This window comes from Streptomyces argenteolus, from assembly GCF_042902585.1.
GTDB classification, from domain to species: domain Bacteria; phylum Actinomycetota; class Actinomycetes; order Streptomycetales; family Streptomycetaceae; genus Streptomyces; species Streptomyces argenteolus.
The window spans coordinates 1-57,671 of record NZ_JBIBEG010000007.1; the positions used below are offsets into that span (position 1 = coordinate 1).

46 protein-coding genes and 1 pseudogene (1 of these 47 running past the window's edge) are annotated in these 57,671 nt (G+C 71.9%); 24 read left to right on the plus strand and 23 right to left on the minus strand.

The genetic code is table 11. The features are described from left to right. Positions 1–326: 326 nt before the first annotated feature. The 8 genes from xylB to ACFY8O_RS23650 all read left to right on the plus strand — a co-directional run bounded on the left by xylB (position 327) and on the right by ACFY8O_RS23650 (position 10,712). A complete protein-coding gene (gene xylB, locus ACFY8O_RS23615) occupies positions 327–1,820 on the plus strand; it encodes a xylulokinase (RefSeq protein WP_387905402.1) in 1,494 nt (497 codons plus the stop codon). A gap of 70 nt (positions 1,821–1,890) precedes the next feature. Next, on the plus strand, positions 1,891–3,177 hold the full coding sequence (locus ACFY8O_RS23620) for a VWA domain-containing protein (protein WP_387905404.1): 1,287 nt from the start codon (positions 1,891–1,893) through the stop codon (positions 3,175–3,177). Next, positions 3,177–4,019: a hypothetical protein gene (locus ACFY8O_RS23625; RefSeq protein ID WP_387905407.1), complete on the plus strand. Its 843-nt coding sequence runs from the start codon at positions 3,177–3,179 to the stop codon at positions 4,017–4,019. Before ACFY8O_RS23620 ends, ACFY8O_RS23625 begins: the two co-directional genes overlap by 1 nt. A gap of 159 nt (positions 4,020–4,178) precedes the next feature. Further along, positions 4,179–5,546: a cytochrome P450 gene (locus tag ACFY8O_RS23630; RefSeq protein ID WP_387905409.1), complete on the plus strand. Its 1,368-nt coding sequence runs from the start codon at positions 4,179–4,181 to the stop codon at positions 5,544–5,546. 96 nt (positions 5,547–5,642) lie between these two features. Continuing rightward, positions 5,643–7,556, plus strand: a complete 1,914-nt coding sequence (locus ACFY8O_RS23635) for an ABC transporter ATP-binding protein (RefSeq protein WP_387905412.1) — start codon at positions 5,643–5,645, stop codon at positions 7,554–7,556. Positions 7,557–7,715: 159 nt separating this feature from the next. Beyond that, positions 7,716–8,183, plus strand: coding sequence for a DUF4334 domain-containing protein (locus ACFY8O_RS23640; protein ID WP_387905416.1), 468 nt, complete (start codon positions 7,716–7,718; stop codon positions 8,181–8,183). Positions 8,184–8,220: 37 nt separating this feature from the next. Then, positions 8,221–9,315 (plus strand): zinc-binding dehydrogenase, encoded by a 1,095-nt coding sequence (locus tag ACFY8O_RS23645; RefSeq protein WP_387905418.1) that lies wholly within the window; start codon positions 8,221–8,223, stop codon positions 9,313–9,315. 206 nt (positions 9,316–9,521) lie between these two features. Next, on the plus strand, positions 9,522–10,712 hold the full coding sequence (locus ACFY8O_RS23650) for a low temperature requirement protein A (RefSeq protein ID WP_387905421.1): 1,191 nt from the start codon (positions 9,522–9,524) through the stop codon (positions 10,710–10,712). Positions 10,713–10,733: 21 nt separating this feature from the next. Here ACFY8O_RS23650 and ACFY8O_RS23655 read toward each other — a convergent pair whose 3' ends face one another. From ACFY8O_RS23655 to ACFY8O_RS23690, 8 genes are all read right to left on the minus strand, one after another. Continuing rightward, a complete protein-coding gene (locus tag ACFY8O_RS23655; RefSeq protein ID WP_387905424.1) occupies positions 10,734–11,357 on the minus strand; it encodes a maleylpyruvate isomerase family mycothiol-dependent enzyme in 624 nt (207 codons plus the stop codon). 240 nt (positions 11,358–11,597) lie between these two features. Further along, on the minus strand, positions 11,598–12,587 hold the full coding sequence (locus tag ACFY8O_RS23660; RefSeq protein ID WP_387905427.1) for an ABC transporter substrate-binding protein: 990 nt from the start codon (positions 12,585–12,587) through the stop codon (positions 11,598–11,600). Position 12,588: 1 nt separating this feature from the next. After that, positions 12,589–14,571: an ABC transporter permease gene (locus tag ACFY8O_RS23665; protein WP_387905430.1), complete on the minus strand. Its 1,983-nt coding sequence runs from the start codon at positions 14,569–14,571 to the stop codon at positions 12,589–12,591. Then, a complete protein-coding gene (locus ACFY8O_RS23670) occupies positions 14,571–15,623 on the minus strand; it encodes a quaternary amine ABC transporter ATP-binding protein (protein ID WP_145811882.1) in 1,053 nt (350 codons plus the stop codon). The genes ACFY8O_RS23665 and ACFY8O_RS23670 overlap by 1 nt, the downstream gene beginning before the upstream one ends. Beyond that, a complete protein-coding gene (locus ACFY8O_RS23675; protein ID WP_387905433.1) occupies positions 15,620–17,215 on the minus strand; it encodes a GMC family oxidoreductase in 1,596 nt (531 codons plus the stop codon). The genes ACFY8O_RS23670 and ACFY8O_RS23675 overlap by 4 nt, the downstream gene beginning before the upstream one ends. 75 nt (positions 17,216–17,290) lie before the next feature. Next, entirely contained in the window at positions 17,291–18,835 is a 1,545-nt protein-coding gene (locus ACFY8O_RS23680; protein WP_387905435.1) for an aldehyde dehydrogenase family protein, read from the minus strand. Positions 18,836–19,248: 413 nt separating this feature from the next. Further along, entirely contained in the window at positions 19,249–21,516 is a 2,268-nt protein-coding gene (yicI, locus tag ACFY8O_RS23685; protein WP_387905439.1) for an alpha-xylosidase, read from the minus strand. Further along, entirely contained in the window at positions 21,513–24,440 is a 2,928-nt protein-coding gene (locus tag ACFY8O_RS23690; RefSeq protein WP_387905442.1) for a glycoside hydrolase family 3 protein, read from the minus strand. The genes yicI and ACFY8O_RS23690 overlap by 4 nt, the downstream gene beginning before the upstream one ends. Before the next feature lie 411 nt (positions 24,441–24,851). Between ACFY8O_RS23690 and ACFY8O_RS23695 the strand changes: the two genes are divergently transcribed. Genes ACFY8O_RS23695 through ACFY8O_RS23725 form a run of 7 tightly spaced genes read left to right on the plus strand, consistent with a single transcriptional unit; the run spans position 24,852 to position 35,727 of the window. After that, complete coding sequence (locus tag ACFY8O_RS23695; protein WP_387905444.1) at positions 24,852–26,522, plus strand: extracellular solute-binding protein; 1,671 nt, start codon at positions 24,852–24,854, stop codon at positions 26,520–26,522. A 1-nt stretch (position 26,523) separates the two neighbouring features. Next, positions 26,524–27,543 carry an ABC transporter permease gene (locus tag ACFY8O_RS23700; protein WP_387905445.1) on the plus strand — a complete coding sequence of 340 codons (1,020 nt, stop codon included), beginning with the start codon at positions 26,524–26,526 and terminating at the stop codon, positions 27,541–27,543. A gap of 26 nt (positions 27,544–27,569) precedes the next feature. Next, positions 27,570–28,484, plus strand: coding sequence for a carbohydrate ABC transporter permease (locus ACFY8O_RS23705; protein WP_145811917.1), 915 nt, complete (start codon positions 27,570–27,572; stop codon positions 28,482–28,484). A gap of 55 nt (positions 28,485–28,539) precedes the next feature. Then, the gene (locus ACFY8O_RS23710) at positions 28,540–30,777 is read left to right on the plus strand and encodes a 1,4-beta-glucanase (RefSeq protein WP_387905447.1); all 2,238 of its coding nucleotides are present in this window, start codon (positions 28,540–28,542) and stop codon (positions 30,775–30,777) included. A 15-nt stretch (positions 30,778–30,792) separates the two neighbouring features. Further along, positions 30,793–32,769, plus strand: coding sequence for a beta-galactosidase (locus ACFY8O_RS23715; RefSeq protein WP_387905449.1), 1,977 nt, complete (start codon positions 30,793–30,795; stop codon positions 32,767–32,769). After that, positions 32,766–34,985 carry a glycosyl hydrolase family 95 catalytic domain-containing protein gene (locus tag ACFY8O_RS23720; RefSeq protein WP_387905452.1) on the plus strand — a complete coding sequence of 740 codons (2,220 nt, stop codon included), beginning with the start codon at positions 32,766–32,768 and terminating at the stop codon, positions 34,983–34,985. The genes ACFY8O_RS23715 and ACFY8O_RS23720 overlap by 4 nt, the downstream gene beginning before the upstream one ends. 34 nt (positions 34,986–35,019) lie before the next feature. After that, positions 35,020–35,727, plus strand: coding sequence for a glycoside hydrolase family 12 protein (locus ACFY8O_RS23725; RefSeq protein ID WP_387905455.1), 708 nt, complete (start codon positions 35,020–35,022; stop codon positions 35,725–35,727). Positions 35,728–35,769: 42 nt separating this feature from the next. Here the strand turns inward: ACFY8O_RS23725 and ACFY8O_RS23730 are convergent, their stop codons facing one another. The 9 genes and pseudogenes from ACFY8O_RS23730 to ACFY8O_RS23770 all read right to left on the minus strand — a co-directional run bounded on the left by ACFY8O_RS23730 (position 35,770) and on the right by ACFY8O_RS23770 (position 45,850). Beyond that, positions 35,770–36,777, minus strand: a complete 1,008-nt coding sequence (locus ACFY8O_RS23730; protein WP_145811870.1) for a LacI family DNA-binding transcriptional regulator — start codon at positions 36,775–36,777, stop codon at positions 35,770–35,772. Between the two features lie 187 nt (positions 36,778–36,964). Continuing rightward, positions 36,965–37,939 (minus strand): annotated as a pseudogene (locus tag ACFY8O_RS23735) (pectinesterase family protein); the annotation flags it as partial. Positions 37,940–38,200: 261 nt separating this feature from the next. After that, complete coding sequence (locus tag ACFY8O_RS23740; protein ID WP_387905458.1) at positions 38,201–38,995, minus strand: ATP-grasp domain-containing protein; 795 nt, start codon at positions 38,993–38,995, stop codon at positions 38,201–38,203. Between the two features lie 100 nt (positions 38,996–39,095). Next, the gene (locus ACFY8O_RS23745) at positions 39,096–40,550 is read right to left on the minus strand and encodes a family 43 glycosylhydrolase (RefSeq protein WP_387905460.1); all 1,455 of its coding nucleotides are present in this window, start codon (positions 40,548–40,550) and stop codon (positions 39,096–39,098) included. After that, on the minus strand, positions 40,532–41,503 hold the full coding sequence (locus tag ACFY8O_RS23750) for an arabinan endo-1,5-alpha-L-arabinosidase (RefSeq protein WP_145811867.1): 972 nt from the start codon (positions 41,501–41,503) through the stop codon (positions 40,532–40,534). The genes ACFY8O_RS23745 and ACFY8O_RS23750 overlap by 19 nt, the downstream gene beginning before the upstream one ends. 176 nt (positions 41,504–41,679) lie before the next feature. Next, complete coding sequence (locus ACFY8O_RS23755) at positions 41,680–42,867, minus strand: cytochrome P450 family protein (protein WP_387906083.1); 1,188 nt, start codon at positions 42,865–42,867, stop codon at positions 41,680–41,682. Positions 42,868–42,899: 32 nt separating this feature from the next. Beyond that, entirely contained in the window at positions 42,900–44,189 is a 1,290-nt protein-coding gene (locus ACFY8O_RS23760; RefSeq protein ID WP_387905462.1) for a cytochrome P450, read from the minus strand. 244 nt (positions 44,190–44,433) lie between these two features. Next, positions 44,434–45,126 carry a hypothetical protein gene (locus ACFY8O_RS23765; protein ID WP_387905465.1) on the minus strand — a complete coding sequence of 231 codons (693 nt, stop codon included), beginning with the start codon at positions 45,124–45,126 and terminating at the stop codon, positions 44,434–44,436. Between the two features lie 97 nt (positions 45,127–45,223). Beyond that, the gene (locus ACFY8O_RS23770) at positions 45,224–45,850 is read right to left on the minus strand and encodes a proteophosphoglycan 5 (RefSeq protein ID WP_387905467.1); all 627 of its coding nucleotides are present in this window, start codon (positions 45,848–45,850) and stop codon (positions 45,224–45,226) included. A gap of 103 nt (positions 45,851–45,953) precedes the next feature. Between ACFY8O_RS23770 and ACFY8O_RS23775 the strand changes: the two genes are divergently transcribed. Both ACFY8O_RS23775 and ACFY8O_RS23780 read left to right on the plus strand, forming a co-directional pair. Then, positions 45,954–46,220 carry a hypothetical protein gene (locus tag ACFY8O_RS23775; protein WP_145811861.1) on the plus strand — a complete coding sequence of 89 codons (267 nt, stop codon included), beginning with the start codon at positions 45,954–45,956 and terminating at the stop codon, positions 46,218–46,220. A 55-nt stretch (positions 46,221–46,275) separates the two neighbouring features. Beyond that, positions 46,276–47,181: a hypothetical protein gene (locus tag ACFY8O_RS23780; RefSeq protein WP_387905470.1), complete on the plus strand. Its 906-nt coding sequence runs from the start codon at positions 46,276–46,278 to the stop codon at positions 47,179–47,181. 120 nt (positions 47,182–47,301) lie between these two features. Here the strand turns inward: ACFY8O_RS23780 and ACFY8O_RS23785 are convergent, their stop codons facing one another. Then, complete coding sequence (locus tag ACFY8O_RS23785; RefSeq protein WP_387905472.1) at positions 47,302–47,754, minus strand: hypothetical protein; 453 nt, start codon at positions 47,752–47,754, stop codon at positions 47,302–47,304. Positions 47,755–47,786: 32 nt separating this feature from the next. Next, complete coding sequence (locus tag ACFY8O_RS23790) at positions 47,787–48,167, minus strand: hypothetical protein (RefSeq protein ID WP_145811858.1); 381 nt, start codon at positions 48,165–48,167, stop codon at positions 47,787–47,789. A 197-nt stretch (positions 48,168–48,364) separates the two neighbouring features. Between ACFY8O_RS23790 and ACFY8O_RS23795 the strand changes: the two genes are divergently transcribed. Both ACFY8O_RS23795 and ACFY8O_RS23800 read left to right on the plus strand, forming a co-directional pair. After that, positions 48,365–49,021 (plus strand): YceI family protein, encoded by a 657-nt coding sequence (locus tag ACFY8O_RS23795; RefSeq protein WP_145811857.1) that lies wholly within the window; start codon positions 48,365–48,367, stop codon positions 49,019–49,021. Positions 49,022–49,188: 167 nt separating this feature from the next. Next, positions 49,189–49,695 carry a DinB family protein gene (locus ACFY8O_RS23800; RefSeq protein WP_387905476.1) on the plus strand — a complete coding sequence of 169 codons (507 nt, stop codon included), beginning with the start codon at positions 49,189–49,191 and terminating at the stop codon, positions 49,693–49,695. A 16-nt stretch (positions 49,696–49,711) separates the two neighbouring features. Here the strand turns inward: ACFY8O_RS23800 and ACFY8O_RS23805 are convergent, their stop codons facing one another. Continuing rightward, positions 49,712–51,031 (minus strand): aminotransferase class I/II-fold pyridoxal phosphate-dependent enzyme, encoded by a 1,320-nt coding sequence (locus ACFY8O_RS23805; RefSeq protein ID WP_387905478.1) that lies wholly within the window; start codon positions 51,029–51,031, stop codon positions 49,712–49,714. A 46-nt stretch (positions 51,032–51,077) separates the two neighbouring features. On the opposite strand from ACFY8O_RS23805, the gene ACFY8O_RS23810 reads away from it, so the two are divergent. The 3 genes from ACFY8O_RS23810 (at position 51,078) to ACFY8O_RS23820 (ending at position 53,348) form a co-directional block, all read left to right on the plus strand. Next, positions 51,078–52,412 (plus strand): MFS transporter, encoded by a 1,335-nt coding sequence (locus ACFY8O_RS23810; protein ID WP_387905481.1) that lies wholly within the window; start codon positions 51,078–51,080, stop codon positions 52,410–52,412. Between the two features lie 49 nt (positions 52,413–52,461). After that, the gene (locus ACFY8O_RS23815; RefSeq protein WP_387905483.1) at positions 52,462–52,854 is read left to right on the plus strand and encodes a helix-turn-helix domain-containing protein; all 393 of its coding nucleotides are present in this window, start codon (positions 52,462–52,464) and stop codon (positions 52,852–52,854) included. A gap of 83 nt (positions 52,855–52,937) precedes the next feature. Further along, positions 52,938–53,348: a VOC family protein gene (locus ACFY8O_RS23820; protein ID WP_387905486.1), complete on the plus strand. Its 411-nt coding sequence runs from the start codon at positions 52,938–52,940 to the stop codon at positions 53,346–53,348. 57 nt (positions 53,349–53,405) lie between these two features. Here the strand turns inward: ACFY8O_RS23820 and ACFY8O_RS23825 are convergent, their stop codons facing one another. Next, complete coding sequence (locus ACFY8O_RS23825; RefSeq protein ID WP_387905489.1) at positions 53,406–53,768, minus strand: hypothetical protein; 363 nt, start codon at positions 53,766–53,768, stop codon at positions 53,406–53,408. 211 nt (positions 53,769–53,979) lie between these two features. On the opposite strand from ACFY8O_RS23825, the gene ACFY8O_RS23830 reads away from it, so the two are divergent. Then, complete coding sequence (locus ACFY8O_RS23830; RefSeq protein WP_145811847.1) at positions 53,980–54,780, plus strand: SAM-dependent methyltransferase; 801 nt, start codon at positions 53,980–53,982, stop codon at positions 54,778–54,780. A 31-nt stretch (positions 54,781–54,811) separates the two neighbouring features. On the opposite strand, the gene ACFY8O_RS23835 is transcribed toward ACFY8O_RS23830, so the two are convergent. Further along, entirely contained in the window at positions 54,812–55,831 is a 1,020-nt protein-coding gene (locus ACFY8O_RS23835; RefSeq protein WP_145811846.1) for an alpha/beta fold hydrolase, read from the minus strand. A gap of 349 nt (positions 55,832–56,180) precedes the next feature. Next, positions 56,181–57,008, minus strand: coding sequence for an SAM-dependent methyltransferase (locus ACFY8O_RS23840; RefSeq protein ID WP_387906085.1), 828 nt, complete (start codon positions 57,006–57,008; stop codon positions 56,181–56,183). 208 nt (positions 57,009–57,216) lie between these two features. Here ACFY8O_RS23840 and ACFY8O_RS23845 point away from each other — a divergent pair, with 208 nt between their 5' ends. Continuing rightward, positions 57,217–57,671, plus strand: partial view of a YbaK/EbsC family protein gene (locus ACFY8O_RS23845; protein ID WP_387905494.1) — the 5' portion only. 115 nt of this gene lie beyond the right edge of the window; only the first 455 of its 570 coding nucleotides appear in the window; the start codon lies at positions 57,217–57,219; its stop codon lies beyond the right edge, outside the window.

Below are 57,671 nucleotides of genomic sequence, written 5' to 3' on the forward strand. Positions count from 1 at the left end.
GCGGGACGCGTCGCGTCACCGAACGGGTCGTTGCCACGCCAGCCCACGGTCCACAGACCGAAGGTGAACCTGTCCGCGGGAGTGGGGGTGAAGCGTTCGGTCATGGTGTCTCCGCCTTCGCCTGCCTGGGGTCCGGAGCCGTCGTCAGTACCCCGGGCCTATTTGTTCACTGACATGATTAATTATGCACACGGCAGCGCGGTGACGTAACCCCCCGGGGGCACGAAACGGGGGCCGCCTCTGTTCGGAGCGCCATCGATCACGTAATTTGTTTGTCGCACTCCCAAAACCAGCACCACCGGAAACCGCACGAGAAGAGGTAGCCCATGCCGCCGCGTACCGTCGTCATCGGCGTGGACAGCTCCACCCAGTCCACCAAGGCTGCAGTCACCGACGCCGAGACGGGCGAGCTCCTCGCCGTCGGCCGCGCCCCGCACGTCGTCACGGGCGAGGGCGGGGCCCGCGAGACCGACCCCGAGATCTGGTGGCGGGCGCTCTGCGACGCCGTCGCGGCCGGCCTCAAGGAGTCCGGGCTCTCCGGGTCCTCCGTCACGGGCATCGCCGTCGCCGGGCAGCAGCACGGCCTCGTGGTCCTCGACGGGTCCGGCCGGCCGCTGCGCCCCGCGCTCCTGTGGAACGACACGCGCTCCGCGCCGCAGGCCTCCGCACTCGTCGCGGAGCTGGGCGGCCCCGAGGCATGGACCGCGCGCACCGGCACGGTGCCCGTCGCGTCCATGACGGCGACGAAGTGGCGGTGGCTGCGCGAGAACGACCCGGCGAACGCCGAGGCGACGGCCGCCGTGCGCCTCCCCCACGACTTCCTCACCGAGCGGCTCGCGGGCGTGGCCGCGACCGACCCGGGCGACGCGTCGGGGACCTGCTGGTACTCGACGGAGACGGGCGCCTACGACCCCGACCTCCTGGACCGCCTCGGCCTGGACGCGTCGATGCTGCCCGAGGTCGCCGCCACCGGCGGCACCCGCATCGGCTCCCTGACCGAGTCCGCCGCCGAGGCGCTCGGCCTGCCGGCCGGGATCGCCGTCGCGGCCGGCACCGGGGACAACATGAGCGCCGCGGTGGGCCTCGGACTGGGCGGAGCGGGGCTGCTCGACCACCCCGTCCTGAGCCTGGGCACCTCGGGCACGGTCTTCGCCGCCTCCCGGACGAGGCCCGCCTCCACGGCGCTCTCGGGGTTCGCGGCGGCCGACGGGACGTACCTCCCGCTGGCCTGCACCCTCAACTGCACCCTGGCCGTCGACAAGGTCGCCTCGCTGCTCGGCCTCCACCGTGACGACGCGACGCCCGGCGGCGAGGCCGTCCTCCTGCCGTATCTGGACGGCGAGCGCACCCCGGACCTGCCCACGTCGGCGGGGCTCCTCACCGGCCTGCGGCACGACACGACTCCGCAGCAGCTACTGGGCGCGGCGTACGAGGGCGCGGCCTTCACCGTGCTGCGCGCGCTCGACGAACTCCTGCGGGCGTGCGGCCTCGACCCGGCCGACCCGGAGGTCGCCTCCCGGCCCCTGCGGCTGATCGGCGGCGGTGCCCAGGGCCGTACCTGGGTCGAGACCGTCCGCCGCCTCTCCGGACGACCCCTGATCGTGCCCGGCAGCGGCGAACTGGTCGCGCTCGGCGCCGCGGCACTGGCGGCGTCGGCCGCAGGCGGCGGCGACCCGGTCGCCATCGCGACCCGCTGGAACGCGCGGTCCGACAACGCTGACGCCGACGCCGGGCTCCCGCCGCTGGAGCGGGACACCGAGACGTGGGAGCGCGTGGGTTCGGTGCTGGACAGGGCGGCACAGCCGCTGCTCGGCGGATGATCCGAGGCCCGAAATCGCGTCCCGCGGAGCGGTTTTGGGGGTGATCGCGGATCTTCAATAGGATCCGGCGATGATCACAAGAAAACGGCTGACGGCCGGGGTGTGCGTTCTGCTCGCCACCCTGGCCGCCGGACTCGGCACCGCTGTTCCCGCCGCGGCCGACGAACCCTCCGCCGCCCCGTCCCCCAAGGTCGAACTGGTCCTCGACGTCAGCGGTTCCATGCGGGCCCGCGACATCGACGGCCAGTCCCGGATATCCGCCGCCAAGCAGGCGTTCAACGACGTCCTCGACGCGGTGCCCGAGGAGGTCGAACTCGGCATCCGTACGCTCGGGGCGGACTACCCCGGCGACGACCGCAAGGTCGGCTGCAAGGACACCAAGCTGCTCTACCCGGTCGGCCCGCTCGACCGCACCGAGGCCAAGACCGCCGTCGCCACGCTGACGCCGACCGGCTGGACCCCCATCGGGCCCGCCCTGCTCGGCGCCGCCGACGACCTCCAGGGCGGGGACGCCACCCGGCGCATCGTCCTGATCACCGACGGCGAGGACACCTGCGGGCCGCTCGACCCCTGCGAGGTCGCGCGCGACATCGCCGCCCGGGGCATCCACCTCGTCATCGACACCCTGGGGCTGGTCCCGAACGCCAAGATCCGGCAGCAGCTGACGTGCATCGCCGAGGCCACCGGCGGGACCTACACGGCCGTCCAGCACACCGATGAACTCTCGGGCCGGGTCAAGCAGTTGGTGGACCGGGCCGCCGAGCCCGTCGTCACCCCGGTGGCGACCGAGGGCGCGGGCAGCTGCTCCGCGGCACCGCAGCTGAAGGCCGGGCTCTACACCGACCGCCAGGAGATCGGGAAGCACCGCTGGTACCGGGTGGACGTCCTGCCCGGCCAGGAACTGCGCGCCTCGGTGAGCGTGGCGGCGGACCGGGCCGTCAACGACGACTACGGGGTCCTCCTGCGGGCCGTGACCACGCACGGCCGGGAGATCGTCCGGGGCGCGGAGTCCGGCACGGGCCGTACGGACGCCGTCTCCACCGGGCTGCGCTACCCGAAGCCCGAGCAGGAGGACGACGACGTCTCCGGCGACGATCTGAAGCCCGCCGCCGAGGCCGTCTGTCTCCAGCTGAGCAACTCCTTCTCGGCGCCGCCGTCCGTGAAGACCACTCCGGGCATGCCCGTCGAGCTCACCATCGATCTGGTCGAGGGCCCCGACGACGCGTCCGACGTCGCCGCGTTCGGTCTGGGCCGCGGCTGGTGGCTGCTGGGCGTCATGGTGCTCACCGGTCTGCTCGCCGGCCTGCTGTTCGGCTGGATCTCGCGCTGGCGCGTTGCGGTCTGGAGGACCAACTGATGCGTACCCCCCGTAGAAACCGCCTGGGCCGTGCCTGTGCGGGCGTGCTGCTCGCCGGTGCCACCCTGTTCACCTCGGCGGGCGCGGCCGTCGCCGACGACCCGTCCGCGAGCGCGAGCCCCGAGGACGGGGAGGCCGCAGGGCCCACGGAGGCCGGCACGACCTTCCGCACCGCCACGGCGATCCAGCAGGAGGTGACGGCCACCGCCGACGCGTCCACGGGTGACTACCTGTACTGGGTCTTCCCCGCCGACGCGGGACAGCGGCCCACCGTACGCGCGAAGGTGAGCCTGCCCGAGAGCGCCACCCGGCACGGCGCCGCCACCTGGCAGGTCGACGTGTACGACGGGCTGCGCCGGAGGCAGGCCTGCGTGTACGGCCACCAGACCAGGAAGGCGGCACCGGACGCCGGCACCGTCGAGCTCTCCTGCGTGCTGCGGACGGTGCGGGCCTGGTCCGAGCCGTGGGCCTCGGATCCGCTGCCGGGCAGTTACTACGTCCGCCTGACGGTGGTCGGCCTGGCCGAGGAGGACCTGGGGCTCCCGGTCCACGTCGAGACCGGGGTCACCTCCGTGGCCCAGGGCGGCGCGCACGACGTCGGCGGCGCCCTCGCCGAACCCCTGGTGCCCGGCGTCTCCCTGACCTCGGCGCGGCAGGACGGCGACTCCACGCAGGCCGCCCCGCTCGGCAGCGAGCCCGAGGACGGCTGGTCCTCCGGCTGGTGGACGGACCGCTGGCTGTGGACCGTGGGCGGTGGGGTCCTCGCCGCGCTGGCCGCGGTGTTCGGATACGGCCTCACCCGCGGCGCCGGCCGTCCCTCCCGGGTCCCGCCGGGGGTCTGACCGCTCCGCCGTCCCCCCGTCCCGAGGGCCGCCGTCATCCACCGGCGGCCCTCGGGCATGCCCGGCGCGGCCCGGCCCTCTCGCCCGTCGAACCCACGGCCGATTGGCACTAGGCTGGCCAACTCACGTACCGCGTACGGCAGATGACGGGAGTTCCCCATGTCCACGGAAACCGGTGCGGCCCTCGGGACCGAGCCACGCCGTCACCGGGTCGTCCAGGGGCCGAGGGGGCTCCCCCTCCTGGGGAGCCTGCCGCAGTTCGGCAAGAACCCCCTGGCCTTCTTCGAGCGCCTGCGCGGATACGGCGACATGGTGAGCTGGCGCTTCGGACGCAACCACTGCGTCTTCGTCGCCGACCCGGAGTGCATCGGCGATCTGCTCACCGAGACGGAACGCACCTTCGACCAGCCGCTGCTGGGCATCGCCTTCCGCACGGTCATGGGCAACGGCGTCGTCGTCGCGCGCGGGCCCGACTGGCGGCGCAAGCGCTCACTGGTGCAGCCATCGGTGCGTCCCAAGCAGGTGACGTCGTACGCCTCCACGATGACCGCGTGCACGGTGGAGCTGGCGGACACCTGGTCGGACGGTGAACGGGTCGACGTCAAGCGCGTGATGGCGGCCCTGACCCAGAAGATCGCCGTCCGCACCATCTTCGGAGTGGACACCCCGGCCGACGCCGAGTCGATGGGCCGGGCCATGGACATCGCGCAGCAGGAGATCGGCAAGGAGTTCAGCGGCCTCGGCGCCGTCCTGCCCGACTGGGTGCCGACCCCCGGGCGGGCGAGGATCAAGAAGGCCGCCCGGGTGATCGACGCCGAGGTGGGGCGTGTGGTGGCCCGCCATCGCGACGGGGACGGGGAGCGCCCCGACCTGCTGAGCCGGCTGCTCACCGCGGTGGACGAGACCGGGGCGCACCTCTCCGACAAGGAGATCCGCGACGAGACGGTCACGCTGTACATCGGTGGCCACGAGACGACCAGTTCGACGCTGGTGTGGGCCTGGTACCTGCTGTCGCGCAACCCGCACGCACGGGAGGCGCTCGCCCAGGAGCTGGACCGGGTGCTCGGCGACCGTGAGCCGGGGATCGAGGACTACGCCCGGCTGACGTACGCCCAGGCGGTGGTGAAGGAGACCCTGCGGCTGTATCCGACGATCTGGCTGGTCACCGGGATCGCCAAGGAGGGGGCCCGGATCGGCGGCGTACCGATGCCGGTGGGGACGCGGGTGTGGAGCAGCCAGTGGGCCACGCACCGGGACGAGCGGTGGTTCCCCGAGCCCGAGGCGTTCCGCCCGGAGCGCTGGGACGCGCAGGAGGGGGACGAGATCCCGGAGTACGCCTGGTTCCCCTTCGGCGGCGGGCCCCGGGTCTGCCTGGGTACGCGTTTCGCGATGGTGGAGGCGGTCCTGGTCCTCGCCGTCCTGGCCCGGCGCTTCGAGCTGGAGGTGGACCCCGGCCCCGTGAACCCCGTCCCGACGCTCACCCTTCAGCCGGACCGTGAGGTCATGGCGACCGTACGGGCGCGCTGAGCGCACCGTCGGGTGAAGCCGACGGGGAACCCTTGACCTCATGTTTGCTTGAGGTCTTAGCGTTCCGTGCGTACCCACCGCTCATGGAGGCACCGCATGGACATGGAAGTCACCGCGTGGCATTCGCTGCACAGCACGATGAACGCGCAGCAGGACCGCAGACCCTTCTCCCGGGCCACACTGCGCCGCATCGCGGTGTTCGCCCGGCCGCACCGGGGCAGGATCGTCCGCTTCCTGCTGCTGAGCGTGGTCACCGCCCTGCTGGCCGTGGCGACCCCGGTGCTGGCCGGCGGGGTCGTCGACGCGATCGTGCGGGGCGAGGAACCCTCCACCGTCATCCGGCTCGCCGCGCTCATCGCGGTGATCGCCGTGGCCGAGGCGGGGCTCGGGCTCCTCGTCCGGTGGCTGTCGGCCACCCTCGGTGAGGGGCTGATCCTGGACCTGCGGACCGCGGTGTTCGACCACGTCCAGCGGATGCCGGTGGCGTTCTTCACCCGGACCCGGACCGGCGCGCTGGTCAGCCGGCTCAACAACGACGTGATCGGGGCGCAGCGGGCGTTCAGCAACACGCTGTCGGGGGTCGTCTCCAACCTCGTCACCCTGCTGCTGACCCTGGGCGTGATGCTCACCATCTCCTGGCAGATCACGCTGCTCGCACTGGTCCTGCTGCCGGTGTTCGTCGTCCCCGCCCGCCGGATGGGCACCCGGATGGCGGCACTCCAGCGGGAGGCCGCCGGCCACAACGCCACCATGGGCACCCAGATGACCGAGCGCTTCTCGGCACCGGGCGCCACGCTCGTCAAGCTCTTCGGGCGCCCGGCCGACGAGTCCGCCGAATTCGCCGCCCGGGCGGGCCGGGTGCGTGACATCGGCATCCGTACGGCGATGCTCCAGTCCACCTTCATCACCGCCCTGACCCTGGTGTCGGCGCTCGCCCTCGCCCTGGTCTACGGACTGGGCGGCTTCTACGCGCTGCGCGGCAGCCTGGAGCCCGGGGCCGTCGTCGCCCTGGCCCTCCTCCTCACCCGGCTCTACGCCCCGCTGACGGCACTGGCCGGTGCCCGCGTCGAGGTGATGAGCGCCCTGGTCAGCTTCGAGCGGGTCTTCGAGATCCTGGACCTGGAACCGCTGATCAGCGAGAAGCCGGACGCGCGTGACGTGCCGGAAGGGCCGGTGTCCGTGGAGTTCGACGACGTCTCCTTCGGCTACCCCTCCGCCGACAAGGTCTCCCTCGCCTCACTGGAGGAGGTCGCCGCACTCGACACGGGTGGCGGCACCCAGGTGCTGCACGGCATCTCGTTCACCGCGGAGCCGGGCCGGATGGTCGCGCTCGTGGGTTCGTCCGGAGCGGGAAAGTCGACGATCGCCCAGCTGCTCCCCCGGCTGTACGACGCCGACGCCGGTGCGGTGCGGCTGAACGGCGTCGACGTACGCGATCTGACGGCGGACTCGATCAGGAGGACGCTGGGCATGGTGACCCAGGACGGGCACCTCTTCCACGAGTCGGTGCGCGCCAATCTGCTGCTCGCCCGGCCGGAGGCCACCGAGGAGGAGATCTGGGACGCCCTGCGCCGCTCACGCCTGGACGGGCTGGTGGCCTCCCTGCCCGAGGGCCTGGACACGGTGGTCGGCGAGCGGGGATACCGGCTCTCCGGGGGCGAGCGCCAACGGCTCACCATCGCGCGGCTGCTGCTGGCACGTCAGCGGGTGGTGATCCTGGACGAGGCGACCGCGCACCTGGACTCCACCTCCGAGGCCGCCGTGCAGGAGGCCCTGGCCGAGGCACTGGAAGGCCGCACGGCCGTGGTCATCGCCCACCGGCTCTCGACGGTGCGGGCCGCCGACCTGATCCTGGTCGTCGAGGACGGCCGGGTCGTCGAGCGCGGCACGCACGACGAGCTGCTGGCCGCGGGCGGACGCTACGAGGAGCTGCACCGCACCCAGTTCGAGCGTCCGGACGCGGTGGCCGCGAAGCGCGCGGAGTCCACCGGGGACCACGCGGTGCGCTGAGCGCGCCCGCCGTCGCACCCGCCGCCCGTTCACGGCCCCGTGCCGGGCGCCTCCGGCCACCCGCCCTCCCCGGACGCCGAGCCGCCCGCCCCCTGGCCCTGCGCGACACAGTGATACATACTGCGGATGTTTGTTTCACATCGCTGAGGAGGGAAGCCGATGGACATCGACGAGGCGCGGACCCGGTTCGCGGTCCTGCGGACCAAGGACTCCACCGTCCCCACCGAGGAACTCGACGCCATCTGGGCCGCGTTGCCGACCGTGCGCGTCGAGGAGATCCTCGGTGAGTGGCGGGGCGGCGAGTTCGACACCGGGCACCCGCTCAACGGCTTCCTGCAGAAGGCCGGTTGGTACGGCAAGACGTTCGTCTCCGCCGCCGACGCCAAGCCGCTGATCGTGCGCGGCGAGGACGGCACGCTGTACAGCGACACCGAACTGGGCAAGGGCGAGGCCAGCCTGTGGATGATCGTGTTCCGGGGTGAGTCGACGGCCACCATGGTCTACGACGGCCAGCCGGTCTTCGACCACTTCAAGGCGGTCGACGAGCGCACCCTCATGGGAATCATGAACCGCAAGGGCACGGGCGCGGACGGCCCCTTCTACTACTTCCACCTCGACCGGGTCTGAGCCGGACAGGGCGGGGGGCGGCAGGGAAGGAGTCAGGGTGAGAGCCGCGGTGGTGGACGCGCTGGGCAGCGGATTCGTCGTGCGGGACGTCGACATCGACGGGCCGCAGGGCCGCGAGGTGCTGGTGGAGGTGAGGGCGTCAGGCCTCTGCCACACCGATCTCACCTTCGCCACCCACGCGTTCGCGGGCTGTCCCCCGCCGGTGGTCCTGGGACACGAGCTCGCGGGCGTCGTCACGGCCGTCGGCCCGCACGCCGCTTCCTTCTCCGCCGGGGACCATGTCGTGGGCTGCCTCGTCCAGTGGTGCGGCACCTGCCCGGCATGCCTCGACGGCAGGGCCTACCAGTGCGCGAACCCGGGGGCCACGCTGCGCGATCCCGCGAAGGACGGCCCCCGGCTCAGCCGTGCGGGCCTGCCCGTCACCCAGGGGATGGGGCTGGGTGCCTTCGCCCAGCAGGCCCTCGTCCACGAGAACCAGCTGACCGCTGTCCCACGCCGGCTGCCGTTCGCGCCGGCCGCCCTCCTGGGGTGCGGGGTGCTGACCGGTGCGGGATCCGTCCTCAACGGCGCGCGTGTCCGGGCAGGTGAGACCGTGGCGGTGATCGGCGCCGGGGGCGTCGGGCTCAACGCGGTCGCCGCGGCGAGGCTCGCGGGCGCTTCCCGCGTCGTCGCGGTCGACGTGCAGGACGGCACCCTGCGGCGTGCGCGCCAGTTCGGCGCGACGGACGTGGTCAACTCCGCCGCCGTGGACGCCGTCGCGGCCGTCCGCGAGCTGACCGGGGGCGGGGTGCGCCACGCCTTCGACGTCGTCGGTGTGGCGGCGACGACGGAACAGGCGCTGCGCATGACGGCCCGCGGGGGCGGTGTGTACATCGTCGGCCTGGCGGGCAGCGGAGGAGAGCTGAAGCTCTCGCTGCCCCGGCTGCTGCTGGAGCAGAAGAGCATCCAGGGCCTGATCATGGGATCGGGGAACCCCCGGCGGGACATCCCCCGTTACGCGGACCTGTACCTCCAGGGGCGACTGGACCTCGACGGCCTCGTCTCCCGGCGGATCTCCCTGGACACGATCGACGCCGGTTACGCGGCGGCACGCGACCCCGAAGTGGCCCGGGTCGTCATCACGTCCTTCTGAACCCGCGCCGCCGTCCTCGTCCGGTGCCGGTACGGCCGTGAGCAGCGGGAACGGGCCTGTCGGCGTTGCGCGCACTCGGGGCCCGCTCGTAACGTGACGGTGTCCGCCGAGCCGGCCCGCCTCCGGGACCGGCCGGGGCGGGCCCCCGCCGTCCTCGGGACCGGCGGGGGCCGCACTGCCCCTCCCACCGCTGAAACCGGGTACGCATGAGTCAGTCACACTCCGCCGTCGGCGCATGGCACCGGCCGATGGTCGCCCGCCTCGCCGGCGAGGAACACCGCACGGCGACGGCGCTGGAGCTGTTCTTCGACCTGTGCTTCGTCACCGCCGTCGCCCAGGCCTCCGCCGCCTTCGAGCACGAGCTCGCCGAGGGGCACATCGGCGACGGGGTCCTCGGCTACGCGATGGTGTTCTTCGCGATCTGGTGGGCCTGGATGAACTTCACCTGGTTCGCCTCCGCCTACGACACGGACGACGTCCCGTACCGGCTCCTCACGCTGGTCCAGATCACCGGTGCGCTGATCGTGGCCGCCGGAGCGGCCGACGCCCTCCAGCACGAGGACTTCACTGTCATCACGTGGGGTTACGTCGTCATGCGGCTCGCCATGGTGACGCAGTGGCTGCGCGCCGCCCGCTCGGACCCCCAACGGCGGCGCTCCTGTGTACGGTACGCCGTCGGCATCCTGATCGTGCAGGTCGGCTGGGTGGCCCGGCTCGCGCTGCCCGAGGACTGGGGCCTGCCGCTGTTCGCGGTCCTGGTCGTGGCCGAACTCGCCGTACCCGTCTGGGCCGAGAGCGCCGCCATGACCACCTGGCACCCCCACCACATCGCCGAGCGGTACGGCCTGTTCACCCTCATCGTCCTCGGCGAGACCATGACCGCGGCGACCGCGGCCGTCCGTACGGCCCTCGACGACGAGACGGCGCTCGGCGACATCGCGACCCTGGTCGTCGGTGGAGTGCTCACCGTCTTCGCCCTGTGGTGGCTCTACTTCGCGCAGAACGCCCCGCAGCGGCTCGACAGCCTCAGGTCGGCGATCCTCTGGGGCTACGGCCACTACGCCGTCTTCGCCTCGGCCGCCGCGGTCGGCGCCGGGCTGGCGGTCAACGTCGCCCACACCACCGGTCACGGCCACCTCTCCGACGGGGCGGCGGCAGCGGTGTTCACCGTTCCGGTGGCCGTGTTCATCACCCTGGTGTGGCTGCTCCACCACCGTGGCGCCGAGATCCGCAGCCGGAACGACCTCATCCACCCGGTGGTGGTCCTCGGAGTACTGGCGATGACGTTCACCCCGGTCCCGGTCCTGGCCACCGGCATCCTCGCCGCACTGCTCGTCGCGGCGACACTGGTGGTGGCATCGCGGGCGCGTGGACGGGCGGCTCTGCCGACGGCCTGAGCGGGTCCGCCGGTGGTGGGGTCAGACGGCCGCGGCCAGCACGGTGACGCCCTCCCCCTCCAGATCGTCCAGCGCCACCCGCCGACGGGAGACGGCCAGGAGCAGCGAGAGCGCCGGGCCTCGCACCTCCGGGCCCTCACCGACCGACACGTCCGCGTCCGAAGCCGTCAGACGGGCGCGTGCCACGATCTCCTTGGCACCGCCGAAGGAGGCCGGCGTCCGGGCCTGCAGACGCAGCGACCGGGCGATGGCCTCCTTCGGGTAGGAGCGGACGAGCCCCAGCGGCCGGCGGATGTCCTCACCGTGCACGATCTCCTCCACGAGCCTGCTGTCGAGGGGCGCCGGCGGGGTCGAGGTGCGCGAAGCCACGCACCGCAGCCGCTGCAGCGTCTCCGCCGGCGAGGAGCCGCGTTCGCGCTCGACACCGCGGGCGTTCTGACGGTCGAAGTCGAACCGCGCCCGGGCGAGGCCGATCAGGAAACCCGGGCGGGTCGTCCGGGCCGTGTCGACCAGGTGGGCGACGACGTCGTGCACGGTCCAGCCCGCGCAGAGCGAGGGCTCGTCCCACTGCTCGTCGTCGAGACGTTCGAGATCACCGATGAGCGCCGCACGCTCCGCGTGGACCATCGGCCAGACATCCTTCATGGTTTCCTCCCTCGGCGGACCGCGGCATCTGCCGGGGCAGACTCGCCGCGCTCCGGAAACTCGTCGGCCCCGTCCGCCGCCGCGACGCTCGCGGTGCCGGCACGAGCATCATGGCGGAGCGGGTGCCCCCGGAGGCGGCGCAACGGCGAGGCGCGGCCACGCACGGCCCGGGACGGCCCCGGCCGCCGCGGCTGGTGCCGCGGCGGCCGACGGTGGGACGGGGCCTGGCCCCGGATCAGGTCACCGGTCCAGCCACTTCTTCCAGGTGCCGGGGTGCTTCTCGATCCAGCGTCCCGCCGCCTCGTCGGGCGTCAGCCGCTCGGAGGCGATCAGCTCGGAGACCTCGTTCTGGTCCTTCTCCGACCAGTGGAACTTCTTCAGGAACGAGGCCGCGTCCCCGCCGCGCTTCGCGAAGCCCGCGTTGAGGTACTTCTGGAGCGGGGTCGTCGGGTAGGCGCAGTCGATGTCCTCCGGGGCTTTGGCGGCGCAGGCCTCGGAGTACTCGGGCAGCTTCACCTCGACCATCGGGACCTCGTTGAACAGCCACTGCGGCTGGTACCAGTAGCTGAGGAAGGGCTTCTTCTCCTTCGCGAACTGCTGCATCTGGGTGATCTGCGCGGCCTCGGAGCCGGCGAACACGACCTTGTAGTCCAGGCCGAGATTCTTGACCAGCGCCTTGTCGTTGGTGACGTAGGACGGCGAACCGTCCATCAGCTGGCCCTTGTCGCCGCTCTCCGGGGTGCGCAGCTCGTCGGCGTACTCGTCGAGGTTCTTCCAGTCCGTGACGTCCGGGTGCGCGTCCGCCCAGTACTTGGGGACGTACCAGCCGATGTGGCCCGTGACGCCGAGGTCGCCCCCGGAGACGATGGTCTTCTTGTCCTCGACGTACAGCTTCTCCTGGTCGGGGTGGCCCCAGTCCTCCAGGATGGCGTCCACCCTGCCCTGGCTGAGGGCGTCCCAGGCGGGTACCTCGTCCGTCTGGACCAGGTCGACGCGGTAGCCGAGTTCGTCCTCGAGGATCTTCTGGGCGACGGCCACGTTCGCCTGCGCGCCGACCCAGGACTGCACGGAGAGCGTGACGGTCCTGATGTCCGCGGGGGCGGCGAACGGGGAGGCCTGCTTCGTCATGTCCGCCGCGCCGCAGCCGGTGACGGCGAGCATGGCGCCGGCCGAGACGACGATCGCGGAGGTCCGCAGACGGGCTCGGGCGCGGATCCGGGTGCGAGCCATGTCAGCTCTCCTTCCGCTGGAGGCGGGTGGTGGGCTGGGTGACACGGTCCAGCATCAGCCCCAGGCAGACGATGGCGGCGCCCGCGACGAGCCCGGTGGCCAGGTCGCCCTGGGCCAGGCCGAACACGACGTCGTAGCCGAGCGCCCCGGAGCCGACGAGGCCGCCGATGATGACGACCGCGAGGACCAGCACGACGCCCTGGTTGACGGCGAGCAGCAGGGCGGGCCTGGCCAGCGGGAGCTGGACCTGGCGCAGTTGCTGGCCGCTGGTGGCGCCGAGCGAGCGGGCGCACTCCAACGCGGCGGGGTCCACGCCCCGCAGGCCCTGGGTCGTGATGCGGACGACGGCGGGCAGCGCGTAGACGACGGCCGCGGCGGCGGCGGGGGCGCGGCCGACACCGAAGAGGGCGACGACGGGGATGAGGTAGACGAACTGCGGCATCGTCTGGAAGACGTCCAGGACGGGCCGCAGCAGCCGTTCCAGGCGGCGGCTGCGCGCGGCGCCGATGGCGACGGCGAAGCCCAGGACGAGCGTGACGGCGACGGCGGCGAGGACCTGGCCGAGGGTGTCCATCGACACGTCCCAGACACCGAGGACCCCGATGGCCGCCATGGCGAGCACGGCGGTGAGCGCGGTGCGCCACGTGCCGATCGTCCAGGCGAGCGCGGCGACGATCAGCAGCACGGACCACCAGGGCAGCGCCTGCAGCCCGTCGCGCAGCGGGTTGAGGATCCAGTTGGTGAAGTGGGCCGCCCAGTCGGCGGTTCCGCCGATGACGGGGATGCCGGTGTAGAGGTGGTCGACCATCCAGTCCTTGGCGGTGTTGACCGGGCCCGCGATGGCGAGGACACCGCCGTCGGGCCAGACGCGGCCGCCGGTGAAGCGGCCCACGACGGCGACGGCCGCGGCGGTCAGGGCGGCGAGGGCCCAGCCGCGTGCCCCGCGCAGGGCGGCGGGGCCGGTGGGGTCCGTACCGATCTTCCGGCCGGCCGCCTCGGTCGTACGGTCCAGGACGACGGCGAGCAGCACGATGGGGATGCCCGCGGCGAGCGCGGCTCCGACGTCGACGGAGGACAGCGCCTGGTACACGCGGTCACCGAGGCCGCCGGCGCCGATGACGGAGGCGATGACGGCCATGGACAGCGCCATCATGATGGTCTGGTTGAGGCCGAGGAGGAGTTCCTTGCGGGCCAGCGGCAGTCGGGCGCTCAGGAGGCGCTGCCGGCCGGTCGCGCCGAGCGAGGTGACGGCCTCCATGACGCCGGCGTCGGCGCCGCGCAGTCCGAGTACGGCGAGCCGGGCCATCGGCGGCGCCGCGTAGACGACGGTCGCGAGGACCGCGCCGGGCACGCCGATGCCGAAGACCAGCACGACGGGCAGCAGATAGGCGAAGGCGGGCAGCACCTGCATGGTGTCAAGGACGGGGCGCAGGACGCGGAACGTACGGTCCGAGAGGCCCGCGGCGAGCCCGAGGAGCAGGCCCAGCACCACGGAGGCGAGGACCGCGACGACCATCAGGGCGAGCGTCTGCATCGTCGGCACCCACATGCCGAGCAGTCCGCAGGCCAGGAAGGACAGTCCCGCGGTCAGCGCAAGGCGCCATCCGGCCGTGCGCCAGGCGACGAGCGCGGCGAGGGCGGTGACTCCGGCCCAGCCGAGGGCGAGGAGCGCCAGGTAGACGCCGCGCACGGACAGGACGACGGCGTTGCTGATGTGGCCGAAGAAGTAGAGGAAGAGCGGGTGACTGTCGCGGTTGCCGATGATCCAGTCGTTGACCTCGCCGAGGGGTCCGCCGAGGTCGACCGTCAGGGCCGCCGGCCAGGCCCCGCCGCCCCAGCGGGCGTGCGCGAGGGGTACCGCGACGGCGGCGATCACCAGCAGCACCAGGATCTTGCCGAGGGCGGGACGGCCGCGCAGAGCCGCGGAAAGGGCGTTCCCCGGGGGTCCGGACACGGTACCGGTGGTGGCTTGGGCGGTGGCCATCAGACGGTCACCTCACGGACTCCCGTGCCCGCCACCACGTCCAGCAGGCAGGCGTGGTCGACGACGCCGAGCAGCCTGCCGCCCTCCATGACGCGGGCGACCGGCTCGCCGGAGCGGGAGACGGCCTCGATGGCCTCGGAGACGGTGGCACCGGGCCGGAGGGCGGGGCCGCCGCCGGCCTCCCCCGCGGTCGGCGGACGCATGGCGGTCGCCACGGTGAGGACCTGCTCGCGGGGCACGTCCCTGACGAACTCGCGTACGTAGTCGTCGGCGGGCGAGCCCACGATCTCCTCGGGGGTGCCGAGCTGGACGATCCCGCCGTCACGCATCAGCGCGATGCGGGTGCCCAGGCGGAGCGCCTCGCTGAGGTCGTGGGTGATGAAGACCATGGTGCGGCCCTCCTCGCGGTGCAGCCGTACGACTTCGTCCTGCATCTCCCGCCGGATCAGCGGGTCGAGTGCGCTGAACGGTTCGTCGAAGAGGAGGACGGAGGGGTCCACCGCGAGGGCGCGGGCCAGACCGACGCGCTGCTGCTGTCCGCCGGAGAGCTGGGCGGGGCGGCGGCCTTCGAGGCCGGCGAGGCCTACCTTCTCCACGAGTCCGGCGGCCCTGGCGCGCCGTTCGGCCCTGCCGAGGCCCTGGATCTCCAGGCCGTAGGCGACGTTGTCGAGCACCGTGCGGTGCGGCAGCAGCCCGAAGTGCTGGAAGACCATGGCGGCGCGGTGGCGGCGCAGTTCGCGCAGCCGGGTGGTGTCCATGCCCAGGACGTCCTCGCCGTCGATGGCGAGGGTGCCGCTGGTGGGTTCGATGAGCCGGGTCAGACAGCGTACGAGGGTGGACTTGCCGGAGCCGGAGAGGCCCATGACGACGAAGACCTCGCCCTTGTGCACGTCGAAGGAGACGTCGCGCACCGCCGCGGTGCAGCCGGTGCGCTCGCGCAGTTCGGCGGGCGGCAGTTCGGCGTGCTCGCTGCCGGGGATGCGGTCGGCCTTGGGCCCGAAGACCTTCCAGAGGTTCCGGACGCTGAACACGGGGGTGCCGGCTTCGCTCATCGGACATCGCCTCCGGTGGTCGGGGTGGTTCGGAGCAGTTCGGCGCACTTCTCGCCCACCATCAGGACACCGATCATGGGGTTCACGGCGGGCATGGACGGGAAGACGGACGCGTCGGCGATGCGGATGCCCTCCAGGCCCTGGATCCGCAGCTGGGGGTCGACGACGGCCTCCGGGTCGCCCACGGCCCCGATGCGGCAGGTTCCCGCGGGGTGGTAGACGGTGTGCGCGACCTTGCGGGCGTACTCGCTGATGTCCTCGTCGGAGGTGACCTCGAGCCCGGGGCACACCTCGCGCTTGAGCCAGTGGGCCAGCGGTTCGGTCTTCGCTATCTCGCGGGCGAGCTTGATGCCGTCGACGAGGGTGCGGCCGTCGTAGTCGTCCTCGTCGGTGAAGTAGCGGAAGTCCAGGGCCGGTTTGGCCTCGGGGTCGGCGCTCGTGAGGTAGAGACGGCCGCGGCTGCGCGGCTTGGGGATGTTCGGGGTCATCGACACGCCGTGCTCGGGCTTCTCGTAGCCGAGGCGCTCCGGGTTGTCGGTGAAGGGGATCTGGTAGAAGTGGAACATCAGGTCGGGGCCCCGGGATCCGGGGTCCCTGCGCACGAAGAGGCCCGCGTCGGAGTCCATCGCGGAGTTCTCGGGGATGGGTCCGTCGGTCTCCCAGACGATGACCGACTCGGGGTGGTCGAGCAGGTTCTCGCCGACGCCCGGGAGGTCGTGCACGACGGGGATGCCGAGCTCGGTCAGGTCCTTCGCCGGTCCGACGCCGGAGTGCATCAGCAGCCGGGGGGTGTCCACCGCGCCCGCGCAGACGATCACTTCGCGCCCGGCGCGCAGGAAGGTCTCCTCCCCGTTCTTGTCCCGTACGTGCACCCCGGTGGCCCGGTGGCCGTCGAACTCCAGGCGGTACGCCCACGTCTCCAGCAGGATCGTGAGATTGGGGCGGTCGCCGGCCTCGATGTGGGGGTGGAGATAGGCGACGGAGGCGGAGGAACGCTTGTTGTTCTCCGGGTGGTAGGCCAGGTCGAAGAAGCCCGCGCCCTCGTGGAACGGCTTCTTGTTGAAGCCGTCCACGCGCGGGACCCCGGCCGCCGCCTGGGCGGCGTCGACGAAGTCGCGGGCGATGGCGTTCCGGTCCTTCTCGTCGACGGGCACGATGTTGTTGCGCAGCCGGGCGAAGTAGGGATCCATGGCGGCGGCGTCCCAGCCGCCGGCCCCGGCCTCGGCCCACTCGTCCCAGTCGCCGGGCAGCGGCTTGAAGCTGATCAGGGTGTTGTGCGAGGAGCAGCCGCCGAGGACCCGGGCGCGGCTGTGCCGGATGTGGGAGTTGCCGCGCGGCTGTTCGGTGGTGGGGTAGTCGTAGTCGAGGTCGCCGCCGAGGAGGCCGAGCCAGCGGCGGAGCGTGAGGACGTCCTCGCGGTCGATGTCGGTCGGTCCGCCCTCGATGACGGTGACCGTGACATCGGGGTCCTCGGTGAGCCGCGAGGCGATGACGGATCCGGCCGTGCCTCCTCCGACGATCACGTAGTCGGCGGGCTCCGGACGGGCGCCGCCGGAGGGGCCGGGGCGTGCGGTGCTGGGGGACGGGGGCATCGGTCACTGCTCCTTCTGCAAGGTTCGTGCGTGTGCGTGGTGCCGCGAACAGCTGGGGGGAAGGGCCGTTTCCGGTCAGCCCGCGAACCAGCGCTGGGGGCGCGGGTTCAGGTTCTGGTAGATGTGCTTGGACTCCCGGTACTCGGCCAGTCCGGTGGGGCCGAGCTCACGGCCGGTCCCGGACCTGCCGAAACCGCCCCACTCCGCCTGCGGGAGGTAGGGGTGGTAGTCGTTGATCCAGACGGTGCCGTGCCGCAGCCGGGCGGCGACGCGGCGGGCGCGTCCCGCGTCGGTGGTCCAGACGGCGCCCGCGAGGCCGTAGTCGGTGTCGTTGGCCAGGGTGACGGCCTCCTCCTCCGTCCGGAAGGTCTCCACGGTGAGGATCGGGCCGAAGGTCTCCTCGCGGACCACCCTCATCGCACGGTGGCAGCCGTCCAGCACGGTCGGCCGGTAGAAGTAGCCGCTCGCGGGACGGACGTCCGAGGGCTCGGGGCGGGCGCCTCCGGAGCGGACGACCGCACCCTCCTCCCGGGCGGACGCCACGTACGCCTCGACCTTGGCGAGCTGCTGCGCGGAGACGAGAGGGCCGCACTCGACTCCGTCGACGGTGCCGCGGCCGAGCCGGATCGCGTCGGCGCGGCGGGCGAGTTCGGTGACGAAGCGGTCGCGGACGGACTCCTCGACGATGAGCCGGGCCCCGGCGGAGCAGACCTGGCCGCTGTGGAAGAACGCGGCGTTCAGCGCCTGGTCGACGGCCGTGTCGAAGCCCTCCTCGGTGGCGCAGGCGTCGGCGAACACCACGTTGGGGTTCTTGCCGCCGAGCTCCAGGGCGACCTTCTTGACGGTGGGGGCCGCGGCCTGGGCGACCTTCGTCCCGCTGGCCAGGCCGCCGGTGAAGGAGACGAGGTCGACGTCGGGGTGCTCGGAGAGCCGCGCGCCGACGGGCGCGCCCGCGCCCGTCACGAGGTTGGCGACGCCGTCGGGCAGCCCGGCCTCGGCGAGCAGCCGCACCAGGTGGACGGTGGAGAGCGGGGTGACCTCGCTGGGCTTGAGCACGAAGGTGTTGCCCGCCGCGAGGGTCGGGGCGATCTTCCAGCTGGCCTGGAGCAGCGGGTAGTTCCAGGGGGTGATCAGGGCACAGACGCCGACGGGCTCGTGCACGACGACGCTGTGCACGTCGGGGTCCCCGGCGTCGACGACCCGGCCGCCGCTCTCGTTCATGACGAGGTCGGCGAAGTAGCGGAAGGCGTTCGTGACGTCGTCGACGTCGACGCGCCCTTCCTCCAAGGTCTTGCCGGTGTCACGGCTCTCCGTGATCGCGATCTCCTCGCGGTCCCGCTGGAGGAGGACGGCAACCCTGCGGAGCAGCCCGGCGCGCTCGGCGACCGGCCGGTGCGGCCACGGGCCGTCGTCGAAGGCACGGCGAGCGGCGGCCACGGCCGTGTCGGTGTCCTCCACACCGGCCTCGGCGACGACGGCCAGGACCGTGGCGTCCGCGGGGTCGAGGATCTCCCGCGTGGCTCCGGAGACGGCGGGGAGCCAGCTCCCGTCGATGTGTACGGTCGCGAGCGCCGCAACTGAGGTCTCGGCGTGGGGAGCCGACGTAGGGGTAGCCGACATGTGAGGGGTCTGCCTTCCGTGCCTGGGCTGCTCCGCACGGTCGGGGCGCGGAGCACTGGTCCGTGCCGGCGGGCCACGGGTTCGGCACGCACCGGCAGCCTGGACACCTCTCCGGCGCCGCCGGATGTATGCCGAGAACTTCACCGTCAGTGACATGTCTCACTGGCGGTGTCTCACTGGTGGTGAGAACGGACGGCAGGACCGGAGCGAGGCCCGCCGGAAGGACGGCAGGGCATCGGGTGAGCGCAGGACGGCACGAGGGATCCCGGGCCACCGGGACCCTGCGGCGTGACGGCACGGAGCACCTCGGGAGCCCGCGTACCCGAGGCCCGGGGCGCCGTTGCCCGGCGGACAGCAGGCCGCCGTCCGCCCCGGGCGGGGCGGACGGCGGGCTGTCCGTGCGGCGCGGGGACTCAGGCGACGGTGACCGTTCCGGTCCCCTCCCCCGCCGCGCCGGTCTCCTCGACACTCACCCGGAACGGCCGGCCGGTGCCCTCGGCCGTGACCCGCACGCCGGAGCCCTCCCGGGCGACGCGGAAGCCGGCCGCGACCGCGCCGGTCAGGTCCGGCACGGTGACGAGCCTCTCCTCCTCGGGGGCACCGAAGACACGCAGCGTGAGGCCCTCCAGCCAGTCCCCGTCCGGGCGCTGGTCGTCGGCGCCCCAGGGCAGGACGGCTCCGTCCCTGACCAGCAGGGGCAGGCTGTCGAAGCCGTGCGTCTCGTGCCGCCACACGGGGCCGGTGACGCGCTCGCCGCTGAGCAGCGAGGTCCACGTGCCCTCGGGGACGTAGTACTCGACCTCCCCGTCCTCCGTGAAGACCGGCGCGACCAGCAGGTCCGGGCCGAGCATGTACTGCCGGTCCAGGGTGCGGGTGGCGGGGTCGCCGGGGAACTCCGCCAGCATCGGCCGCATCATCGGCACGCCCGTGCGGTGTGCCTCGGCGGCCACCCCGTAGAGGTAGGGCATGAGCCGGTGCTTGAGCAGGGTGAACTGCCGGGCCACGTCGACGGCCTCGTCGCCGAACTCCCACGGGACCCGGTAGGAGACGTTGCCGTGCAGCCGGCTGTGCGAGGAGAGCAGGCCGAAGGCGAGCCAGCGCTTGAAGACCGCCGGGTCGGGGGTCCCCTCGAAGCCGCCGATGTCATGGCTCCAGAAGCCGAAGCCCGACAGGCTCAGCGACAGCCCGCCCCGCAGGGACTCCGCCATCGCGGTGAACGAGGCGAAGCAGTCGCCGCCCCAGTGCACCGGGTACTGCTGGCCCCCGGCGGTGGCCGACCGGGCGAAGAGGACGGCCTCGCCCGCGCCGCGCTCCTTCTCCAGCAGCTCGAAGACGGTGCGGTTGTAGATCTGCGCGTAGTAGTTGTGCATCCGCTCGGGGTCGGAGCCGTCGTGCCAGACCACGTCCGTGGGGATGCGCTCACCGAAGTCCGTCTTGAAGCAGTCGACCCCCTGGTCCAGCAGGGCCCGCAGCTTGCCGTCGTACCAGGCGCGCGCCGCGGGGTTGGTGAAGTCGACCAGCGCCATGCCCGGCTGCCACAGGTCCCACTGCCAGATGTCACCGTTGGGCCGCCGCACCAGGTAGCCCTGTTCGGCACCCTCCGCGAACAGGGCCGACTTCTGGGCGATGTACGGGTTGATCCACATGCTGATGCGCAGCCCGCGTGCCTTCAGGCGCGCCAGCATGCCCTCCGGATCGGGGAAGACGTCCGGGTCCCAGAGGAAGTCCGACCACTGGTACTCGCGCATCCAGAAGCAGTCGAAGTGGAAGACGCTGAGCGGGATGCCCCGCTCGGCCATGCCGTCGACGAAGGAGGTGACCGTCTCCTCGTCGTACGACGTGCAGAAGGAGGTGGTCAGCCAGAGTCCGAACGACCAGGCGGGCGGCAGCGCGGGGCGGCCGGTGAGGGCCGTGTAGCGGGCCAGCACGTCCTTCGGCGTCGGGCCGGCCACGACGTAGTACTCCAGCGACTGGTCCTCGACGCTGAACTGCACCTGGCCGACGGACTCCGAGCCCACCTCGAAGGAGACCCTGCCCGGGTGGTTGACGAAGACTCCGTAACCGCGCGAGGACAGGTAGAACGGGATGTTCTTGTAGGCCAGTTCGCTGCTGGTGCCGCCGTCCGCCTGCCAGATGTCCACCGTCTGGCCGTTCTTGACGAACGGGGTGAAGCGCTCGCCGAGGCCGTAGACGTTCTCCCCCACGTCCAGGGCGAGTTGGGCGATCATGTGGTGGGTCCCGTCGGGCGCGGTCGCGAAGGCCGTCCCCTTGGGGTCCACCCCGGTCAGACGCCGCCCGGAGGCGTCGCTGAAGGTGATGCCCCACGGCCCGTCCCCGTCCATGCGCAGGGTCAGCGGGCCGCTGGAGAGCTCCGTGACGGCACCCTCCCTGCGGGTGCGGGCCGCGGGCGCGGACGCGTCGCCCGGCAGGAGCGTGAAGTCCGGTCCGCGCCGGGCCTTCCCCGCGTGGTGCGTGGTCCGCACGCCGATGACGCCCTCGGCGGGCGAGAAGCACTCGACCGTGATGAGCGGGGTGTTCAGCGTGTCTCCGCGTGCGGCGACCCGCTTGACCGCCGCGTACGCGGTGAAGCGGTCGGGCTCGACGCGCACGTCCCGGATCTCGGTCGCGTAGGAGGCGCGCACGCCCTCACGCATGAGCCAGAAGCCGTCGGTGAACTTCATGCGGTCTCCTTCGCGGGGACGACGTCGATGCGGGCGAGGCGCACGGTTCCTTCCATGCGGACCCTCAGCTCCCGCACACCCTGGAGCGTGAGAGGAGTGGTGAGCGTGCGGTAGGCGTACGGTCCGCCCTCGCCCTCGGCCTGGAGCTGAACGCTCTGCCCGTCCGCCGTGACGGAGAGGGAACCCGCGCCCGCGAGGGTGAAGGCCAGGCCGGCCACGCCCGCACCGAAGTCGCATGCCCCGAAGCCGACTTCACCGGGCCGGTCCGCGGAGGCGGGGGTGACGGAGTCCCCCTCGGTCTTCGCGCGGTCCACGATCTCGGTGTCCCGCTGCCAGTCGTAGTCGGCGGCCTCCAGCCCTCGCGTGAGCACCGGGCGCGGGCCGGAGGCCTCGCCGTCGACGGTCACCGTGGCGGTGAGCCTGATGTCCTCGCTGGAGGCTCCCGCGAGGATCTCGTACGCACCCGGCTCGACGGTCCAGCGGCCGTGCGCCACGCTCCAGTGCCCCAGCTCCGCCACCGGAACGGCGAATTCGACGCGCTCGGCCGCACCGGGAGCCAGGTGCAGGCGGCGGTGGCCGACCAGCTTGCGCCGCGGCAGGTCCACGGCGCCGCCCGGTCCCTCCGTCCGGCCCGCGCCGGCGGGCGCGGCCTGCGAGGGGGCCGCCCCACGGACGTAGAGCTGGGCCACCTCGTCCGCCGCGATCGTCCCGTCGTTGGTGACGGTCAGTGCCACCCGCAGCAGCTCGCCCTCGACCTCGGCCTCCGGTGCGGAGTAGGAGAAACCGGCGTATCCCAGTCCGTGCCCGAACGGGAAGAGCGGGGTGCCCTCGAAGTAGAGGTACGTCTGCCGCGAGCCGATGATGTCGTAGTCGAGCAGGCCCGGCAGATCGTCGTCACCCGCGTACCAGGTCTGCGGGAGCCTTCCCCCGGGGGAGACGTCGCCCGCGAGCACCCGCGCGAGCGCGGTGCCCGCCGCCTGGCCGCCGTGCGCGGTCCAGAGCAGGGCGGGGAGTGCCTGGGCCGCGTCGGTGACCGCGTACGGGTAGGCGGAGGTCAGCACGAGGACCGTACGCGAGTTGGCGGCCCGGGCGGCGCGCCACAGCCGGTCCTGCTGGGCGGGGAGTGCGAGGGTCGTGCGGTCCTCGGTCTCGCGGCCGTTGATGTGGGGGTCGTTGCCGGCGACGACGATCACGGTGTCGGCCGCCGCGGCGACCCGTGCCACGGCGTCCGCGCCGTGCTCGACCGTCTCGCTCACGAAGACGGTGGCGCCCTCCCGCCCGATCTTCTCGCCGGAGACGGCAACCTTCGCGCCGTCGGCGGCGACAGACACGTATCCACCGGTCCCGATGTGCAGAAGGCGGTGTCCGCCGTCGTGTCCCTCCACCGCCTCCAGGCGGAACGTCTCCTGGACGACCCAGCCGCCCGGCTCGTCCGCGGACGCCCTGACGAATCCGTCGTCTGCGACCGAGAGGTACAGCCCCTCGTCGGTGCGCAGGGTCAGGACGCCGTCCCCCCAGTCGACGAGGGCCAGTTCGGCCGGCTCGTCGCCGCAGGTCAGCGGGGGCAGGTCGGTGCGCCCCGCGAGGAGTGCCGGGTCGAGGGCACCTTCCGCGCCCCGGGCCTCCCCGTTCGGCGCGCCCTCCGCGCGGGGCACGGTCAGCCAGCCGCCGGAGCACCTCAGCCTGATCCGGTCCACTCCTTCGGTGAACAGGACGTTCTCGGCGCCGTAACGCTCGCGGATGCCGTCGAGCGGCGTCGAGCGGTGCATGAGGGTGCCGCTGTACCAGTCGAGCTTGCAGGCGTCCGCGAGAAGCCCGACGACCGCCACCGTGCGGCCCTCCTCCGGCGCGAGGGGCAGCAGACCCTCGTTCTTGAGCAGGACGACGGCCTGCTCGGCGGCCTCCAGGGCCAGCGCGCGGTGCTCCTCGGTGTCCAGGCCGCCGGTCCGGGCGTACGGGTCGAGCTCCGGATCGAACTCGCCCAGCGCGAAGCGCATCGCGAGCAGCCGGCGGACCGCCGTGTCGATGTCCTTCTCGTCGAGGAGCCCCTCGGCGAGCGCGTCGCGGATGCGGCCGGTCATGACCGAGGAGTCCGTGCCGTGGTCGGTGAAGCTGTCCACGCCGGCCTTGAGGGCCGCGGCGGTGGCCTCGGCGTGCGTGTCGAAGTAGTGCTCGGAGTCGACCAGGTTGGACGGCGCGCCCGCGTCCGAGCAGACGACGAGCGGCTGGTCGGTCCAGCTCCGCAGGTGCTGCTCCAGGAGCGGGGACACGTGGTTGGGACGGCCGTTGACCAGGTTGTACGCCGGCATGACGCCGGCCACGGCCCCGGCCTCGACGGCTCCGCGGAAGGCCCGCAGGTCGTACTCGTGCAGGACCCGCGGGCGCACCGAGGAGGACGCGGTGTCGCGGTCGGTCTCGTTGTTGTGGGCCAGCCAGTGCTTGAGCACGGGGGCGGTGCGCCAGTAGCGGGGGTCGTCACCGCGCAGTCCACGGGTGTAGGCCACGGCGATCGCGGAGGTCAGGGCGGGGTCCTCGGAGTACCCCTCCTCGCCCCGGCCCCACAGGGGGTGACGCAGCAGGTTCACCGTCGGCGCCCAGACGTTGAGCCCGACGCGGTCGTCCTGGGCGCGCTTGGCCCGCACCTCGTCGCCGACGGCCTCGCCGATCCGGCGGACCAGGTCGTCGTTCCAGGTGGCGCCGAGACCGACGGCCTGCGGGAAGACGGTGGCGGGCCCCATCCAGGCGACGCCGTGGAGGGCCTCCTGTCCGGTGCGGAACGGGCCGAGCCCCAGCCGCTCCACCGCCGGGGCGAACTGATGCAGCATCACGATCCGCTCGTCGAGCGTGAGCCGTCCGAGCAGATCGTCGGTGCGCCGGGCGAAGGACAGCTGCGGGTCGCGGAAGGGAAGCGGATGGTCCGTCACGTGCGGGTCCCCTTGGAGAGGTGGGAGGTTTTCAGGGCGTCGGACGACGAAAGTTCTGTCGACGCGAGGAGAAGATCTTTCGAAGCGCTTCGATGCTCTGCGGCCAACCCCGCAGGTGTCAAGGGTGCTACTGCCTCAAAGAGGCACTTCCGGGTACATCGGCGCCACATCACGCCGGGAAACGGTTCGGAAACAGGTCGGAGGAATATCGAAACGAACTCTTGTGTGGCCGAGACCCTTCACTTAACCTCGCTGCAACATCGAAGCGCTTCGACGAGGCAGCCCGTTGACCGCTTCAGCTCAGCCGGTGAAGTGCCGCCGGCTCGGCCGGTAACGCCCCCTACCTCAGACACAGGGACGAACGGCAGTCGCCGCCGCGGACGTCCTGTTGCACCACGAAGGGTTGACGCAATGACGCCGAACTCCCCCTCCGCTCCCAGCCGGAGGAGATTCCTCGCCTCCACCGCGGTCGCCGCCGCGGCCGTGGGCGGCGGGATGCCGCTCCTCGCCGCGTGCGGCGGTTCGGGTGGCTCGAAGAACGAGGGCACGACCACGGGCAAGAAGCTGAAGGACATCCTTCCGACCTACGTGCCCTCCAAGGCGGTCACCCCGGACATCCCGAGCAAGAACGGCTCGGCGGTCGGCTTCACGACCGCGCTCCCGGCCGACCAGCTCGCGGTCTCGGTGCCGAAGAAGCTGGGCAAGGGCAGCGAGCTGACGATCATGGCGCCGCTGTGGGGCACCTCGCCGGGCGAGGGCAACCCGTACTGGAAGGCCATGGACGAAGCGGCCGGCGTCAAGGTCAAGTGGCAGAACCAGGACGGCAACGTCTACGGCCAGAAGCTGGGCGCGGTGCTCGCCTCCAGCCAGATCCCCGACGCGGTCGTCGTCCCGGGCTGGGAGCTGGGCGGCAAGATACCGAGCGCCATCGCCAACAAGTTCGCCGACCTCGGTCCCTACCTCTCGGGCGACAAGGTCAAGGCCTACCCGAACCTCGCGGCCATTCCCACCGGCGCCTGGCAGCGCGCGATCTTCGCCGACAAGCTGCGCGGCCTGCCGATGCCCGCGGAGTCCACGCCGAACATCACGCCCTTCTACCGCGCGGACATCTTCGAGGAGAAGGGGTACGAGGTCCCGACCACCACGCAGGAGTTCTACGACCTCTGCAAGGAGATCAACGCCCCCAAGAGCAAGGTGTGGGCGTGCAGCGACATGACGTGGTCGGCGTACGTCTTCTTCGGGGTGCTCCCGGAAAAGCCGTACTACTGGAAGCTCGTCGACGGCAAGCTGGTCAACCGCTACGAGACCCCCGAATACCTCGAGGCCCTGGAGTGGTCGCGGTCGCTGTACTCGGCCGGCTTCGTGCACCCGGACGCCAAGGCCGAGACCGGTGACATGCGCACCACCTTCTCGTCCGGCAACGTGCTCATGTACAACGCGGACATCTCGGACTGGTACGCGGCGACCGCGGTCCAGCGGCTGGACAAGCCGGAGTTCCGGATGGACGCGATGGACTTCTTCGCCGCCGACGGTGGCGCCCCGGTCATCTACGAGGCCTCCCCCTCCAACATCTGGTGCTTCGTCAGCAAGGACGCGGACAAGAAGACGATCGAGGACGTCCTCGCCCTCGCCAACTTCACCGCCGCGCCCTACGGCACCAAGGAGCAGCGCCTGAAGGCCTACGGCCTGGAGGGCACGCACCACACCCTCAAGGACGGCGTCCTCGTCAAGACGGAGCTGGGCAACAACCAGGTCTTCGCCACCTACGAGTACGTGGCCTCCTCCTCCCCCTTCCGCGCCTACCCCGACTTCCCGGACGTCGCCAAGGGCGTCGTCGAGTGGCAGCAGCGGCAGGGCGCGCACCTCAAGAAGCCGCTCTTCCACGGCATGCAGATCCAGGAGCCCACGCGCTACACCGAGCTGAACGCCCAGTTCGAGGACCTGGAGAAGGACATCGTCCGCGGCCGCAAGAAGGTCAGCGACATGCAGCAGCAGGTCTCGGACTGGAAGAGCAAGGGCGGCGACAAGCTTCGCGACTGGTACAAGAAGCTGCTCGACGAGACCGGTGAGTCGGCCTCCTGACATGTCACTCAGCACAGAGGACCGGCGCGCGCAGGATCCAGGGACGCCGCCGGTCCAGAACGGCAAGACCACGCGACGCGGCCAGGCGACCGGGGCCATGCCCCTGCGTCACCGGCTGCGCCGGGACCGCACCCTGCTCCTGATGACCGTGCCGGCGATGCTGTTGCTGCTGGTCTTCGCGTACATCCCCCTGGCCGGCAACATCGTCGCCTTCCAGGACTACGACCCGTACATCGCGGACAACGCTTTCCAGGCGATCGCGCAGAGCCCGTGGGTCGGCTTCGAGTGGTTCCAGCAGATGGTGAACGACCGGCTGTTCTGGTCGGCCCTGCGGAACACGCTGACGATCTTCCTGTTGCAGCTGACGCTGTTTTTCCCGGTGCCGATCCTGCTCGCGCTGTTCATCAACAGCTTCGTGCGGCCCCGGGTCCGGGCGGTGGCGCAGGCGATCCTCTACCTGCCGCACTTCTTCTCCTGGGTCCTGGTCGTCACGGTGTTCCAGCAGATGTTCGGCGGCGCCGGGCTCATCGCCCAGACGCTGCGGGAGCACGGTCACGAGGGCTTCGACCTGATGACCGATCCGGGCCTGTTCAAGTTCCTGATCACCTTCGAGATGATCTGGAAGGACGCCGGCTGGGGTGTCATCGTCTTCCTGGCGGCGCTGGCGTCGGTCAGCCCGGACCTCTACGAGGCGAGCGCCATGGACGGCGCGAACCGCTGGCGCCGGATGTGGCACATCACGCTGCCCGCCCTGCGGCCCGTGGTGGCCCTGCTGCTGGTGCTCCAGGTGGGCAACGCGCTGACCGTCGGCTTCGAGCAGATCCTGCTCCAGCGCACCGCGGTCGGTCCGGGCGCCTCCGAGGTGCTCGACACCTACGTCTGGAACGTCGGCATCACCAACGGCGGGTTCAGCTACGCGGCGGCCGTCGGAATCGTCAAGGGAATCTTCGGTCTGCTGCTGGTCCTCGGGGCCAACAAGGTCGCTCATCTCATGGGTGAGCAGGGGGTGTACAAGAAGTGAGCAGCCTGCTCTCCGGTCTCACCGGAATGGCCGGGGTCAAGCCCGGCACCCGCGGCCGACTGCGACCCGCATGGGAGGAGGAACCGTCGAAGGCGGGGCTCGCCTCCAAGGGCGTGGTCCTGGTCCTGGTCTGCCTCGGCGTCCTCCTCCCCCTCTGGGTGGTGATCGTCACCAGCCTGTCCTCGGTGAAGACCATCACCGAGGCGGGCGGACTGGTGGTGATCCCGCGCGGGATCACCTTCATCGCCTACCAGGAGCTGCTGGGCGGCGGCCAGGTCACCCGGGCCGCGCTGGTCAGCGTCTGTGTGACCGTCGTGGGCACGGCCTTCAGCATGACCGTGTCGATCATGTGCGCCTACGGTCTCTCCCGCACCGGGACCGTGCTGCACCGGCCGCTGCTGATGTTCATGCTGGCCACGATGTTCTTCGGCGCGGGGCTCATCCCCACCTACCTGGTGGTGCAGGGTCTCGGGCTCACCGACACCTACCTGGCCCTGATCCTGCCGAGCGCCCTCAACGTGTTCAACATCCTGGTCCTGCGCGCGTTCTTCATGAGCACCGCGCAGGAGCTCATCGAGAGCGCACGCATCGACGGGGCCGGCGACTTCCGCATCCTGTGGCAGATCGTCATGCCCCTCTCGCGCGCGGTCATCGCGGTGATCACGCTCTTCTACGCGGTCGGTTACTGGAGCGCCTGGTTCAACGCCTCCATCTACCTGACCGATCCGGACATGCTGCCGCTGCAGAACGTGATGAACCAGCTCATCCTCAAGCAGGAGCGTCCCACCGGCCTGACCCAGGTCATCAACACCGGTCACCTGTCGCTGCTGGCCGTCCAGATGGCCGTCATGGTCCTGGCGCTGCTGCCCGTGGCGATCCTGTCTCCCTTCGTGCAGAAGCACTTCAAGGAAGGCATGCTCACCGGCGCCGTCAAGGGCTGATCCACCTCGCACGTGCCCCGTAGTCACCGTCCACTCCCTCCGGAGGGTCCTCGTCATGCGCGCTACGTCCGTCCCGCAGCCCGAATCCGGCCCGCATCCCCGGCGCCGTACCGTCCTGGCCGGTGCGGCGGTGGTCGCGGCCTCGGCCACGGTGCTGCCCGCGGCGGGAGGGGCCTCGGCCACTCCGAAGAACCGCACGACGCAGCCGCACCGCTGGCGCACCGCGGCGATCGGCGGGACGGGCTTCGTGACGGGCCTGATGTTCCACCCCGCGGTCGAGGGCCTGGCCTACGCCAGGACGGACATCGGCGGGGCCTACCGCTGGGACGGCCGGAGCTCCCTCTGGACGGCTCTCACCGACCACATCGGCTGGGACGACTGGAACCTGCTGGGCGTCGAGGCGATGGCCGTCGACCCGGCGCACCCGGACCGGCTGTACCTGGCGCTCGGGACGTACGCGCAGGCGTGGGCGTCGCCGGGCGCGGTCCTCAGGTCCGACGACCGGGGCGCGAGCTGGAAGCGTACGGATCTCACCGTGCGCCTCGGGGCCAACGAGGACGGCCGGGGCTGCGGCGAGCGGCTCCTGGTCGACCCCCGTGACAGCGAGACGCTCTGGCTCGGCACCCGTCACGACGGACTGCTGCGCTCCACGGACCGGGGCGCCACCTGGGCCCAGGACACCTCCTTCCCGGCGACCGCGTCGGCGAGCGGCCAGGGGGTCACCCTGCTGGTGGCCGCGGGCCGTACGGTGTACGCGGGCTGGGGCGACGGCGGCGCGAACCTCTACCGCCGCGACGCCTCGGGCGGCTGGGAGGAGGTTCCCGGACGGCCCGCCTCCGGCGCATCGACGAAGGTGCCGGTCCGCGCGGCGTACGACGCGGGGGGACGTGCCCTGTACGTGAGTTACGCGGACGGGCCGGGACCGAACAACCAGTCCGACGGCTCGGTCCACCGTCTCGACACCGTGACGGGTCTCTGGACCGACGTGACCCCGGCGGCCCCGGGCCCCGGCGACGCGTTCGGCTACGGCGGAGTGGCCGTGGACGTCTCACGCCCCGGCACGGTCGTGGTCTCGACGAACAACCGCTGGGGGCCGGTGGACACCCTGTTCCGTTCGACGGACGGCGGGGAGAGCTGGACCTCGCTCAAGGACACGGCGGTCCTGGACGTCTCGGAGACCCCATACCTGAAGTGGGGCGGTGAGCCCAAGTTCGGCTGGTGGATCCAGGCCCTGGCCGTGGACCCGCACGACGCGCGGCACATCGTGTACGGCACCGGCGCCACCGTCTTCGGCACGCGTGACCTGGTGCACTGGGCGCCGGAGATCCGGGGTCTGGAGGAGTCGTCCGTACGCCAGCTGATCGCACCACCGTCCGGGGCGCGGCTGCTCAGCGGTCTGGGGGACATCGGGGTCATGTACCACGACTCGCTGACCGCCTCCCCCTCGCGGGGGATGGCGTCGAACCCGGTGTTCGGCACGGCGACCGGACTCGCCCTGGCCACGCGTGAGCCGTCGTACGTCGTGCGTACCGGCTGGCCCTCGGGCTCGGACTCCGCGGGCGCCTACTCGCGCGACGGCGGGGCGAGCTGGCAGCCGTTCGCCTCGCAGCCGGCGATGGCGTCCTCGGCCCCCGGGCCGGTCGCGGTCTCGGCCGACGGGGCGACGCTCCTGTGGTCCTTCATCCACTGGGACGGGACCAAGTACCCCGCGCACCGGTCCACGGACGGCGGCGCGACCTGGGCCGAGGTGGCCACCTTCCCCAAGGGCGGGACGCCGGTCGCCGACCCCCTCGATCCCACCCGCTTCTACGTGTACGACACGGACACCGGGACGGTCTTCCGCTCCACCGACAAGGGCGCGACCTTCGTCGAGGGAGCGGCCGGGCTGCCCTCCGGGGACGCGCAGTTCCGCATCGCGGCGGCGCCCGGACGCACCGGGGACCTGTGGCTGTCCGCCAAGGACAACGGCCTGCTGCGCTCCGTGGACGGCGGTCGCACGTTCGCACCGGTGCCCGGCTGCCAGGCCTCGCACGCCCTGGGCTTCGGGAAGGCGGCTCCGGGGAAGGGCCGGGCGGGCTATCCGGCCGTCTTCCAGACCGGGCGTGTCTCCGCGACGTACGACGGGGTGGCCGTGCTGCGCTCCGACGACGCGGGCGCCACCTGGGTCCGCATCAACGACGACTCCCACCAGTGGGGGTGGACCGGTGAGGTCATCACCGGTGACCCCCGCGTCCACGGCCGTGTCTATCTGGGCACGAACGGCCGTGGCATCCAGTACGCAGACCCGAAGTAGAGGAACGAGACGTCCATGCCGTCCCTGCACGACGCCACCCGTGGCCGCGTCCTCTTCGGAGGCGACTACAACCCCGAGCAGTGGCCCGAGGAGGTGTGGGCCGACGACGTACGCCTGATGAAGGAGGCCGGCGTCACCTCCGTCACCCTCGGGGTCTTCTCCTGGGCGATGATCGAACCACGCCCGGGAGCAAGGGAGTTCGGCTGGCTGGACCGGCTCATGGACCTGATGCACGCGGGCGGCATCGGGGTCGTGCTGGCGACCCCGACCTCCTCCCCGCCGCCGTGGATGGGAGCCCTGCACCCGGAGACGCTGCCGCGTACGGAGGAGGGCACGGTCGTCACCTACGGTTCGCGGCAGCACTTCTGCCCGAGCTCTCCGGTCTACCGCCGCTACGCCGCCGCTCTCACCGAGGATCTCGCGGCGCGGTACGCGGACCACCCGGCCCTGACCATGTGGCACATCAACAACGAGTACTGCACGCACTGCTGGTGCGACGGGACGGCGGACCACTTCCGCCGCTGGCTGGCCGCCCGCCACCGCACGGTGGCGGCGCTCAACGAGGCCTGGGGCACGGCCTTCTGGAGTCAGCGCTACGACACGTGGTCGGAGATCCTGCCGCCGCGCCGCGTCCAGTACCTGCGCAACCCCGCGCACGAGCTGGACTTCAAGCGGTTCACCTCGGACGCGCTGCTGGAGTGCTACACCGCCGAGCGGGACATCGTCGCCCGGCACACCCCGCACATCCCGGTCACGACCAACTTCATGCCGCTGTGGGAGGGTCAGGACGCCTGGGCCTGGGCGGAGCACGAGGACGTCGTCTCCGTCGACGTCTACCCGGACCCGAAGGACCCGCGGGGCGGGCAGTACAACGCGATGCTCGCCGACATGACCCGCTCGCAGGCGTGCGGGCCGTGGATGGTGATGGAGCAGGCAGCCGGCTCGGTCAACTGGCGCGAGGTCAACCACCCCAAGCCCGCCGGGCTCAACCGGCTCTGGTCGCTCCAGGCGGTGGCCAGGGGCGCGGACGCCGTCTGCTACTTCCAGTGGCGTCAGTCCCGGCAGGGGTCCGAGAAGTTCCACTCCGCCATGCTGAGCCACGCCGGCGAACACGGCCGTACGTTCGCCGAGGTCAAGCGCATCGGCGCCGAACTGGCCCTGATCGGCGCCGAGGTGAGCGGCAAGGAGGTGACCGCCGAGGTCGCCGTGCTCCACGACTGGGACGCCTGGTGGGGCGCCGCACAACAGGACCGCCCGTCCTCGCTCGTCGCGTACACGGAGCTGGTGCAGGCCTGGCACGCAGCGCTGTGGGAGGGAGGGATCGCCACCGGATTCGCCCGGCCCGAGGCGGATCTGAGCGGCTACCGCATGGTTCTCGTGCCGCAGCTCTACCTCCTGAGCGACGCGGCGATCGACAATCTGGTCGCCTACGCGCGGGGCGGCGGGACCCTCGTGTGCGGGTTCTTCACCGGCGTCGCGGACCCGGACGGCCGGGTCAGGCCGGGGGGCATGGACAGCCGGCTGCGTGCGCTCTTCGGCATCCGTACGGTGCACGAGTGGTGGCCCCTGGAGGCGGGCGCCACGGTGGAGTGCGACGGGCTGCGCGGCACCCTGTGGTCGGAGGAGCTGGAGCCCGACGGCTCGGCGGAGACGGTGAGCGCCTACCGGGGCGGCGAGCTGGACGGGCTCCCCGCGGTGCTCCGCAAGGGCACCGCGACGTATCTCTCCACCCTCCCCGAGCCCGGTGCCCTGCGCGATCTGCTCGGCCGCAGGGCCGCCGAGGCCGGCGTGCGCCCCGTGGTGGAGGGCCTGCCCACCGGGGTGGAGGCCGTACGGCGCGGTGAGCTGCTCTTCCTGCTGAACCACGGCCGCTCCCCCGCCGGGGTGAAACTGCCCGGGCGCAGGCTCGACCTGCTCACGGGCACCGAGACGGACGGCGGCGTGGAGCTGGGCCGCTTCGGCGTGGCGGTCCTCAGAGACGTGCCGGCATGATCGACGGAACCTGGGAGCCCTGCCCCGCCACCCGCTGGGAGGACGCCTTCCTCAGCGGCAACGGCCGTCACGGGGCCATGGTGCACGGAGATCCCGGGGACGACCGGGTGATCGTGAACCACCACAGCCTCGTGCGGCCCAACGGCAGCGAGGCCCTCGCGCCACCCGAGCTCGCCGACGGACTCGGCCCCCTCCAGGACGCGCTCCTGTCCGGGGACACCACGGCGGCCGAGAGCTTCGGAGGAGGCCGCCCGCTGGTGTGGGTACAGCCCTTCCACCCGGCGTTCCTCACCCGGGTCCGCCGTGGCCGTGGGCTGCACGAGGCGGTCGCCGGATACCGGCGCGAGGTCGACTTCACCACGGGCGAGGTGACGGCCTCCTACGAGGCGTGGCGCAGCGGCGTGTTCGTGTCGCGGGCGGACGACGTGGTCGTGCAGCACGTCACCGACCCCGGACTGACCGCCGACGTCACCCTGGACCACACGCTGCCCGGCGCTCCGGCGCAGCTGGCCGTCGGCCGCTCCACGGTCCTGACCCCGGACGGGGCGCGCCTGGCCCTGCGGGTGGGGTACCCCGGGAGCCGGCTCGGCTACACGGGCGTCACCCTGGCCCGGGTCGACGGCGGCCGGGTCACCGTGTCGGGGGAGGGCATCCGGATCGAAGGGGCGCGCAGCCTCACGCTGACGACCCGGGTCGTCAGGGGGGCGGACCGCCCCGACCCCGGGGAGCTGTGGGCCGCCCTGCCGGGTGAGGACTACGCCACCCTGCTGGACCGGCATCGCCCACTGCACCGGGCGGCCTACGGGCGTGCCTCCCTCACGCTGCGGGACGCCGCGCCGGAGCGTGAGCTCTGCGGCAGTGAGCTGCTGCGCACCCCGCGGAGCCCCGCCCTGCTGGAACGGCTCTTCGCGGCGGGCCGCTACCACCTGCTGTCCTCGTCGGGGATGCTTCCGCCCAGGCTGACGGGTCTGTGGACCGGCGACTGGGACACCGCCTGGTCCGGGGCGTTCACCACCAACGCCAATCTCAACCTCCAGATCGCCTCGGCCGCGCCGGCGGCGCTCCCGGAGGTGACCGACGCCCACGCCGCTCTGGTGCGGAAGCAGTGGGCGGACTGGCGGGACAACGCCCGGGCGCTCTTCGGGGCCCGCGGTGTCGTCGCCCCGTCCCACACGGACGGGGAGTCGGGTCACACCCGGCACTTCCAGCGCGCCTATCCGCTGCATCTGTGGACGGCGGGGGCGGACTGGCTGCTGCACCCCCTCCTGGAGCAGGCCGAGGTGACGACGGGCGCCCCTGACGCGGCGCTGACCGGCGCGCTCGTCGACGTGGCCCTGTTCTACGAGGACTTCCTCAGCCGGGAGGATCCGGACGGGCGGGTGGCGGTCGTCCCCTCGTACTCCCCCGAGAACCGGCCCGCCAACGCGAGCTGGGTGACGGTGAACGCCACGATGGACATCGCCGCGGCCCGTCACGCCCTGACGACGGCGGCCGAGCACGCTCCCGGCCACCCGTCCGCGGATCACTGGAGGGCGCTGGCCGCGCGGCTTCCGGACTACCTGGTGAACGAGGACGGGGCGCTCGCCGAGTGGGCCTGGCCGGGCCTGCGCGAGACCTACGACCACCGCCACCTCAGCCATCTGTACCCGGTCTGGCCGCTGGACTCGATCAATCCGTACGACACCCCGGAGCTGTCCGCCGCCGCGCACCGCGCACTGGAACTGCGCGGCTCCGAGAACGACTCGGCCCACGGTCATCTGCACCACGCGCTGATCGCGGCCCGGCTGCGGGACCCGTCCCGGGTGTCGGCGGCGCTGGACGCGGTGCTGGGCGGTGACTTCTTCCACGACTCCCTGATGAGCGCGCACTACCCCTCGCGCGACGTCTACAACGCGGACGCGGCCCACACCCTGCCCGCCGCCGTCATCGAGTCGCTCGTCCAGTCGGCACCGGGCCGCCTGGTGCTGCTGCCCGCGGTCCCCGCCGCGTACCCGGCCGGTGAACTGCGGGGCATACGCACGCGGTTCGGCGCGCACCTGGACCTCAGCTGGTCCGAGGACGGCGCGACCGCCGTGCTGCGCCCCACCCGCGACGCACGCGTCGATCTGCGTACGGGCGACGGCTTCGCCCTCACCGAGACCCTCGCCGGACACCTCCCGGCTCCGCTGGAGCTGACGGCCGGCGTGGACCGCGTCCTCACCCTGGGGGCGCGGTAGCACTCCTCCATCCCCACATGGAAGGAACCACCTCATGGCACGAACCACCCTGACCAGGCTGCTCCTGGCGCCGACGGCGGCCGTGGCCGCCCTCATCGGCTTCGCGGCGGCACCGGCCCACGCCGCGATCTGGACCTCGTCCGAACAGTGGGGCAACTACACCACGTCCGACGGCTACATCCTCTACAACAACATCTGGGGCTCGGGGGCGGGCACCCAGTCCATCTGGGCCAACTCGTCCAGCAACTGGGGTGTGACGGCGAACCACCCGAACACCGGGGGCATCAAGTCGTACCCCAACGCCAAGAAGATCGTCAACAAGCCGATCACCTCGCTCTCGTCGCTGACCAGCACCTACAACGTGAGCGTCCCGTCGTCCGGCGCGTACAACACGTCGTACGACATCTGGGACACGGACTACGACTACGAGGTGATGCTCTGGGTCAACTACAACGGAGCCGTGGGCCCCCTGGGCACCTCGCAGGGGAACGTCACGCTCGGCGGGCACACCTGGGCCGTCTACAAGGGCAGCAACGGCGCCAACGAGGTCTTCTCGTTCCTGCGGACCTCGGACTCGTCCTCCGGCACCGTGAACATCCTGCCGATCCTGAAGTGGATCAAGGACACCAAGGGCTGGTGGGGCGACGAGACCATCGGTGACGTCCAGTTCGGCTACGAGATCACCTCGTCCTCCGGCGGCCTGAACTTCACGACCAACACGTTCAAGGTCTCCTCCAGCTGATCCGCGCGGGCCGGGGGGACACCCCCGGCCCGTTCCGGCCCCTCAGGCGGGGGCGGGACCGGTGCTCGCACGCACCGTGAGGACCGGCTCCAGCAGGTCCACCTCGTCCGTGCCCCGGCCGGCGAGCTTCGCGACGACCTGTTCCACCGCGCGGCGGCCCATCTCCTGTGCCGGGATGGCGACGGACGTGAGCCGCACCGACGCCTGGGTGGCCACCTGGTCGGGGCAGATGGCGACGACGGACACGTCCTCCGGTACGGCGCGCCCCTGCTGCTGGAGGAGGTTGAGCAGCGGCTCCACGGCGGCCTCGTTCTGGACGATGAACCCGGTCGTGCCCGGCCGCTCGTCGAAGATCCGGGCCAGGGTGCCGGCCATGGCCGCGTACCCTCCCTCGCACGGCCGGTGCAGGATCCGCGTCCCGGTGTCCTGGGCCTTGGCGCGTATGCCGTCCACCGTCCGCTCGGCGAAGCCGGTGTGGCGCTCGTAGACGGCGGCGGCCTCCCCGATGACGGCGACCTCCCGGTGTCCGAGGCCGGAGAGGTGGTCCACGCACAGCGCGCCGGTGGCCTCGAAGTCGAGGTCCACACAGGTCAGCCCCGAGGTGTCGGCGGGGAGCCCGATGAGGGCCGCGGTCCGCCCCGAGTCGCGGAGCAACGGGAGCCGCTCGTCATGCAGTTCGACGTCCATCAGGATGATCGCGTCGGCCAGCGAGCTCCCCGCGATCCGCCGAACGGCCGCCGGGCCCTCCTCGCCGGTGAGCAGGAGGACGTCGTAGCCGTGGGTGCGGGCGCTCGTGGCGACGGCGATGGCGATCTCCATCATCACGGGCACGTACATGTCGGTGCGCAGCGGCACCATCAGGGCGATGATGTTGGTCCTGCTGCTGGCGAGGGCGCGCGCTCCCGCGTTGGGGTGGTAGCCGAGCTGCTGGATACTGTTCTCCACCCGCTCCCGGGTGGAGGCGGAGATCGACCGCTTCCCGCTGAGGACATAGCTCACCGTGCTTGCCGAGACTCCGGCATGCTGGGCGACCTCGGCAAGCGTGACCATGGTGCTTCTCCCCTACAGATGATGACCGCAAGGGAGAACGGGTGAAGCGCTTCGACAGCGCCTTGCGCTGCTCCCTTTCGCACTCTGACATGCACAGACACCGTGGAGCCTAGACTCGCTCACAGGGACTGTCCAGAGTGGGAGTCGAAGCGCTTCGACCACGCCTTCTGCCTCTGCACACGGTGACTCAGGTCGCCGAGGGTGTCCAGCCCGCCAGCCAGTCGGCGATCTCCTGCTGCGCGGCCTGGGAGTCGGAGAGCTGCGGCCGGTCGCTGCTCGCCGCACCGGCCCCCGGCCCGGTGTTCCTGTACTCGGCGAAGCGGTCGTCCTTCCAGGAGAAGCCGCTCATGTCCGTCCAGGGGGCGGGCCTGACCGCCGCGCCGAGTGTGGTGTTACGGAAGGTGGCCATCGGGTCGAGCGTGGCGTCCCCTCCCGCGTGCCACGGGCGGCCGAGGTGGAAGGACGAGGCCGAGACGTCGCCGTTCACGGTGGAGTTGATGACGAGGAAGCCCTTGCGGTCGGCTGCCGTGCTGGGGGCCGTGATGTAACCGGCGGAGCTGCCGTCCCACCGCTTCTTCAGTGTGATGACCGACTTGTCGATCACGGCGGTGGCGCGTCCGAAGATGAAGTCGACGTTGCCGACGACGTAGGAGTTGGTCATGTGGACGCGGCCGAGGGTCGTCTTGGACGCGGTGTCGAGCAGCAGGGTGTCCTGGTCGCCGCTGACGATCACGGAGTCGAGGAAGACCTTGTCCGCCGCCGTCCGCAGGGCCACGGCCTGGTGGCCGCTCAGGCTCTGGTTGGCGCCCTCGTCGAAGTCGTTGGAGATCGTGAGGTTACGGGCCTGGAATCCGTCGGCCTCGGCCGCGACCGTCGCACTGCCGCTGGTCCCGTACGTGCCCGAGCCGTCGGGCTTGCGGGTGCCGGCGGCATTGCCGTACACGATGACGGTGTCCTTGCGGCTGGACCCGCTGCCCTGGAGCGTGACGTTCTGCTTGGTGGAGGGGATCTTCACCAGCTCGCGGTAGGTCCCCGGCTTGATGGAAACGACGGTCCGCGTGGTGTTGCCCGCGGGGATCGCGTTCACCGCGGCCTGCACCGAGGTGTACTGCCCGCTGCCGTCCTTGGCGACGGTGAGCGTGGTGGCCGCCGCCGCTCCGGAGGCCGCCCCGAACGCCTGGAGGGTGGCGACCGCCACGACCGCCGCGGCCCCCGCCGTCAGCGCTCTGCGCGGTCCGGTGCGGGGCTCCGTGCGTCGTCGATTCGCTGCCATGGCCTTGTCCGTTCGGTCGGGAGGGGAAGAGGTGGGGGTTCCTGCCCGTAGTCGCCGCCGCTGCCCGAAAGGTTGCCGGTCCCGTGCTCCGAAGCCGTGCCCGGTACCGCGGTCACCGGGCACGGCCGCCACGGGCGCCCGGGCACCGTCTCACCGCCGCCGGAAACCCGCGTCCCGTTCCCCGACCAGGGCCCGGGGGCCCGCCGCGCGGAGCACCACGTCCAGGGCGCGTGCGGGGTCGCCGGCGTAGAGGTTGCTGAACCAGGCCATGTTGGCCTCGACCACCGCCCACCGCGCGTCCCCCGGGCCGTCGCCCCCGCGCATCAGGCCGACGTCGAGCACCACCCCGCTCGGCAGGGAGTCCGCGCAGGCCTCGGTGAGACCGGCGGCGAACGCGCGCACGGCGGTCTCGTCCGGATGGCCAGGAAACGGCGCCACGTCCAGCCGGCCGAATGCGGCGTACTGCGAGCCGGTGCGTATCTCCCCGTCCAGCAGGTGGAGCCGGAACTCCCTGACCCAGGTGACCACTTCGCTGATCTGGACGAGCGGGTCGTCCTGCGACCCGGCGGGGAGCCCCGGGCGCTCGCCGTCCGCGTACACGGCGGCCGGGAAGCTCTTGTCGGTGGGCGGCTTCACGAAGAGCGGGCCCGGTACCCGCCGGACCTCACTGAGCGGTACGCACCGGACACGGCGGCCCGTGAAGGCGTACGGCAGACCGTCGAGCCAGCGGCCGGCCGGCTCCAGGAGGGCGATCCCGAGGCCGCCGAGAGCCGAGTCGGCGAAGAGCGGGCCGCCGTAGTAGTGCGCCCGGGTGCCCGGCGGCGGACCGGCGCGGTGCCCGTCGCGCGGCAGGACGGTGACGTCCATGCCGCGCGCACGCGCCGCCCCCGCGAGCAGGGTGGTCGTGGTGGAGCGGTGCGGGGCGAGGGCGAGGAGGTCTGCCATGCCGCCGCAGCTTACGGGCGCGGACCCGTGAGCTGCGGCGGACCGGGCAGGCCGTGCGGCCTGCCGAGGCCGGCCGGAGCCCCGGCAGGCCGGGGCGTCCTCAGCTGACCGGTGTCAGCTTCCACTGCTGGCAGGTGTTGTTCAGCCAGGTCCACTGCCGTACGTCCGCGCCGTCGGCCGCCGAGCAGTTCGCCACGTCGGCGACCTTTCCGGTGGCCTGGTTGACGATGCGCACCCAGCCGCCCGCCTCGGTCGTCACGAAGCGGAAGCGCTGGCAGGTGTTGTCGAGCCACGACCACTGCCGCAGGTCGGCGCCGTCGGCCGCGGAACAGTCCGCCGTGTCGAGCACCTTGCCCGTCGCGGCGTTCACCAGACGGCTCGTGTCGTCCCCCCTGTCCTCGACGCGCCACCGTTGCCGCGTCGAGCCGTCGCACGTCCACTGCTGCACGTTCGCCCCGTCGGCGGTCGAGGCACCACTCACGTCCAGGCACTTCCCGGTGGCCCGGCTGACCAGGGTGTAGGCGGTCGGGGTGGCCGCCGTCTCGCCGGAGGGCCCCGCCCTCGTCGAACCGAGCGCGACGGGTGTGCCGAGGTTCGGGGTGCCGTCCGAGTTCCAGCCGAACTTCTGCGCCCGCGCCGTGCGCCCGTTGTCACAGCCGTCGGAGGCGGAGTCGTTGGCGTGGTAGACGATCCAGCTCTCGGTGCCGTCGGGCGAGTTGAAGAATCCGTTGTGACCGGGCCCGTAGACCCCGGCGCCGTCGTTCCGCTGGAAGACCGGGGTCGGCTTCTTCGTCCAGGAGGAGGCGGAGAGCGGGTTGGAGCCGGTCAGGGTGAGCTGGCCGAGTGTGTAGTCGGGTGTCCAGCAGCCGCTCGCGGAGTAGATGATGAACGTCTTCCCGCCCCGCTGGAGCGCTTCGGCGCCCTCGTTGACCGTGCCGCCCGACTTCTCCCAGTCGTAGGTGGGGGACGAGATGGTCGAGAAGGACCCGCTGAGCGTGTACGGGTTCGACATCGGCGCGATCACGAGATTCTGCGTCCCACCGCCGCTCGCGCTCCCCAGCAGGTACAGCGAGCCGTTGAGCGTGAGGACGCTGGGGTCGAGCATCCAGGTGCCGCCGAGCTGGTTCCTGTACGTGTAGGGCCCCATCGGGTCGGACCCGGCGCTCTGCAGCACGTGCACACGTTGGGTGGGGTTGTAGTCGGTGATGTTCTGCCCGGCCACGTAGTACAGGTACCAGCGACCACCCGAGTAGTGCAGTTCTGGCGCCCAGATGTTGCAGCAGCGCGAGGCGGCGTCGCCCTGCCACACCTGCACGCTCGGCGCGGTGGCGAGCCCCGCCAGCGTGGGCGACTTCCGCATGGTGATGACGTCGGTCCAACTCGTCGACACCAGGTAGTAGTTGCCGTCGTGGTACGAGATCCAGGGGTCGGCGCCCTTCTGCGCCTTGACCGGGTTGGTGTACGGACGTCCCTCGGCGGCCGACGCCGAGGTCGGCTGCCCCAGGGCGAACGCCAGCAGCAGGGCGCTCAGCAGGGTCAGTAGGCGACGGGCCATCCGCTGCTCCAGTTCAGAAGGTTGACGCCGAGCTTCGGGGTGCCGTTGTCCTGGCCGTCGTAGTAGTGGTAGACGAGCAGGTCGCCGTCGGAGTCCGCCAGGATCGACTGTCCGCCGGGGCCGATGTAGCGTCCGTGCGACTCCATGACGGGCGTACCGCCGTTGCTGAGCATGCTGACGCCGTTCTTGTCCTTGTAGGGACCGGTGACGGCGGTCGCCCTGCCCACCTTGATCTTGTACGTCGAGCTGGTGCCCGCGCAGCAGGTGTCGTACGAGGCGAACAGGTAGTAGTAGCCGTTGCGCTTGACGATGGAGGGCGCCTCGACCGCCTTGGTGCCGGTGGGACGGGAGGCGAGCGAGCGCCGGGCGGTGTCCCCGGAGTACTGCTTGCCCGTCGACGGGTCGATCCGGATCATCTTGATCCCGGTCCACCAGGAGCCGAAGGACAGCCACCACTTCCCGTCGTCGTCCACGAACAGGTTGGGGTCGATGGCGTTGTAGTCGCTCGACGCGTTCGAGGTGTAGACGATGCCGTAGTCGCTCCAGCTTCCGGCCTGCCCGGTGGTGGAGGCCGCGAGACCGATGGCCGACGTGTTCGAGCCGAAGGACGAGACGGCGTAGTACATCAGGTACTTGCCGCCCCGGTACGAGATGTCAGGGGCCCAGGGGTCGGACGCCGAGGAGTAGTTCTTCCACCAGCTCGGCTTGGTGGTGAAGGCGTTGCCGGAGCGGCCGAAGGCGGTGCGGTCGGTGGAGGTGCGCAGCTGGAGGCCTTCACCGGTCGAGTAGAGCAGGTACTGGCCCGACGTACTGCGGACCATGCTGGGGTCGTGGACGACGATGTCGCCGTTGACGACGCCCGGGTTGGGGTAGGCCGAGGCGCTGCCCGGCACGAGGGCCAGCAGGAACGCGGCGGGGAGTACGGCGAGGGTTCGCCTCAGAGTGCGGCTCACGAGGGACCTCCTTGGGGGGGGGTCGGGGACCGGGGTGCACCTCGCAGTCGCCGCCGGGCCCGCGTGGGTTGCCGCGCGCGAGCCGATTTCACCGAGAATCCGGACGACGTTCGGCATCCCGGACAGACGGACCGGTCCGGGGTGGCGGGACGCCCTCCCGGACCGCCCCGGGCCGCTCAGCCGTGCAGCAGCACGGGGAACGCCTCCATGTCGTTCTGCGTCATCACCGGCAGCTTGCGGATCTCGTCGTCCTCGATCGCGAGCTTCAGCCGGGGGAAGCGGCCGAAGAGCGCGGGCAGCGCGATCCCGGCCTCGACACGGGACAGCGCGGCGCCGGGGCAGATGTGCGGTCCGTGGCCGAAGGTCATGTGCCGTATCGGTGTGGGCCGGGTGATGTCGAAGGCCCCGGCGTCGTCCCCGTGGTGCGCGGTGTCCCGGCCGATGGCCCGGTAGGAGATCACCACGCCCTCCCCCTCCGCTATCACCTGGTCGCCGACCTGGATGTCCTCGGTGGCGAACCGCATGAGGAGGTGGGTGGTGGGAGTGTCCCAGCGCAGCGTCTCCTCGATGACCGTCTCCCAGGGGATCTCCCCGTCCAGCACCAGCCGCAGCTGGTCCGGGTGGGCGAGGAGCGCGCGGACGGCGTTGAGGATGAGCCCGATCGTGGTCTCGTGGCCCGCAGCCACCATCGCCTTGAGGTTGCCGACGACCTCCTCCTCCGTGAGGGGCTCCCCGCCCTCCTCGGCGAGGATCAGACCGCTGGTGAGGTCGTCGGTGGGGTGCGCGGTCTTCTCCCGGACCAGTTCGGCGTAGAAGACGTCGAGCTCCGCCAGGAGCGCGAGCCGGTCCTCCTGCGGGGTGAGCATGGAGAAGAACGCCTTGTACTGCCGGGTCAGCATCGGGTGGAGTGCCTCGTCCACCCCCATCAGCAGTCCGACCACCTTCATCGGCAGCGGCTGGGCGAACACGGCCTTGAGATCGACGACCCCGTCCCTGCCCTGTTCGGCCAGCGCGTCCAGCAGCTCGTCGGTGAACTTCTCGATGTCCGGCCGGATCGCCTCCAGACGGCGCGGGGTGAGGGCCTGGGAGGTCTTCGTCCGCAGCCGCCGGTGCTCCTCGCCGTCCACGGTGAACATCGAACGGCCCGCGTCGATCATGCCGATCAGCGGCCAGGCGTGGGTGACCTCCCCGCTCCGCCAGAGCCCCCACGCGTCCAGGTCCTTCACCAGACGCGGGTCGACGAGCAGCCGGCGGGCCTCGGCGTGCCGGGTGACGGTCCAGGCGGGGACCCCGAGCAGTTCGAGCTGGGCGAGCGGGACGGAGGTGCGCAGCTTCTCGGTCTCACCGTCGAGGTCCTGGACCATGGGGTCGACGACCACCGTCGCGTACGGGCACTTCACAGCGGGTCTCCTGTCGTGTGTACGGGGGCGAACCGGACGGGCAGTGCGTTCATGCCGCGCAGGAAGGCGGACGGCCTGCGTACGAGGTCCTGTGCGGGGACGGCGAGTTCGAGGTCGGGCAACCGGTCGAGGAGCACCTCGATCCCGGTGCGGGCCATGGTCTCCGCGATCTCCTGCGCCGGGAAGGGGCAGCGGTACTCGCCGTGGCTGAACGCCAGGTGCGCCCCGTTGCCCGGGTGGCGTCCGGTGCGGCCCGTCCCCATCTCCTGGCGTACGAGCGGGTCGGTGTTGGCCGCGCCGAGGCCGAGCAGGACCATGTCCCCGGCGCGGATGTCCCGCCCGCCGAGCCGGGTGTCGCGCACGGCCCAGCGGCCGGCGAGGATCTGGGTCGGGCTCTCCTCCCAGAGCACCTCGTTCATCGCCTCCCCGACGCTGCGCCGGCCGCCCACGAGGGACTCGGCGAACTCGTCCTCGGTCAGCATCAGGCGCAGGGAGTTGCTGATCCAGTCGGCGGTGGTGAGGTGCCCTGCCGCGGTGATCGCCATCAGGTCGAGGGCGTACTCCTCGTCGGTGAAGGGCTCCGGGTCGGCGAGCATCCTGGAGGTGACGTCGTCCCCGGGCGTGGCCCGCTTCGCCTCCACCAGCCGCCGCATGTGCGCGCCGAAGCGCCCGTACGCCTCCTGCGCCCCGGGGCCTCCGTCGGCCAGGTCCTTCAGGACGCGGGCGATGTCCCTGCCCTCCTCGTCGGGGAAGCCGACGAGCCGGGCGAGCACGAGCACGGGCAGCGGCTCGGCGAAGTCCGCAACGAGGTCGGCGGTCCCCCGGGCGCACACACCGTCGACGAGCCGGTCGGCCAGTTCCTCGCAGTGGCCCCGGATCTCGGTCATGTCGGCGGCCTCGAGCGCGGGCACCACGAGCGCGGAGTGCCGCCGGTGCTCGGCGCCCGCCGTGAAGTAGATGGACGGCATGGGGCGCCCGACCATGGGGAGCAGGGGCCAGTCCTCGGGGATGTGCTCCCACTGGTTCCACAGCCCGACGTCCCTGGGGAAGAGCTCACCGTCGCTGGTGACCTGGTGGAGCTCGCGGTAGCCCACGACGAGCCAGGCGGGGAAGCCCCCGGGGAGCTCGACCGGCACCACGGGCCCGTAGGAGTGCCGCATGTCCCGGTACAGGGCCTGCGGTTCGGTGTGGAAGGCGGGCCCGCTGAGCGGCACAGGGGCGGTGGCGGCGTGTGCGGGGCAGCCGCCGCCGGACGCGGGCACGGCGGATAAGAAGGGGCTCGTCATCGTACGGACTCCTGGGAGACAGCTTCACGCGTTGCGGCCATACGATCAACGCGGCCCCACTATAGGGAGGTTGGGTGAAGCTTTGGGGAGCGATCGCGACACGGGCGGCCGGATGACGACCCGCGGCGCTCCCCCGCTCCACCGGCCCGGCACCCTCCGGCCGTGCCCGGGACTGCCGGGCTCCCACCGCGAACAGCGCCAAAGCCCGAGCCCACCGTGGCCAACATCGAGCTGCCCCTCTCCGTCACCGTGGGGGAAGGGCGCTGCGCGCAGAGGATGCCGAGGGCTTCCGCTTCCGGACCGGCATGGCCCGGACGGTCATCAACAGGCCGGCGTTCAGGACGACTTCCGCGGCGTTTCCGAGCGGGGGCACCGTTGCGGCCGCCCCGGAGACGGCCACCATCACGGCGGCGGCGACCGCCAGCCGGGCGAACCCGGTGGACCGCCACAGCGCGATCCCCGTGAGGAGGACGACCAGCCCTGTGACGATGGCCGGCAGCGGCCCCACGGGTGACGCCGCGTCGTTCACGTACCGCAGGGTGTCCGCCCAGCGCTCCGTACGCAACGTCAGGCCGAGGACGTCGTGCAGCACGCCCGCCGCCACCAGCAGGGCCGTGAGGCCGACGGCGGCGCCTCGCACGCCCCTGCGCCGCGCCCACGGCAGTCCCGCGCGGTCGGCGACCGACAACGACCACAGGACGAGAAGGGGAGTCAGGAGCGCGTGCGCGGCGAAGCGGGGAACACTCAGCGTCTCCAGCAGGGGCCCGGCCCCCAGCAGATCCCCCACCGCGATCACACCGTTGTCCCACACGAGTGCGGCACACACCAGGACCGGCACAACGGTCGGCAGACCTGGCACCGTACGCCGGCAGCGGGCCACGGAGACCGCCAGGCACACCTGCGCGATCGCGAGCAGGGCGAACACGGACGAGATCACTCAGGACTCCCTCGCACGACCAATGTATTTCAATAATCAAGATACTTGGTGGTTCGGGAGTGCGGTGCGGCAGGGCCGGGAGCCGGCAGGGGACCCGTCACCCTCCCTGGAACGCACGGGCCGCAGCCACGGCGGCATCCACGTCCCAGCCCGCGGGGACGACGGCGGCCACCGCGGCGGGATCGGGTGCGGCACCGGCGTCGATCAGCGCGCCGACGCTCTCCTGCGACGGTTCCGGGACGCCGGAGCCCGCCGCGCGCCGGACCACGGTCACGACGGCTTCACGGGTCCCTTCGCTGCTGAGCGCCGGCAGCCGCAGCGCCTCGAACCCGTCCTCGGCCGCGTAGTCCGCCCGCCACCACAGGCTGCCGTCGTAGCCGTACACGAAACCGAGGAAGAGCTGCTCCTCGCGCGCCCCGCGCACGGGCGGCTCCCACCAGCCGGGCGCGCCTGCCAGCAGATCCGTCTCGGGCTCCTCGAAGAAGTCGGAGGCCTCGGCGTAGAACGTCGCCGACTCGTTCCGGTCCTGCCCGAGGAGCACGGCGCGCCCCTCGTCGAGGTGGTGCAGCTCCGCCCAGCTGCCGTGCCCGTCGTCGTAGTGCCAGAGCGACCCGAGTGCCCGGCACCGCTCACCGTGCCCGGCGGCGGCCTGCACGGCGGCGAGTGCCGCCCACGGCCCTCGCATCGCCTTCGGGTCGGGAAGATCGAGCTGCACCAGGGTCACGTCGGCTCCTCACACCGGGCGATGGACGGTCAGCACATCGGGTGCCCGGAAATCCACGGTGCATCGGTGTCTCATCGCCGCCACAGGGGGTACGGAGGTGAGCATGGCTCTCGTGAAGCGTGTTGCTCTTGCTCCTCGTGCGGTGCGGCAGCTGCGGCGCGTCCGCTCGGTGTACCTGGCGGGGACCCTTCTCTCCGTCCTCGGCCTGCTCTCCCTCGACGATCCGGCGGCAGGCGGCCGGCAGGCGGCGATCGCGGGCATCTTCCTGGCCGTGTTCGCCGCTCTTCTCACCCTGACCGCAGTGCAGTTGTGGCGCCATGGACGGACCGAGCACTGCAGTACGGCGAAGAAACTCACCCCACTCGCCTGACGCTCCGCCCCTACGGCCGTGTCCTGCGCCGAGTGCCGGTATACGCTGCTGGATCATGCGCATATCAGCACGCACACCGGTCACCGGCGCCGCCGTTCTCGCCACCGCTCTCCTTCTCGCGGCCACCGGCTGCTCGTCCGGTTCGGACGAGGGCGACGGCGGGTCCGAGCTGCTCACCGGTCTGGGGTCCCTCTCCGCCGAGGCCGACGAGAAGCAGGTGTCCTTCGTCGACGCCGACGAGGTGCGCAAGCTGAGCGAGGACGATCCGAAACGCTTCGCCTCCGTGTCGCAGCCGAGCAGTCCTCTGCTGAATCCGTACCAGCCCGGTCTGCTGGGGAAGCAGTTCAAGGTCTCCCAGATCGACACCGCGGTCGACACCGACCAGGCCGGCCACTGGAGGGGTTCGTTCGACGTGCCGGCGATGACCGCGGCGCTGAAGGCGAGCGGCTACGAGCAGGGCGAGCGGGACGGCGAGGAGGTCTGGTCGCACCCCGAGGGCAGCGGGGTGACGCTCCAGGTCTCGGACGACGAGGTCTCGTACGGGGCCGGGGAGTCCGACCCCATGTCGGCCGTGAGCCCGGAGGAGGGTTCCTCGCTGGCCGACGACAAGGAGTTCGAGCGCGCCGCCGAGTGCCTGGGGGACGTCTACCGCGCGGACTTCAACCGGTCCAGCTCCCCCGACCCGGTGCTTCTGGCCGCCCTGGGCCAGCGGGCGAAGACCGCCGACGAGAACACCGAGGTGCTGTGCTTCGTCGTCGAGGACGACGCGACGGCCAAGAAGCTGGCGGCCGATCTGCGGACGGTGGTCAGCGACGAGTCACCGAAGTTCGACGGGACGAAGGTGACCGTGGAGAAGGGCGACCGGCCCGTGGTGCGGGCCGTGGTCCCGGACACCGCCGAACAGCGGCCGGGCCGGCTGATCCTCACCGACATGGAGCTGTGGGCGGCAGCCGCCCGCTGACGTCCGCGTGTCCTCCCGGTGGGCGCCGGCGCGGTGCCCGCCTGCACCGGGAGGACAGGCGGACCCCCTGGGCTGCGGCGCGGCCCCTGCGCCCGGCATCACCGGCAGATCAGCCGTCTCTCATGGCCCGCACCGCGGGTTGAGGGCCCAGACGTAGAGGGCGTTCGCCTCCTGGTTGAGGAGGAAGTGCGGCGCTCCTTCGGCGGCGTCGTCCTCCAGAGCGAGGTTGCGGGTCCAGCCGTGCGCCGCGTCCAGGCCGGGAGCCAGCTCCGGAGGGACAGGGACTCCGGACGGATCGGGCTCCCAAACCCCCGTGGCACGCAGCCTCGCCGCTTCCCCCTGGACGAGCCGGACGACGCCTTCCAGCTGGTGATCGGTGGGTCCGGGCGCTCTCCCCTGTACGCCCAGCGGCCGGACGCGCCAGCGGACCTTCTCCGGTTCGGCCGGTAGCTCCACGCACGTCGCCAGCAGGGCGGCGTCGGTGCGCACCTCGGCGGGCGCGGTTGCCGCTCCTGTCCGCGCCGGCGACCCGCTCTCCCCGCAGCCGGCCAGCGTCGCCACGAGGAGCACCACCGCCCCTGCGCACCTCCATGCGCCCCGGAGCATCAGAGACGGCCCAGCTCGGCGGCGAGGTCCGGATCACGCATGCCGGGAAAGGCGTAACCCTCGGTCTCGTCCCACGGGACGTCGAGGTCGTCCATGTGCACCTGCCAGCGGGCTCCCGGCAGTGCGCGGCGCAACTCGCTGACCGAGCCCAGCACATGGTCGAGCACCGGCAGCACCTTGTCGGTGTCCAGCGGCAGTTTGGTGGACCCGGCGACCACCTCGTCCGGCCGGCCGGCGTCGCGCGCGTAGAGGTACAGGCTTTCCTGGTCCTCGTACGGGAAGGCCGCCCTGTGGGCGGCGACGATCCGCTCGACAGCGGCCGTCTCGGCATCTGTCGGCGGGGTGGCCCTGCTCGCACGGTAGTAGAGGGAGACGCTCATGGTCCGAGCGTACCGAGGGGGTACGACAGAGCCCTCCGGGAGAACCCCGCGCACCACGGCCCCACATCCGCGGCCTCGCACGCTCGGCTACCACCGGGGCTTCGCCGGGAGGTCACCTTGTGAAGGTCCGACCACGAATGGTCGGGTTCCTTGATCATCTCTTGCGGGCGTCACTTACCCCAGAGTAACTAACTGTCATGAACCTCTTCAGCCGCAGCTCCTTGCTCCGACGCCCGGAATCCCCCGCGCAGGAGCCGACCGCCGCTCCGGTGGCCACAGGTGCTGCCGCCTCGCTCGACCCGCGGATGGCGGCCCTCACCGGGGAGTGGATGATCGACCCGGCGCACAGCAGGATCGGCTTCTCGGTGCGGCACGCGATGGTGACGACGGTGCGCGGCGCCTTCCTGGAGTACGAGAGCCGTCTCTACTTCGACGGACGCGACCCGTCCCGGTCCCGCGCCGAGATCTCGCTGGTCACCGCCAGCGTCGACACGGGCGTGGAGCAGCGCGACGCCCATGTGATCGGCCGTGACTTCCTGGATGCCAGGAACCACCCCCGGATCGTCTTCGTCAGCGGCACCGTGCAGCTCGTCGGCAAGGACGTCTACCGCATGCACGGCGACCTCACCATCCGTGGCATCACCCGTCCGGTGACCCTGGATCTCACCTACATCGGTTACGTGACCGACCCGTTCGGCTACGAGCGGGTCGGTTTCGACGGGACGACCACCATCAACCGCTCCGACTGGGGGCTGACGTACAACGCCCGGCTGGCCGAGGGCGGGGCCATGGTGAGTGAGCGGCTCCGCCTCCAGTTCGACATCGCCGCCATCCGCACCCCCTCCGCCGCCTGACGGCCACCGCTCGGGCCGAGGGCCGCTTCCGGGCCCGGGCCGCCGTCACGTGATCCACCGTCCAGGGCCCGTCCGCCGGACCACGTGGGGCGGCCGGCGGCGGGTGAGGCCGGGCCCCTCGTGAAATGCCTCGACACCGGTCGCGGTGATCGGGGATGCTTCGCGCGATGACCAGAATGAACGACACGCCGCCCGCCTGGGACGAACGCACCCAGCTCACCACGTTCCTCGACTACGCACGCGACACCGCCCGCGCCAAGTGTGACGGCGTCTCCGCGGAGAACGCCCGCAAGGCGCTCCTGCCGGGCTCGCCGTTGATGACCATGAGCGGAGTGATCAACCACCTCCGCTGGGTCGAGTACTACTGGTTCCAGGTGATCTTCCTCGGCGAGGAGGACCGGGCTCCCATGACGGACGAGGACCCCGACCGCGAAATGCGGATCGCCGTCGACTTCGCGCTCCCGCAGTTGCTCGACGAGTACGCCGGACAGAGCGCCCGCTACCGTGAACTGGTCGCCGGGAACGACCTGGACAAGCGGTCCGAGGGAACCATCCGGGGCGGCCTCCACGTCGACCTGCGCTGGATCCTCCTCCACCTCACCGAGGAGACAGCCCGTCACAACGGGCACCTGGACATCCTCCGGGAGCTGCTCGACGGCACGACCGGCGCGTAGAGCCCGGCGAGACGCCCTAACCCCCGTACACCGCCTGTGAGTCGACGAGGATCTCGGCGAAGTCCCGTGCCAGTACGGACGCTTCCGCCGGGGTGAGGGTGGCGGTGGTGACCCGCACCCCCGGTGGGGTCGCGATGCGGAAGCGGGTCCCCGCCGCCGTCCACCAGCCCCGGGTGCGCAGCCCGTTGACGACGGCGGACTCGTCCCGGACGGGCACCCAGACGTTGAGGCCGCTCACCCCGTGGGCCGCGATGCCGTGCTCACCCAGCGCCGCGCACAGGGCCTCGCGGCGGGCGGCGTAGGTACGGGCCGCTTCGGCGACCAGCCGGGTGACCGACCGATCGGTCAACAGGTCCTCCACGGTGGCCTGGAGGATGTGACTCACCCACCCGGAGGTCAGCAGCAGGCGCCCGTCGTGCCGTGCCAGGGTGGCGGGGTCACAGGCGAGAGCGGCCCACCGCAGGTCGATGCCGAGGTGCTTGGACACCGTCCGCACCTGGGCCCACCGGGGCAGCCCTCCGGAGACGAGGGTCACCGCCTCCGCGCCGGCGATCTCCGCGTTGTGATCGTCCTCCACGACGAGTACGTCGGGGAACTCGCGCAGTACGGCCAGGAGTTCGTCGCGCCGGGCCGGAGTGAAGCGTCCGCCGAACGGGCTCTGTCCGCGCGGACTGCACACCAGAGCTTTGGTCCCGGTCCGCAGCGCGGTGCGCAGCGCCTCGGGGCGGATGCCCTCGTCGTCCACCGCCACCGGCAGCATGCGCAGACCGAGCGCGGGCACCAGGTCGAGCAGGTGGTGGAAGCCGGGGTCCTCCACCGCGACGGAGTCGCCGGGCCTCAGCTCGGTGGACAGCAGCCGGCCGATGCAGTCCAGCGCCCCGTGCGCGAAGGTCACCGAACCGGTCGGCACCCCGTCCCGCGCGAACCAGTCACGGGCCGCGTCCTCCAGCGCCGCGAGCCTCGGGGACGCACGGTGCGACCCGGGCACGGGGGCGACGCGTGCGGGCGGGCTCAGCACCGGGAGACAGGCGGGATCGGGGTGGCCGCCGGCCAGGTCCCGCAACCCCGTGGGCACACGGGGAGGGCGCCGTGAGGTGACGGCGGGCACCGACGCCACCACCGTGCCGCCCCGCCCCAGCGTCACCACCACGCCACGCCCGCGCAGCTCCTTGTAGGCCGACGCGACCGTACCGGCACTGACCCCCAGCTCCTCCGCGAGCCTCCGCACCGGGGGCAGCGAGGATCCCGGCCGGAGAGTGCCGTCGGCCACCCGGCTCTCCACCGACGCGGAAATCTCCCTGGCCGTACCACCGGCGATGCCATATTGTTCTGCCACAGAGCAAAGTTTGTACCGATACAAAGAAGATGTCAAGGGGGGGCTGATGGGGTCCACATCGAGCCGTGTCCCGTTCGTACGGCGGCTCGCCGTGCCGGGCGGCCGGGACGGCAGGCGCATGCTGGTGGTCGCGGTCGTCGACAAGGTGGGCACCGGCCTGTGGAGCGGGGCCGCGACGCTCTACTTCCTCTACGTCGCCCACCTGACGGTGGCCGAGATCGGCATCCTCATGGGGGTCTCCGGCATCCTCGGCATCGCCGGTCCACCGCTCGCCGGGCGGCTGGCCGACCGCTTTCCCGTCACGCGCGCCCTGGTCGTCGCCCAACTGGCCCGGGGCGCGGCGCTGCTGGCCCTGCTGACCACGCGCGACCCTGCGCTGCTGACGCTCTTCTCGGCGCTCGGCGCGCTGCCCGACCGGGCGTCGAGCGTCCTGACCAAGCTGTTCGCCGCCCGCATCGCGGGTCCGCACCGCGTCCGCTACCAGGCCGTCCAGCGCACCGCGGTGAACATCGGGTGGGCGGTCGGCGCCGCGGGGGCCGCCGCCGTGCTCACCGTGGGCACCACCGCGTCCTACCAGGCGCTCCTGGTGGCCAATGTCGCCTCCTACCTCGTCATCGCGCTCCTGACCCTGCGTTGCGCCGAGCCGCCCGCGCCCAGCCGCGTGGTCGCCGCGAAGGGCGGGCCCGTCGCGCCCGTGGGCGGGGTGACGCCCTGGCGCGACCGCCGCTACCTCGCGTTCACGGGGACGGAGATCTGGCTGTTCCTGGACGACAGCCTGCTCCAGGTGGCCTTCCCCCTCTGGATCGTCCACGCCACCGACGCGCCGGTCGGTCTGGCGCCCTTGGTCCTCGTCCTCAACAGCGTGCTGGTGATCGCGCTCCAGGTCCCTCTCTCCCGTTTCGGGGAGACACGAGAGGGCGCGCGCACACTGCTCCTGCCCGTCGGCGCCGCGTTCCTGACGGGCGGGGTGGCGCTCGCGGCCTCGGCGGGCGGCGGACCCTGGTTCGCCACCTGCGCCGTCCTCGTCGCGGCCGTCGCCTTCAGCCTCGCCGAGATCCTGCACGCCCTGTCCTCCTGGGAGCTGTCCGTCGCCCTGGCCCCCGACGAGGCGCAGGGCGCCTACCTGGGTGTGCACGGACTGGCCCAGTCGGCGCAACGGAGCCTGGGGCCGGTGGTCGCCGGAGCCGCCGTGAGCGCGGGGGCGTTCGCCTGGCCGGTGCTGGGAGCGACACTCATGGCCGTCTGCCTGGTCCAGCACCGCATCGTGAGGCCGTCGGCCGCACCGGCCAGTCCGGGCACGGCGCAGGTCCCGGACCACGACGCGCCGGGCACCGGGCCCGCGCACCAAGCCGCCACCCTGCCGCTCCCCCATGAGGCGTGAGGCACGAAGCCGCCGGGTGACGGCCCGGCCAGGGTGGCAGGATGGCACCGTGAGCCGCGCCGTGGAGGAGACCAACCGCCGTATGCTCCGGGCGCGGGACGCGATGGACCGTGCGTACGCGCAGCCGCTCGACGTGCCGGCCCTGGCCCGGATCGCCCATGTCTCCCCGGCCCACTTCGCGCGGACGTTCCGTGCCACGTTCGGCGAGACACCGCACCGCTTCCTGCAACGGCGCCGCGTCGAGCGCGCGATGGCGCTGCTGCGGGAGACCGACCGCAAGGTGACCGACATCTGCTACGAGGTGGGGTTCAACAGCCCGGGCACCTTCAGCCGGACGTTCAGCGACCTCGTCGGGACGTCCCCGAGGACGTACCGCAGGGAGACCGCCGGCGCCGCCGTACCCACCTGCTTCACGAAGGCGTGGACCCGGCCGCACGCCTGACCGCGGGCGCGCCTCGCGACCGGCCGCCCGATCGAGCAGTTCTGGACAAGTTTCCGTGGCCCCCGCTGGCTAACGTGAGGCACATGTTCACCGCCATCACGCACTCACAGATCTACGTCCTCGACCAGGACCAGGCCCTCGACTTCTACGTCGGCACGCTCGGCCTGGAGGTCGGCGCCGATGTCGACATGGGCTTCATGCGCTGGCTCACCGTCAACGTCCCCGGCCACCCCGACCGCCAGGTCCTGCTGGAGAAGCCGGGCCCTCCGGCGATGTCCGAGGAGACGGCCGCACAGGTGCGCGACCTTCTGACGAAGGGCGCGCTGGGCGCCGCGCTCATCCTCACCACCGACGACTGCCGTGCGACGTACGAGACCCTGCGGGCCCGGGGCGTGGAGTTCACCGACGAGCCGACGGAGCGCCCGTACGGCATCGACTGCGGCCTGCGCGACCCCTTCGGCAACCACCTACGGTTCACCCAGCTGAAGGGCTGAGCAATCGTCCCCTGCCGTCCCCCGCGTCCGGCAGGGGACGGCAGCCGGGCGCGCGGGTCAGCCGGTGTGCGCGTCCGGCCGGGCCAGTGCGACCGCCAGTGGCAGCCCCTCGCGTGCGGCAGCGATGCGTCGCGCTCGCACGTCGGCGCGTGTCCGGGGACGGTAACCGGGCTCCTTGGCGCACCCGCAGGCGGACCGCCCCTCGTACCGCAGCCCCGCCCCCAGGACCACGGCCACCACCGACCAGCCGCGGAGATCGCGCCTGCGCGGCGGGGCGAAGTCGTGCCCCGCACTGACGAGGGGGCGCGCACAGGTGGGGCACGGGTGCACCCGGCTTCGATCGGCGTGCCGCTTGAAGCTGAGGCGGCACGGGACGCACACGTGGTGCACCTTGTAGGACGCCACGGCGTAGACACACATGGGCCCAGCGTACGGAGCGAACCGGCCACCTGCCACCTGCCTCCCCGGGCGGTCACGGAGCGGCATCGCGCGGGCGCGGCACAGGAGTTCGCCACGTCAGGCGGCGTGCCGCGCACCTCCGCCGGGGCCGACGGCCCTCACTGGATCACCGAGGTACCGTGGCCGAACACAAGGCCGATCCGGCTGTCTTGGTCGCACGAGGTGACGAACGATGAACGAGTACGCGCTGCCCACCCCCCATCCCACCGCCGCCCACCCTGCCCGCGTCTACAACGTCTGGCTGGGCGGTAAGGACCACTACCCCGTGGACCAGGAGGCGGCCGAGCTCGCCGCCGGGGCCAACCCGACCATCGTGCCGTCGGTCCGGGCCAACCGGGCCTTCCTCGGCCGGGCGGTGCGTCATCTCGCCTCCGAGGGAATCCGTCAGTTCCTCGACATCGGTACGGGGATCCCCGCCGCCGAGAACACCCACGAGGTGGCCCAGCAGGCAGCACCGGAATCGCGAGTCGTGTACGTGGACAACGACCCGATCGTGCTCACCCACGCCCGGGCGCTGCTGGTCAGCGGCCCCGAAGGCCAGACCGACTACGTACAGGCCGACGCGCGGGACGTGGACACGATCCTCGACGCGGCGTCCCGCACCCTGGACCTGAGCCGTCCGGTCGGGCTCATGCTGGTGGCGATCCTGCAGTACATCAAGGACGCCGAGGACCCGTGGGACATCACCCGGCGCCTGCTGGACCGCCTCGCCCCCGGCAGCTTCCTCGTCCTGTCGCATCCGGCCGCCGACGTCACCGCCCCCGAGGTCGCCGAGTCCATGCGGATCTACAACGAGCGTGCCGCGAGCCACGCGTCGGCGACCCCGCGCACGCAGAAGGAGGTGGCACGCTTCCTGGACGGTCTGGAGGTCCTGGAGCCGGGCGTGGTCACCCTGACACGCTGGCGGCCGGCCCCCGCGGACACGCCGGACGACACCCTGCCCATGTGGTGTGCCGTGGCCCGGAAGGCGTGACGCGAGCGGGAGGCGCCGGCCGTATTCGCCCTCACGTGGCGCTGCGCTCGCTCGCCTCCCGCAGGCCCCGGTCCACCGCCCGCTCGAAGGCCGGGTCGGGCGTTCCCCGCGCGCTGCCCGGACGCCCGGCCCGGAGGAGTTCGCGCCAGCGTTCCTGGCTCCAGTCGGCGGGCGCCGTGCTGCTCATGAAGTCCTCGACCAGGTCCCGGAAGCGTGTGGGATCGGTGTGGAAGGGGAAGTGCCCGGCACCCTCGAAGATCTCCAGACGGCTGTTGGGCATCGCCGCGTGGGCGCCGTAGGCGTGGTGGACGGGGACGACGCTGTCCCGTGAGCCCCACAGCAGGAGGGTGGGCATCCCCTGGGCCAGATAGCAGCGGTCCAGCATCGTGACGACCTGGCCACGCCAGTCGACCACCGCGCGCAGGGTGCTGATGAAGGCGCTGCGCGAGGTGGAGTCGGGGAGGGCGTCCACGAGGTCGAGCAGTTCGTCCGCGTCCTGGCCGAGATCGGTGTCGAGCAGTTTGATCAGCCGGGTGAAGAGGCCGACCTGGCTGCGCATCCCGGGCAGGCGCAGCATGGACAGCATCAGGTCGGCACCAGGGAGGGACACCGCCCGCAGTACGGGGTTGACCTCCCGGCCGACGCCGCCCGCGCTCACCAGGATCAGCCGGTCGGTCCGCTCGGGGAACTGGTAGGCGAACTGCATGGCCACACCGCCGCCGAGCGAGTGCCCCACCAGGGTGGCGCGCTCGATGCCGAGGACGCCCAGCAGATCCCTGATGCCGTTCGCGTAGGCGGCCACCGAGTAGTCGGCCCGGGGTTTGTCCGAGGAACCGTGCCCGAGGAGGTCGGGGGCGATCACGGTGTGGTGGCGGGCCAGCTCGGGGATCAGCTCCGCCCAGGTCGCCGAGGAGTCGCCGATGCCGTGGATGAGGAGGATGGCGGGTCCCTGCCCCGCCATCCGGTACGCACGGCGGTAACCGTGGATCGTGCGGTGCGACAGCCCTGTGCCGCCTCCGGCCTGTCGTCCGCGTGCTGGTGCGCCGGCCACGGCACCGCCTCCGTCCGCTGCTCCGACGATTCCCGAGCGAGGCTAGGGAACTCCCGCGCCGAGCGGATTACCGGGGCGTTTCAGGCAGCACCCAGGTGGGCGCGGAGGCGGTCGTCCGTCGGCCCGGCATTCGTAACACGCGGGCGGCGGCCGGACCTGACGACGCGCCCTACGAGCGCCCGGGCACCCGTCTCACGTGCGGTTTCCCTCCGGCGGCACCCGCCTCACGTGCGGCTCCTTCGGCGCGGCGCCGGTGTGGCGGCGGGTGAGTGCGGCCGGCGCGGACCGCCCCGGGGATGCCACCGGGGCGGCTTCGGCTCCTCCTGCCTCCGCACGTCGCGGCCGGCTCCTATTCCTTGTAGCCGACTCCGCCGAAGGCGTCGACGTCGGCCGGGACCGTCGCGCTGTCCGCGTCAGGGTGCCACTCGCTGAGCCGGACGAATCCGGGCTCGACCCACCGCAGGCCGTCGAAGAGTGTGGCGATCTCGTCGGGCTCGCGTACGTAGTACGGAACCGCCCCGCTCTCGATGTACGCCTCCTCGGCGGCGATCATCCCTTCGCTGGTGCGGGTGCCGTCGTAGACCACGAGGTGGCTGCCGGAGGGCAGCCCCGCCATGAGCCGGCCGACGATGTCCCTGGCATGGCCGAAGTCGTCGGCGTGGCCGAGGATGCCGAGGAGCATCAGCGCCACCGGCCGGTCGAAGTCCAGCGTCTTCGCCGCTTCGGCGAGGACGGCCTGCGGGTCGTAGAGGTCGGCGTCGATGTAGTCCGTCGCCCCTTCGGGCGTGCTGGTGAGCAGGGCGCGCGCGTGCGCCAGGACCAGCGGGTCGTTGTCGACGTAGACGACGCGGGCTTCGGGAGCGAAGCTCTGGGCCACCTGGTGCGTGTTGTCCGCCGTGGGCAGCCCCGTGCCTATGTCGAGGAACTGGCGGATGCCCCGCTCCTCCACCAGGTGGCGCACCGAGCGCCGCAGGAACTGCCGTCCCGCGACGGCCACGTCGACCAGCCCGGGGAAGAACGTCCTGATCTGTTCCCCGATCTCACGGTCGACCTCGTAGTTGTCCTTGCCGCCGACGAAGTAGTTCCAGAAGCGGGCGGAGTGCGGACGCGTGGTGTCGATCCGTTCCGACAGCTGGGCATCGGCCGGAGCCCCGGACGATTGCGGGTACTCACTCATGGACGCCTCCGGATCACGGCGGACGCCGGCGGTGCCGACGACGATGGTCACAGACGCACCCAACCTACCCAGGGCGCGGGTGCGTTGACGAACACATGATCACATGGGACCACTTCGGGACGGGCGGGACACCGGGCGTCCACCCTCTATCGTCGTGACGGCAACGCATCACCCAGGCCCAGCGGTTGTACGACGAAGGATGGTCAACGTGCCCCAGCAGTTTGCGTCCGCCTCGCAGGAGTCCGCGGACGGCACCGGCGACGACGCCTATCTGCGGCTCGTGTCGCTGCTCGACGAGCACGGCGCCCGCTACCGCGTCATCGACCACGCCCCCGAGGGGCGCACCGAGGAGGTCAGCGCGCTCCGGGGACATCCGGTGTCCCAGGGAGCCAAGTGCCTGGTCGTCATGGTCAAGACCGGCAAGCGCACCAAGCGGTACTTCCTCGCCGTGGTCCCGGGGGACGCCCGGGTCGACCTCCCCGGCCTCAAGGCGCTGGCCGAGGGAAGCTATGTCTCGTTCGCCTCGGCGGACCGGGCGGAGGAGCTCTCGGGAAGCGTCAGCGGCACCATCCTCCCGTTCAGCTTCCACCCCGATCTCGAACTCGTCGTGGATCCGGGGGTGCTGGAGCACGAGGAGATCTTCTTCAACGCCGCACGGCTCGA

Bases quoted from the DNA above. Each gene is read 5' to 3' on its own strand.
- xylB (WP_387905402.1), top strand. From the start codon at position 327: ATGCCGCCGCGTACCGTCGTCATCGGCGTGGACAGCTCCACCCAGTCC.
- ACFY8O_RS23620 (WP_387905404.1), top strand. From the start codon at position 1,891: ATGATCACAAGAAAACGGCTGACGGCCGGGGTGTGCGTTCTGCTCGCC.
- ACFY8O_RS23625 (WP_387905407.1), top strand. From the start codon at position 3,177: ATGCGTACCCCCCGTAGAAACCGCCTGGGCCGTGCCTGTGCGGGCGTG.
- ACFY8O_RS23630 (WP_387905409.1), top strand. From the start codon at position 4,179: ATGTCCACGGAAACCGGTGCGGCCCTCGGGACCGAGCCACGCCGTCAC.
- ACFY8O_RS23635 (WP_387905412.1), top strand. From the start codon at position 5,643: ATGGACATGGAAGTCACCGCGTGGCATTCGCTGCACAGCACGATGAAC.
- ACFY8O_RS23640 (WP_387905416.1), top strand. From the start codon at position 7,716: ATGGACATCGACGAGGCGCGGACCCGGTTCGCGGTCCTGCGGACCAAG.
- ACFY8O_RS23650 (WP_387905421.1), top strand. From the start codon at position 9,522: ATGAGTCAGTCACACTCCGCCGTCGGCGCATGGCACCGGCCGATGGTC.
- ACFY8O_RS23655 (WP_387905424.1), bottom strand. From the start codon at position 11,357: ATGAAGGATGTCTGGCCGATGGTCCACGCGGAGCGTGCGGCGCTCATC.
- ACFY8O_RS23660 (WP_387905427.1), bottom strand. From the start codon at position 12,587: ATGGCTCGCACCCGGATCCGCGCCCGAGCCCGTCTGCGGACCTCCGCG.
- ACFY8O_RS23665 (WP_387905430.1), bottom strand. From the start codon at position 14,571: ATGGCCACCGCCCAAGCCACCACCGGTACCGTGTCCGGACCCCCGGGG.
- ACFY8O_RS23670 (WP_145811882.1), bottom strand. From the start codon at position 15,623: ATGAGCGAAGCCGGCACCCCCGTGTTCAGCGTCCGGAACCTCTGGAAG.
- ACFY8O_RS23675 (WP_387905433.1), bottom strand. From the start codon at position 17,215: ATGCCCCCGTCCCCCAGCACCGCACGCCCCGGCCCCTCCGGCGGCGCC.
- ACFY8O_RS23680 (WP_387905435.1), bottom strand. From the start codon at position 18,835: ATGTCGGCTACCCCTACGTCGGCTCCCCACGCCGAGACCTCAGTTGCG.
- yicI (WP_387905439.1), bottom strand. From the start codon at position 21,516: ATGAAGTTCACCGACGGCTTCTGGCTCATGCGTGAGGGCGTGCGCGCC.
- ACFY8O_RS23695 (WP_387905444.1), top strand. From the start codon at position 24,852: ATGACGCCGAACTCCCCCTCCGCTCCCAGCCGGAGGAGATTCCTCGCC.
- ACFY8O_RS23700 (WP_387905445.1), top strand. From the start codon at position 26,524: ATGTCACTCAGCACAGAGGACCGGCGCGCGCAGGATCCAGGGACGCCG.
- ACFY8O_RS23705 (WP_145811917.1), top strand. From the start codon at position 27,570: ATGGCCGGGGTCAAGCCCGGCACCCGCGGCCGACTGCGACCCGCATGG.
- ACFY8O_RS23710 (WP_387905447.1), top strand. From the start codon at position 28,540: ATGCGCGCTACGTCCGTCCCGCAGCCCGAATCCGGCCCGCATCCCCGG.
- ACFY8O_RS23715 (WP_387905449.1), top strand. From the start codon at position 30,793: ATGCCGTCCCTGCACGACGCCACCCGTGGCCGCGTCCTCTTCGGAGGC.
- ACFY8O_RS23720 (WP_387905452.1), top strand. From the start codon at position 32,766: ATGATCGACGGAACCTGGGAGCCCTGCCCCGCCACCCGCTGGGAGGAC.
- ACFY8O_RS23725 (WP_387905455.1), top strand. From the start codon at position 35,020: ATGGCACGAACCACCCTGACCAGGCTGCTCCTGGCGCCGACGGCGGCC.
- ACFY8O_RS23730 (WP_145811870.1), bottom strand. From the start codon at position 36,777: ATGGTCACGCTTGCCGAGGTCGCCCAGCATGCCGGAGTCTCGGCAAGC.
- ACFY8O_RS23740 (WP_387905458.1), bottom strand. From the start codon at position 38,995: ATGGCAGACCTCCTCGCCCTCGCCCCGCACCGCTCCACCACGACCACC.
- ACFY8O_RS23745 (WP_387905460.1), bottom strand. From the start codon at position 40,550: ATGGCCCGTCGCCTACTGACCCTGCTGAGCGCCCTGCTGCTGGCGTTC.
- ACFY8O_RS23755 (WP_387906083.1), bottom strand. From the start codon at position 42,867: ATGGTCCAGGACCTCGACGGTGAGACCGAGAAGCTGCGCACCTCCGTC.
- ACFY8O_RS23760 (WP_387905462.1), bottom strand. From the start codon at position 44,189: ATGACGAGCCCCTTCTTATCCGCCGTGCCCGCGTCCGGCGGCGGCTGC.
- ACFY8O_RS23775 (WP_145811861.1), top strand. From the start codon at position 45,954: ATGGCTCTCGTGAAGCGTGTTGCTCTTGCTCCTCGTGCGGTGCGGCAG.
- ACFY8O_RS23780 (WP_387905470.1), top strand. From the start codon at position 46,276: ATGCGCATATCAGCACGCACACCGGTCACCGGCGCCGCCGTTCTCGCC.
- ACFY8O_RS23790 (WP_145811858.1), bottom strand. From the start codon at position 48,167: ATGAGCGTCTCCCTCTACTACCGTGCGAGCAGGGCCACCCCGCCGACA.
- ACFY8O_RS23795 (WP_145811857.1), top strand. From the start codon at position 48,365: ATGAACCTCTTCAGCCGCAGCTCCTTGCTCCGACGCCCGGAATCCCCC.
- ACFY8O_RS23800 (WP_387905476.1), top strand. From the start codon at position 49,189: ATGACCAGAATGAACGACACGCCGCCCGCCTGGGACGAACGCACCCAG.
- ACFY8O_RS23810 (WP_387905481.1), top strand. From the start codon at position 51,078: ATGGGGTCCACATCGAGCCGTGTCCCGTTCGTACGGCGGCTCGCCGTG.
- ACFY8O_RS23820 (WP_387905486.1), top strand. From the start codon at position 52,938: ATGTTCACCGCCATCACGCACTCACAGATCTACGTCCTCGACCAGGAC.
- ACFY8O_RS23825 (WP_387905489.1), bottom strand. From the start codon at position 53,768: ATGTGTGTCTACGCCGTGGCGTCCTACAAGGTGCACCACGTGTGCGTC.
- ACFY8O_RS23830 (WP_145811847.1), top strand. From the start codon at position 53,980: ATGAACGAGTACGCGCTGCCCACCCCCCATCCCACCGCCGCCCACCCT.
- ACFY8O_RS23840 (WP_387906085.1), bottom strand. From the start codon at position 57,008: ATGAGTGAGTACCCGCAATCGTCCGGGGCTCCGGCCGATGCCCAGCTG.